This window comes from Cellulosimicrobium sp. XJ-DQ-B-000 (genome assembly GCF_031119065.1).
In the GTDB taxonomy this organism is placed as follows: Bacteria; Actinomycetota; Actinomycetes; order Actinomycetales; family Cellulomonadaceae; genus Cellulosimicrobium; species Cellulosimicrobium funkei.
Window position 1 is genome coordinate 1 of the sequence record NZ_JAVHYN010000011.1, and the last position, 57,546, is coordinate 57,546.

45 protein-coding genes, 2 tRNA genes, 1 pseudogene and 1 riboswitch (1 of these 49 only partly in view) are annotated in these 57,546 nt (G+C 75.0%); of the genes and pseudogenes, 18 read left to right on the plus strand and 30 right to left on the minus strand.

All coding sequences use genetic code 11. From position 1 onward, the window contains the following. From RDI86_RS13485 to RDI86_RS13495, 3 genes are all read left to right on the plus strand, one after another. The coding region (locus tag RDI86_RS13485) for a fibronectin type III domain-containing protein (RefSeq protein WP_308821575.1) at positions 1–2,852 on the plus strand (2,852 nt) is incomplete at its 5' end. Between the two features lie 91 nt (positions 2,853–2,943). Further along, positions 2,944–3,609 (plus strand): ClpP family protease, encoded by a 666-nt coding sequence (locus RDI86_RS13490; RefSeq protein ID WP_076406328.1) that lies wholly within the window; start codon positions 2,944–2,946, stop codon positions 3,607–3,609. Beyond that, positions 3,609–4,214 carry a ClpP family protease gene (locus RDI86_RS13495; protein ID WP_009866251.1) on the plus strand — a complete coding sequence of 202 codons (606 nt, stop codon included), beginning with the start codon at positions 3,609–3,611 and terminating at the stop codon, positions 4,212–4,214. Before RDI86_RS13490 ends, RDI86_RS13495 begins: the two co-directional genes overlap by 1 nt. Before the next feature lie 43 nt (positions 4,215–4,257). Here RDI86_RS13495 and RDI86_RS13500 read toward each other — a convergent pair whose 3' ends face one another. The 3 genes from RDI86_RS13500 to RDI86_RS13510 form a co-directional block, all read right to left on the minus strand. Then, on the minus strand, positions 4,258–5,247 hold the full coding sequence (locus tag RDI86_RS13500; protein WP_308821576.1) for a DUF6882 domain-containing protein: 990 nt from the start codon (positions 5,245–5,247) through the stop codon (positions 4,258–4,260). Between the two features lie 68 nt (positions 5,248–5,315). Further along, positions 5,316–5,798, minus strand: coding sequence for a helix-turn-helix domain-containing protein (locus tag RDI86_RS13505; protein ID WP_168946145.1), 483 nt, complete (start codon positions 5,796–5,798; stop codon positions 5,316–5,318). 112 nt (positions 5,799–5,910) lie between these two features. Further along, complete coding sequence (locus RDI86_RS13510; RefSeq protein ID WP_021483086.1) at positions 5,911–6,663, minus strand: TenA family protein; 753 nt, start codon at positions 6,661–6,663, stop codon at positions 5,911–5,913. Continuing rightward, positions 6,654–6,782: riboswitch (TPP riboswitch) on the minus strand. (Overlaps the previous gene by 10 nt.) Before the next feature lie 86 nt (positions 6,783–6,868). Between RDI86_RS13510 and RDI86_RS13515 the strand changes: the two genes are divergently transcribed. Next, a complete protein-coding gene (locus RDI86_RS13515) occupies positions 6,869–7,795 on the plus strand; it encodes a VOC family protein (protein WP_251176922.1) in 927 nt (308 codons plus the stop codon). An 84-nt stretch (positions 7,796–7,879) separates the two neighbouring features. Beyond that, positions 7,880–8,275: a glyoxalase/bleomycin resistance/extradiol dioxygenase family protein gene (locus RDI86_RS13520; protein ID WP_076406322.1), complete on the plus strand. Its 396-nt coding sequence runs from the start codon at positions 7,880–7,882 to the stop codon at positions 8,273–8,275. 42 nt (positions 8,276–8,317) lie between these two features. Here RDI86_RS13520 and RDI86_RS13525 read toward each other — a convergent pair. The 10 genes from RDI86_RS13525 to RDI86_RS13570 form a co-directional block, all read right to left on the minus strand. Continuing rightward, a tRNA-Leu gene (locus RDI86_RS13525) sits at positions 8,318–8,394 on the minus strand. Between the two features lie 152 nt (positions 8,395–8,546). Next, positions 8,547–10,037 carry an NAD(P)/FAD-dependent oxidoreductase gene (locus tag RDI86_RS13530; RefSeq protein WP_043656236.1) on the minus strand — a complete coding sequence of 497 codons (1,491 nt, stop codon included), beginning with the start codon at positions 10,035–10,037 and terminating at the stop codon, positions 8,547–8,549. 191 nt (positions 10,038–10,228) lie between these two features. Then, positions 10,229–11,626, minus strand: a complete 1,398-nt coding sequence (locus RDI86_RS13535) for a hypothetical protein (RefSeq protein WP_308821577.1) — start codon at positions 11,624–11,626, stop codon at positions 10,229–10,231. Beyond that, complete coding sequence (locus tag RDI86_RS13540) at positions 11,626–11,958, minus strand: PadR family transcriptional regulator (RefSeq protein WP_076406316.1); 333 nt, start codon at positions 11,956–11,958, stop codon at positions 11,626–11,628. The genes RDI86_RS13535 and RDI86_RS13540 overlap by 1 nt, the downstream gene beginning before the upstream one ends. Positions 11,959–12,169: 211 nt before the next feature. After that, a complete protein-coding gene (locus RDI86_RS13545; protein WP_308821578.1) occupies positions 12,170–13,204 on the minus strand; it encodes a Ppx/GppA phosphatase family protein in 1,035 nt (344 codons plus the stop codon). Positions 13,205–13,225: 21 nt separating this feature from the next. Beyond that, positions 13,226–13,753: a DUF501 domain-containing protein gene (locus tag RDI86_RS13550; protein WP_241769854.1), complete on the minus strand. Its 528-nt coding sequence runs from the start codon at positions 13,751–13,753 to the stop codon at positions 13,226–13,228. A 41-nt stretch (positions 13,754–13,794) separates the two neighbouring features. Then, positions 13,795–14,613 (minus strand): septum formation initiator family protein, encoded by an 819-nt coding sequence (locus RDI86_RS13555; RefSeq protein ID WP_308821579.1) that lies wholly within the window; start codon positions 14,611–14,613, stop codon positions 13,795–13,797. A gap of 192 nt (positions 14,614–14,805) precedes the next feature. Continuing rightward, positions 14,806–16,092 carry a phosphopyruvate hydratase gene (eno, locus tag RDI86_RS13560; RefSeq protein WP_061268679.1) on the minus strand — a complete coding sequence of 429 codons (1,287 nt, stop codon included), beginning with the start codon at positions 16,090–16,092 and terminating at the stop codon, positions 14,806–14,808. Positions 16,093–16,299: 207 nt separating this feature from the next. Further along, the gene (locus tag RDI86_RS13565) at positions 16,300–17,079 is read right to left on the minus strand and encodes a MazG family protein (protein ID WP_308821580.1); all 780 of its coding nucleotides are present in this window, start codon (positions 17,077–17,079) and stop codon (positions 16,300–16,302) included. Positions 17,080–17,203: 124 nt separating this feature from the next. Then, positions 17,204–19,390: a carbohydrate-binding module family 20 domain-containing protein gene (locus RDI86_RS13570; protein WP_308821581.1), complete on the minus strand. Its 2,187-nt coding sequence runs from the start codon at positions 19,388–19,390 to the stop codon at positions 17,204–17,206. 258 nt (positions 19,391–19,648) lie between these two features. Between RDI86_RS13570 and RDI86_RS13575 the strand changes: the two genes are divergently transcribed. Beyond that, entirely contained in the window at positions 19,649–19,867 is a 219-nt protein-coding gene (locus RDI86_RS13575; RefSeq protein WP_061268680.1) for a PLD nuclease N-terminal domain-containing protein, read from the plus strand. Positions 19,868–19,879: 12 nt separating this feature from the next. Here RDI86_RS13575 and RDI86_RS13580 read toward each other — a convergent pair whose 3' ends face one another. Then, a complete protein-coding gene (locus RDI86_RS13580; RefSeq protein WP_021483197.1) occupies positions 19,880–20,320 on the minus strand; it encodes an adenylyltransferase/cytidyltransferase family protein in 441 nt (146 codons plus the stop codon). Between the two features lie 255 nt (positions 20,321–20,575). On the opposite strand from RDI86_RS13580, the gene RDI86_RS13585 reads away from it, so the two are divergent. Continuing rightward, positions 20,576–21,280 (plus strand): low molecular weight phosphatase family protein, encoded by a 705-nt coding sequence (locus RDI86_RS13585; RefSeq protein WP_061268681.1) that lies wholly within the window; start codon positions 20,576–20,578, stop codon positions 21,278–21,280. Between the two features lie 7 nt (positions 21,281–21,287). On the opposite strand, the gene mfd is transcribed toward RDI86_RS13585, so the two are convergent. Both mfd and RDI86_RS13595 read right to left on the minus strand, forming a co-directional pair. After that, positions 21,288–25,052 carry a transcription-repair coupling factor gene (gene mfd, locus RDI86_RS13590; RefSeq protein ID WP_076406310.1) on the minus strand — a complete coding sequence of 1,255 codons (3,765 nt, stop codon included), beginning with the start codon at positions 25,050–25,052 and terminating at the stop codon, positions 21,288–21,290. A gap of 110 nt (positions 25,053–25,162) precedes the next feature. Further along, a complete protein-coding gene (locus RDI86_RS13595; RefSeq protein ID WP_244550504.1) occupies positions 25,163–26,506 on the minus strand; it encodes an oligosaccharide flippase family protein in 1,344 nt (447 codons plus the stop codon). 209 nt (positions 26,507–26,715) lie between these two features. Between RDI86_RS13595 and RDI86_RS13600 the strand changes: the two genes are divergently transcribed. Continuing rightward, complete coding sequence (locus RDI86_RS13600) at positions 26,716–28,179, plus strand: polysaccharide biosynthesis tyrosine autokinase (protein ID WP_061268684.1); 1,464 nt, start codon at positions 26,716–26,718, stop codon at positions 28,177–28,179. An 18-nt stretch (positions 28,180–28,197) separates the two neighbouring features. Next, complete coding sequence (locus tag RDI86_RS13605; protein ID WP_308821582.1) at positions 28,198–29,487, plus strand: hypothetical protein; 1,290 nt, start codon at positions 28,198–28,200, stop codon at positions 29,485–29,487. An 84-nt stretch (positions 29,488–29,571) separates the two neighbouring features. Here the strand turns inward: RDI86_RS13605 and RDI86_RS13610 are convergent, their stop codons facing one another. The 3 genes from RDI86_RS13610 to RDI86_RS13620 form a co-directional block, all read right to left on the minus strand. Beyond that, on the minus strand, positions 29,572–33,891 hold the full coding sequence (locus RDI86_RS13610; protein ID WP_308821583.1) for a LamG-like jellyroll fold domain-containing protein: 4,320 nt from the start codon (positions 33,889–33,891) through the stop codon (positions 29,572–29,574). 128 nt (positions 33,892–34,019) lie between these two features. Continuing rightward, positions 34,020–34,748: a hypothetical protein gene (locus tag RDI86_RS13615; protein WP_168946136.1), complete on the minus strand. Its 729-nt coding sequence runs from the start codon at positions 34,746–34,748 to the stop codon at positions 34,020–34,022. Further along, on the minus strand, positions 34,745–35,716 hold the full coding sequence (locus RDI86_RS13620) for a glycosyltransferase family 2 protein (RefSeq protein ID WP_308821584.1): 972 nt from the start codon (positions 35,714–35,716) through the stop codon (positions 34,745–34,747). Before RDI86_RS13620 ends, RDI86_RS13615 begins: the two co-directional genes overlap by 4 nt. Before the next feature lie 214 nt (positions 35,717–35,930). On the opposite strand from RDI86_RS13620, the gene RDI86_RS13625 reads away from it, so the two are divergent. From RDI86_RS13625 to RDI86_RS13640, 4 genes are read left to right on the plus strand one after another with little or no spacing between them, the layout of a single operon-like run. Continuing rightward, positions 35,931–36,692: a CDP-alcohol phosphatidyltransferase family protein gene (locus RDI86_RS13625; RefSeq protein WP_308821585.1), complete on the plus strand. Its 762-nt coding sequence runs from the start codon at positions 35,931–35,933 to the stop codon at positions 36,690–36,692. Then, positions 36,689–37,729, plus strand: a complete 1,041-nt coding sequence (locus RDI86_RS13630; RefSeq protein WP_244550503.1) for a glycosyl transferase — start codon at positions 36,689–36,691, stop codon at positions 37,727–37,729. The genes RDI86_RS13625 and RDI86_RS13630 overlap by 4 nt, the downstream gene beginning before the upstream one ends. Next, positions 37,726–39,045, plus strand: a complete 1,320-nt coding sequence (locus RDI86_RS13635; protein WP_308821586.1) for a hypothetical protein — start codon at positions 37,726–37,728, stop codon at positions 39,043–39,045. The genes RDI86_RS13630 and RDI86_RS13635 overlap by 4 nt, the downstream gene beginning before the upstream one ends. Then, positions 39,029–40,042 (plus strand): glycosyltransferase, encoded by a 1,014-nt coding sequence (locus RDI86_RS13640; RefSeq protein ID WP_308821587.1) that lies wholly within the window; start codon positions 39,029–39,031, stop codon positions 40,040–40,042. Before RDI86_RS13635 ends, RDI86_RS13640 begins: the two co-directional genes overlap by 17 nt. Here RDI86_RS13640 and RDI86_RS13645 read toward each other — a convergent pair. The 8 genes and pseudogenes from RDI86_RS13645 to RDI86_RS13675 form a co-directional block, all read right to left on the minus strand. Beyond that, positions 39,973–41,106, minus strand: a complete 1,134-nt coding sequence (locus RDI86_RS13645; protein WP_308821588.1) for a glycosyltransferase — start codon at positions 41,104–41,106, stop codon at positions 39,973–39,975. The genes RDI86_RS13640 and RDI86_RS13645 overlap by 70 nt on opposite strands. Then, a complete protein-coding gene (locus tag RDI86_RS13860) occupies positions 41,103–42,053 on the minus strand; it encodes a glycosyltransferase (RefSeq protein WP_280174314.1) in 951 nt (316 codons plus the stop codon). Before RDI86_RS13860 ends, RDI86_RS13645 begins: the two co-directional genes overlap by 4 nt. Positions 42,054–42,239: 186 nt before the next feature. After that, positions 42,240–43,358, minus strand: a pseudogene (locus RDI86_RS13865) (DUF1972 domain-containing protein); the annotation flags it as partial. 163 nt (positions 43,359–43,521) lie between these two features. Next, positions 43,522–44,124: an aminoacyl-tRNA hydrolase gene (gene pth / locus RDI86_RS13655; protein ID WP_086150902.1), complete on the minus strand. Its 603-nt coding sequence runs from the start codon at positions 44,122–44,124 to the stop codon at positions 43,522–43,524. Between the two features lie 121 nt (positions 44,125–44,245). Beyond that, the gene (locus tag RDI86_RS13660; protein WP_308821596.1) at positions 44,246–44,872 is read right to left on the minus strand and encodes a 50S ribosomal protein L25/general stress protein Ctc; all 627 of its coding nucleotides are present in this window, start codon (positions 44,870–44,872) and stop codon (positions 44,246–44,248) included. Between the two features lie 349 nt (positions 44,873–45,221). After that, positions 45,222–46,364 (minus strand): acyltransferase, encoded by a 1,143-nt coding sequence (locus RDI86_RS13665; protein ID WP_308821590.1) that lies wholly within the window; start codon positions 46,362–46,364, stop codon positions 45,222–45,224. A gap of 163 nt (positions 46,365–46,527) precedes the next feature. Continuing rightward, positions 46,528–47,250 (minus strand): GPP34 family phosphoprotein, encoded by a 723-nt coding sequence (locus tag RDI86_RS13670; protein WP_308821591.1) that lies wholly within the window; start codon positions 47,248–47,250, stop codon positions 46,528–46,530. A gap of 68 nt (positions 47,251–47,318) precedes the next feature. Next, complete coding sequence (locus RDI86_RS13675; RefSeq protein WP_308821592.1) at positions 47,319–47,963, minus strand: SIMPL domain-containing protein; 645 nt, start codon at positions 47,961–47,963, stop codon at positions 47,319–47,321. A gap of 138 nt (positions 47,964–48,101) precedes the next feature. Between RDI86_RS13675 and RDI86_RS13680 the strand changes: the two genes are divergently transcribed. Next, entirely contained in the window at positions 48,102–50,831 is a 2,730-nt protein-coding gene (locus RDI86_RS13680; protein ID WP_308821593.1) for a hypothetical protein, read from the plus strand. 3 nt (positions 50,832–50,834) lie between these two features. Here RDI86_RS13680 and RDI86_RS13685 read toward each other — a convergent pair whose 3' ends face one another. The 3 genes from RDI86_RS13685 to RDI86_RS13695 all read right to left on the minus strand — a co-directional run bounded on the left by RDI86_RS13685 (position 50,835) and on the right by RDI86_RS13695 (position 53,668). After that, a complete protein-coding gene (locus RDI86_RS13685) occupies positions 50,835–51,818 on the minus strand; it encodes a ribose-phosphate diphosphokinase (RefSeq protein WP_024841193.1) in 984 nt (327 codons plus the stop codon). Positions 51,819–51,886: 68 nt separating this feature from the next. Beyond that, positions 51,887–53,566, minus strand: coding sequence for a bifunctional UDP-N-acetylglucosamine diphosphorylase/glucosamine-1-phosphate N-acetyltransferase GlmU (glmU, locus tag RDI86_RS13690; protein ID WP_061268698.1), 1,680 nt, complete (start codon positions 53,564–53,566; stop codon positions 51,887–51,889). A 30-nt stretch (positions 53,567–53,596) separates the two neighbouring features. After that, a tRNA-Gln gene (locus RDI86_RS13695) sits at positions 53,597–53,668 on the minus strand. A gap of 312 nt (positions 53,669–53,980) precedes the next feature. Here RDI86_RS13695 and RDI86_RS13700 point away from each other — a divergent pair. The 4 genes from RDI86_RS13700 to RDI86_RS13715 form a co-directional block, all read left to right on the plus strand. After that, entirely contained in the window at positions 53,981–54,583 is a 603-nt protein-coding gene (locus RDI86_RS13700) for a TetR/AcrR family transcriptional regulator (RefSeq protein WP_163188222.1), read from the plus strand. A gap of 166 nt (positions 54,584–54,749) precedes the next feature. Next, the gene (locus tag RDI86_RS13705) at positions 54,750–55,355 is read left to right on the plus strand and encodes a hypothetical protein (protein ID WP_163188138.1); all 606 of its coding nucleotides are present in this window, start codon (positions 54,750–54,752) and stop codon (positions 55,353–55,355) included. 104 nt (positions 55,356–55,459) lie between these two features. After that, positions 55,460–56,422: an ABC transporter ATP-binding protein gene (locus RDI86_RS13710; protein ID WP_076406284.1), complete on the plus strand. Its 963-nt coding sequence runs from the start codon at positions 55,460–55,462 to the stop codon at positions 56,420–56,422. Continuing rightward, positions 56,419–57,546, plus strand: the 5' portion of a protein-coding gene (locus RDI86_RS13715; protein ID WP_021482857.1) for an ABC transporter permease. The gene runs 81 nt beyond the window's last position; 1,128 of the gene's 1,209 nt are visible here — the first part of the coding sequence; the start codon lies at positions 56,419–56,421; its stop codon lies off the right edge, out of view. The genes RDI86_RS13710 and RDI86_RS13715 overlap by 4 nt, the downstream gene beginning before the upstream one ends.

Sequence of the window (57,546 nt, forward strand, 5' to 3'; positions counted from 1 at the left end):
CCGTGCCCGTGGAGGACATCCTGGGCAAGACCGAGGTCACCGTCCCCGTCCTGGACAACGACGAGGACCCCGACGGCGCCGCGAGCGAGCTCACCGTGACCACCGACGCGAGCACCGCGAGCGTCACCCCCGACGGCGAGCTCACCGTCACCCTCACCGAGGGCCGCCAGGTCATCACCTACACCGCGACCGACATCGACGGCCTGACCGCCAAGGCCTTCGTCAAGGTCCCCGGCCTCACCGACCAGGCCCCGACCCTCCGCCCCGGCATCACGCCCCTGGAGGTCGTGAGCGGCGAGCCGCTGCCCATCGACATCACGGACTACGTCCTGGTGGTCGAGGGCAAGACTCCCCGGCTCACCACGGAGGAGAAAGTCACCGCGCTCGAGGGCACGCGAGAGGTCCTCTCGACCACGGAGATCACCTACACGTCCGCGGCGGACTACGTCGGTCCCGCCGCCGTGACCTTCGAGGTCACCGACGGCTCCGGTCCCGACGACCCCGACGGCCACACCGCGCTGCTCACGCTGCCGATCAGCGTCGTGCCGCCGGAGAACCTGCCGCCGGAGCTGTCGACCCCGACGCTCGACGTCGCGGCGGGCGAGGAGGCCTCGATCGACCTCGCGCGCTTCGCGACCGACCCCGACGGCGACCCCCTGACGTTCAAGGCCACCGGCCAGGCGCAGGGCGTGACCGTGTCCGTCGAGGGCACCACGCTGCGCGCCCAGGCGACCCCGGACGTGCCCAAGGGCTCGGTCGTGCAGGTCCCGATCACCGTCACCGACGGCGAGCACCCCCCGGTCGAGGGCACCGCGACCCTGACCGTCGTGGCCTCCACCCGGCCCCTGGCGCGCGCCAACCCCGACACCGTCGACGACGCCCACCAGGGCAAGGCCACCACCGTGCCCGTCCTGGCCAACGACTCCAACCCCTTCCCCGACACGCCGCTCGAGATCGTGGCGGCGAGCGTCGAGACGGGCAGCGGCGACGTGTCGTACAGCGGGGGCGACGTCGTCGTGACGCCCGCCGACTCGTTCGTGGGCGTCATGGTGGTCGTCTACCGGATCCAGGACGCGACGAAGGACCCCGACCGCATGGTCGAGGGCCGCGTCCAGCTCAAGGTCCTGGGCAAGCCCGAGGCGCCCGCGACCCCGCAGGTCGTCGAGGTCCGCTCCAAGACGGTCGTGCTCACCTGGGACCCGCCGAACAACAACGGCGCCGACATCACCGGCTACACCGTGCGCTCCCAGAACGGCTACACCAAGGAGTGCGGCACCACCACGTGCACCCTCGACGGGCTGACCAACAACGTCGAGTACACCTTCACCGTCTACGCGACCAACGCCGTCGGCGACGGCCCCGCCTCCCCGGCCTCCGCCGTCGCCCGACCCGACGAGAAGCCCGACCCGCCCGCCGCACCCCGCCTCGAGTTCGGCGACAAGTCCCTCACCGTCACCTGGACCAACAAGACCTACACCGACCGCTCGCCGATCGAGACGGTCGACCTCGAGATCTCCCCGGCGCCGAAGGGCGGCGCCGTCCAGGTCACGGCGCTCTCGGGCACCCAGTACGTGTGGAACGGGCTCGAGAACGGCACCGCGTACAGCGTCCGGGTCCGGGCGAACAACCTCGCCCCCGACCCCTCGGACTGGGGCGAGTACTCGGGCGAGATGGTCCCGGCGGGCCTGCCGGACGTCCCGGAGACGCCGAGCGCGGTCCGCGCCGCGGACTCGCCGCTCAACGGCGGCTCGATCGACGTGTCGTGGAAGCCGCCGTTCGAGAACGGCGACGCGATCAAGGGCTACACCCTGCAGCGGTACAAGAACGGCGCCCGCGACGGCGCCGCGCTCTCCCTCACGGCGACGAGCCACAAGGCGACGGGCCTCGACAACGAGTCGTCGTACACGTTCACGGTGACGGCCGAGAACAAGGCGGGCCGGACGGCGGAGAGCACGGCGTCCGCGGCCGTGGTCCCCTACGGGCGCCCCGAGGCTCCGCCCCGGCCGAGCGTGCAGAACGTGGGCGGCGGCGGGCAGGACAGCGGCATCCCGCGCGTGTCCTGGGGCGCCGCCGACGCGAACGGCAGCCCGATCACGGGGTACACCGTCACCGCGGCGCCCGGGGGCGCGAAGAGGGACGTCGACGGTACGTCCGTCGACTTCACGGGCCTCCCCGCCGGGAACTACACGTTCACCGTCACCGCGACGAACAAGGGCGGCACATCCACGTCGAGCCCGGCGTCGGGGCAGATCAGCGCGTACGGCAAGCCCAGCGCGCCGGGCGTCAGCCCCAACAAGACCGGCGCCACGAGCGGCACGTTCACGGTGACGGCACCGTCGTCCAACGGCGGGAGCGGGGTCACCCGGTACAACTGGCAGCTCTCCGGCAGCCAGAACAGGTCGGGCTCCGGCCAGAGCGTGGACGTCGGTGGCGACTACGACCAGACCTACACGCTCATCGCCCAGGCGTGCAACGCCGCCGGGTGCGGCCCATGGAGCTCGGGCCAGACGATCCGCACCGACCCGCGGCCGGTCCCGCCGACCATCTGGGTGACACGCGGTCCGCAGCAGAACACGCAGCCCGGCTTCGGCAACTGCATCGGCCACATGTGCACGGTCTTCCGCGTCAACGCCAACGCGACCTTCCCGTCAGGGGACTACACCTTCCGGTGCTACGCCGACGGCCGCCAGGTCGGGAGCTACGCGTGGCCTCGACGCCTCAACGCGGGGAGCTACGTCGACCTCGGTTGCATCCTCGGCAACAGCGGCGGCACGCCCGCGACGGTGTGGGTCAGCATCGACCCGGCCCCGGGCGGCATCGTGGTCGAGCGCCGGTCCTGGCCGAACCTCTGACCCGGTCGTGAGGAGGCCGATCTGCCGTCGGCGAATGAGCCGACGGCAGATCGGCCTCCTCACGGGGCCACTGCGGGCGCAGGGTGGTCGCATGACCACGCACCTGACCGGCCGACACGCCGTCGGCGACCACCACCGGACCCCGCGCGCAGAGGCTGCCGCCTCGGCGGCCTCCTCGTTCGACGACCAGCTCACGACGCGCCTGCTCCACCAGCGCATCGTCGTCCTCGGCACGGCCGTGGACGACGCCGTCGCGAACCGCCTGTGCGCCCAGCTCCTCCTGCTCTCGGCGGAGGACCCGCGCGCGGACGTCGCGCTCTACGTCAACTCCCCCGGCGGCTCGGTGAGCGCCGGCCTCGCGATCTACGACACGATGCGGCTCATCCCCAACGACGTGTCGACCGTCGCGATGGGCTTCGCCGCGAGCATGGGCCAGTTCCTCCTGTGCGCGGGGACGCCGGGCAAGCGGTTCGCGCTGCCGCACGCGCGGATCATGATGCACCAGCCGTCGGCCGGGATCGGGGGCACCGCCGTCGACATCGCGATCCAGGCGGAGAACCTCGTCTACACCAAGGGGCTCATGCACCGGCTCCTCGCGGAGAGCACCGGGCAGTCCGTCGAGACCATCGCCGACGACTCCGACCGCGACCGCTGGTTCACCGCGCAGCAGGCGCTCGAGTACGGGATGGTCGACCGGATCGTCGAGAGCGTCGACGACGTCCGCCCCGCCCGCGCGGCCCGGAAGGTGGGTCTGTGATGGCGAGCTACACGATCCCGACCGTGGTCGAGCGCACGCCGCTGGGCGAGCGCGCGTTCGACGTCTTCTCCCGCCTGCTGTCGGAGCGCATCGTGTTCCTCGGCACGGAGATCGACGACGGCGTCGCGAACGTCGTCATGGCGCAGCTCCTGCACCTGGAGTCGGACGCCCCGGACCAGGAGATCGGGCTGTACATCAACTCCCCGGGCGGCTCCGCGACCGCGCTCATGGCGATCTACGACACGATGCAGTTCGTCCGCTGCGACGTCTCGACCATCTGCATGGGCCAGGCGGCCTCCGCCGCGGCCGTCCTGCTCGCGGCGGGCACGCCCGGCAAGCGGTTCGTGCTGGAGCACTCGCGCGTCCTGCTGCACCAGCCGTCGGGCGGCGGGGAGGGCACGATCTCGGACCTGTCGATCCAGGCCGAGGAGATCCTCCGGATCCGGTCCGAGACGGAGGAGGTGCTGGCGCGGCACACGGGCCAGACCGTCGAGCGCCTGCGCGCCGACACCGACCGCGACCTCGTGCTCACCGCGCGCCAGGCCGTGGAGTACGGCGTCGCGGACGCCGTCGTCACCTCGCGCAAGCTCGCCGCGGCGGCGTGACGCCCGACCGCGGGGGCGACCCCGTGCCACGTCAGCCGCGTCGTCAGCCGCGTCGTCGGAACCACGACCGGCGGCGCGGCTCGGGGGTCGTCTCCGCGGGCGACGGCTCGGGCACGGCCGATTCCGGCGCCGCGGGCGCAGGCTCGGGCGCGGCCGGCTCGTCCGCCGGTGGCTCCGAGACGGTGAGCGCGGGCGCCGTCGGCTCCGAGGCGGCAAAGTCTGCCGTGGGCGGCTCCGACGCCGTGGGCTCCGACGCCGCGGCCTCGGGCTCGGCCGCTGCGGCCTCGGCCTCGGCGGCCGGGGGCGCGGCGGCCTCGGGCGCGGCGGTCCGTCGGGACGACGCGGAGATGCCGGCGATCCGCCCGCGCTCGTCGAACCGCACGGTCACGGTGCCGTCGGGCACGTCCAGCACGACGGCGCCGGTCCCGTCCGCGACGGCCGGCAGGCCGCGCGCGCTCGCGTAGGACGCGACGGCGCGCCGGTGGTCGACGACCGTGACGGACAGCAGCCCCTCGCTCAGCGTCCGCACGACGCGCGGCACGCTCGGGGCGGGCAGGGCGAGGTCGGCGTCGTCCAGAAGGAACCACGCCCGCGTGCCGCCGCCGACGGGGGCGCTGTAGTGGGCGGACGAGCCGGTCACGGCCTTGGCCGCGAGCGCGAGCCGGTGAGCGAGGTCGTCAGCCAGCGGGAGCTCCGGCTCGGCGGCCTCGCGCAGCCCGGTCCGGCGCGTGCTCTCGGCGGCGGTGAGCACGGCGTCGGGGAAGCCGTTGACGTTCTGCCACGCCCACATCCACGTACCCGGCCCGGGCGCGGCCGTGCCGAGGAACTGGAGGCGGCACGTCGCGGTCCCGCCGTCGGGCGCGGTGAAGGTGAAGACCCCGGTGGTCAGGTCGGCTGCCCAGGCGTCGTCGCCGTGGAGGTCCGTCAGGTGGAGCTGGTGCTCGTGGGAGAGGAACGCGGCGTCGTCGACGAGGTCCTGGAGGGCCGGGACGTCCTGGGCTGCCGTGCCGTGCGCGGTCTGCGGCTCCGTCATGGACCGACGGTAGCGGCGCGCACGGCGCCCGGCCCCCGCACGACACGCGGTGCGACGGGGACCGTCGCTCAGGCCGCGAGGAGCAGGACGTCGCCGGCGCGCGCGGTCGGACGTCGGAGCGTCTCGGCGACGGGGAGGTTTCGCACGGGCTCGCCCGCCGGGGCGACGTGCCGTGGCGCGGAGAGGGCACCGCGCTCTCGCGCGGAGGACAGCACGCGGACGGGCGCGAGCGGCCGCAGCTCCTCGCCCGTGCGGGCGACGAGATCGACGAGGCGCAGGCCGAGGGCGCCGCACACGGCGGCGAGGACCTCGGACGACGCCTCCTTGCGCCCGCGCTCCACCTCGGACAGGTAGGCGGTGGAGACGCGCGCGGCGGCCGCGACGTCGACGAGCGTGCGCCCCTGCGCGAGCCGCGCCCGCCGCAGGATCCCCCCGATGACGTGGCGCAGGAGGGGCTCCGCCCGTCCGCCCGCCCGGGAGCGGGGGCTCGGCGTCGCCCCGTCCGGCACCACGTCCGGCAGCGTGCCCGGCACCGCGCTCGTCGCGTCCATGCGTTCACGCTACCCGCGGCCCACCCGGGTGCCGAGGCACCCGGGTGGGTATCTGCTGCTGGCGTAAGGCCGGGCGCACGACGCGAGCCGGCCGCGCGCCCGGCCGGACGGGTCACCAGCGCTCGAGCGACCAGGCCATCTGCCAGAAGCGGATCTCGTGGCGGCAGCTCAGCTCGAACGCGCGCTCCATGCGCGCGCGCTCCGCCTCGCCCGCGTCCGCGGCGAGCGCGTCGAGGCGTGCGCGCAGGTCCGTGAGGACGTCCTCGGTGCGCTCGGCCGCGTAGAACTGCCACCAGCCCGCGAGCGGGTGGTCGTCGCCGAGGGCGCCGGGCGTCGTCTCGCGCTCGCCGAGCCAGAAGCGCCGCGCGGACCAGATGTAGGTCCACGGGCACGGGAGCAGCGCGGCGAGCAGCACGCCGAGCGAGTCGCGGCCGGCCGCCGTCATGTGGTCCACGTAGGCCTGCGCGCTCGGCGCGAGGCGGTGCGTCTGCGCCTCCTCGTACGTCACGCCGAGGAAGTCGCACATCGCGTGGTGCGCGTGCGACTCGTCGTCGAGGAGGAAGCCGGCCTTGTCGTGGAAGTAGGCCGCCCACGACCGGTCGGGCGCGAGGGCCATGCCGAGGCCGTAGCAGCGCAGGTAGGCCGTGAGGTACTGGTGGTCCTGGCCCACGTAGTGGCGGACCGCGGCGGGCTCGACGGAGCCGTCGCGCAGCCCGGCCAGGAAGGGGTGGTCGTAGAACGTCTCGAAGAGGTCCGCGTACCGGCGGGCGAGGTCGGCGGTGAAGCCGGTCTCCTCCTGCCGGACGAGCGCGGTCGGGTCGTCCGCGAGGACAGGGTTCAGGGTGATGGCAGCAGGCGTCGTCATGCCCACGTTCCTCCGCTCGTGCTAGCGAGATCAGGTTCGACGGGTCCGGGCGGCCGTACCGCTCGTCTCAGTCCCTCGGCCCGGGCCGTGGCCCGGGCGGGACGCCCCGCGTGGTTCGCGCCGACCCTAGCAAGGACGGCGCCGGTGCGGGAGCCCTCGCCACGGTGTGGGAATATAGTTGTAGCGACAACAAGTTGGAGCAGACATGACCACGAGCACGCCGGGCGCGCCGACCGACCGCCTCCTGTCCCCGTCCACGAGCATGGACGCCGTCACGCTGCGCGTGGGCGACCTCGAGCTCATGACCTCGTACTACACAGGCGCGTTCGCCCTCGCCCCGCTCGAGGAGCGGTCGCGCGGCGCGGAGGTGCACCGTGTGCTGGGCCGCGGCCGCACACCCATGCTGCGCCTCGTGCACACGCCCGGGCTCCCGCCCGTCGACCCGCGCCAGGCCGGCCTGTTCCACACGGCCTTCCTGTTCGACGACGGCCCGAGCCTCGCCGCGACCGTCTACCGCGCCGCGCAGGACCGCCGCGGCACCTTCGTCGGGTCGAGCGACCACCTCGTCAGCGAGGCGTTCTACTTCACCGACCCCGAGGGCAACGGCGTCGAGCTCTACACCGACCGCCCCCGCGAGACGTGGGTGCGAGAGCACGGCCAGATCCTCATGACGACGACGTTCCTCGACCCGAACGCCTACCTGCGCACGCACCTCGACCAGGAGACGTTCGACGCCGGCCCCTCGCTCGCGGGCCGCGTCGGCCACGTGCACCTGCAGGTGGGCGACGTCGCGACCGCCCACGCCTTCTACGTCGACGCCGTCGGCTTCGAGGCGACGCTCACCGGGTACAGCGGGGCGCTCTTCGCGTCCGCGGGCGGATACCACCACCACGTCGCGATGAACGTGTGGAACAGCGCGGGCGCCGGACCCCGCGCCGCGAGCCTCGGGCTCGGCGACGTCGCCGTCACGGTGCCGGGCCGCGAGGACCTCGACGCGCTCGTCGCCCGCTTCCGTGCCCGCGGGCTGGAGCACGCGGACGACGGCCGCTCCGTCGTCGTGCACGACCCGTGGGGCACGCGCGTGACGCTGTCCGTCCCCGGCACCACGACCGAGGAGCTGCTCGCGCGCTGAGGCGCGGCGCCCCGGGCACGGGGCGCGCGCCCGGGGCACGAGGCGCACGATGGGAGGACCCGCCGAGCGCACCGAGGAGCGACCGTGTTCCGCAGCCTCTTCCCCGTCCTCACCGTGGCCGACCTCGACCGGTCCCTCGGCTTCTACCGCGACCTGCTGCGCGGGACGGTCGAGTACGCGTTCCCCGACGACGGCCCACCCGTCTACGTGAGCGTGCGCGTGGGCGGGTCGCCGCTCGGGCTCGGGCAGGGCGACCCGCCTCCGGCGGACACCCGCGTCGTGCTGTGGGTGTACGTCGACGACTGCGACCGCGCCGTCGAGCACCTCGCGGCCGCGGGCGTGCCCGTCCTGGAGCCGCCCGCGGACCAGCCGTGGGGCGAGCGCGTCGCGCGCGTGCAGGACCCGGACGGCACCGTCGTGATCCTCGGCCAGGAGGCCGCTCCCCCGGCCGAGCCGGAGGGGCCGACGGGGCTGTCCTAGCCCGGGGAGCCCTGGCGCCTCGGAGCCGACCGCCCGTCGGCATGGTGCCCCCACCGGGACTCGAACCCGGAACACGCCGGGTTTAAGCCGGCCGCCTCTGCCAGTTGGGCCATGGGGGCGCGGGCCGAATCTACCGCGCGCGCGGGGCTCCCCGGGCCCGTCGCCACGACGGCCGCCCGCTCGGACCCGGACGCGACGAGGGGCGAGCCGCACGCGCGGCTCGCCCCTCGTCGTCGGGCACGACGGCCGGGCCGGGGGCCCGGCCGCGGCCTCAGGAGGCCTTCGCCGCCGGCGTCCGGTCGTCGGCGTCGACGGTGCCCGCACCGGACTCCGCCGCGGCCGCCGAGCCCTGCGCGGTCTGCTTGACCGGGTCGCCGTCCTTCTTGGGCGGGACGGACGCGGCGCGGAACTCCGCGCGCGGGTCGTGCAGCGAGCCGAGCGACACGAGCTCGCGGCCCATGAGGAACTGGCCGATCCAGCCGATGAAGATGCGGATCTTGCGGTTCCCCGTCGGCATCGCCATGACGTGGTAGCTGCGGTGCATGAGCCACGCGAGCGTCCCGCGGAGCTTGAACACGCCGAACAGCTCCGCGACGCCCTTGTACAGGCCGAGCGACGCGACCGTACCGACGCTCTTGTGGCGGTACTCGACCGGCGGCTCGCTGTGCAGCTCGAGCGCGAGGTTGTCGGCGAGGCGCGTGGCCTCACGGATGGCGTGCTGCGCGTTCGGCGGGCAGAACTTGCCCGGGTTCAGCACGTCCGGGACGGCGGCGCAGTCGCCCGCGGCCCACGCGTTCGGCACGACGTTGCCGTCGGCGTCCGCGACCTGGAGCGTCGGCAGCACGGTGATGCGGCCCAGCTTGTCGACCGGGAGGTCGGACGACTCCTTGAGGACCGGGTTCGCCTTGACGCCCGCGGTCCACACGATCGTGTCGGAGTCGAACTCGACCCCGGTCGAGGTGACGACGTGGCCGTCCACGCACGACGACAGGAACGTGCTGAGGTGGAACTCGATGCCGCGCTTCTTCAGCTCGTCGAGCGCGTACTGCGCCATGGGCTCGCTGAGCTCGGGCAGGATGCGGCCCGCGCCCTCGATCATGACGAAGCGGAGGTCCTTCTCCTCGATCGTCGCGTAGTTGCGCGTCGCGTAGCGGGCCATGTCCTCGATCTCGGCCAGCGCCTCGATGCCCGCGAACCCGCCGCCGACGAACGTGAACGTGAGCATGCGGCGACGCAGCTTCTCGTCCCACGTGGACGACGCGACGTCCATCCGGTTGAGCACGTGGTTGCGGACCGCGATGGCCTCCTCCACGTTCTTGAAGCCGATCGCGTTCTCCGCCAGGCCCGGGATGGGCAGCGTGCGCGACACCGAGCCGAGGCCGACGATCAGGTGGTCGTACGTGACCGAGTAGTCGTCGCCCTCCTCCGGGTGGATCGTCACGCGGCGGTCCGTGTGGTCGATCGAGACGACCTTGCCCTGGAGCACGTCGACGCCCTTGAGCGCACGGCGGTGCGGCGCGACGACGTCGCGGCCGTCGATCGAGCCCGCGGCCGCCTCGGGGAGGAACGGCGCGTACGTCATGTACGGGCGCGGGTCGACGACGACGATCGCCGCCTCGCGGCGACCGAGCTTCTTGCGCAGCCGGCGGGCGGCGTACAGACCCACGGAGCCGCCGCCGAGGACGACGACGCGGGGCACCTTGCGGGGCCGCGGCGAAGCGGTCTGGGCACGGCTGACCGAGGTCAGGTCATTCTGAGGCATGGTTCCAGAGTATTACCGGTTGCGGCACAGGCGAGCCGGAGCGTCCGCCTGACGAGCGTGACGCGCCCCACGCCGCGCGGACGGACGGGGGCAGAGGCGGGCACACGCGGGCACAGGCGACATTCCGCAGGGGCCGGGACCGGGGTGGTGCGCCGCCGTCCGCCGTGGGCGCACCACCCCGGGCCCGCCGGTCAGCCGATCGCGCCGACGACGGGCGTCGGGCCGGTCGGTGCGGGCGCCACCCCGCCCGCGGGCGGGGTCGCGGGCGCCTCCTGCGACGGCGCCGGGTCGCCCTCGGCCGGCTCGTCGGCCGGCGCCTCGCCCGCACCGCCCGTGCCCGACGACGTCTCCCCCGTCCCCACGCTCGACGGCACCGCGGTCGGTGCCTGGAGGAACGGCCACGGCATGTCGCGCGTGCGCGTCCCCGTCGCCGGGACGGGGCGGCCGTCGCCCTCGGGGTACTCGACGTCCTCCTCGGCGACCGCGCGCAGCGGGTAGACGTTCCACCGCTCGCGCCCGTCCGTCGAGACGGCGGGCTGGAAGTACCACGCGCCCTCGACGTCGGGCACCGCCCACGCCCCGGAGGCACCCTCCTCGGTGACCGTGCGGACCTGGCGGCCGCGGTCGTCGAAGACCTGGACGTCGCGGAGCGGCTCGCCCGCCGCGTCGTACACGAAGAGGTTGGACACCTGCGCGCCGTCGACCCACACGCCCGCCGTGCCCGGGGAGTCCCCGCTCCCGAACGACACGCTGCTCACGAGGCCGCTGCTCGCGTCGCTGCGGCCCTGCTCGTAGCCGCGGTCCCACGCGTACGGGCTCGACGCGCTCGCCGAGGCGGCGACGAGGACGGCGGGCACGGCCGCGACGGCCGCGGCGACCGACAGCGGACGGCCGACCTTCCGCAGCCCGCGGGTGGGCAGCCACCGGCCCCGGCCCCACTGCACGCTCACGACGACCGCGATCAGCACGACGACGCGCGCGGACAGGTCCGGCGGGAGCACGGCCACCTGGTATCCCGCGACCAGGGCGAGCAGGAGCGTCGCCACGACCCAGCCGCGCAGGATCCACCACGCGGGCGTGAGGGCGCGCAGGAACTCGGCCGTCGAGGCCCACTGCGGCGACGAGGTGACGGGCTGCCAGCCCGCGCGCCAGTCCGCCGCGAGCATCTCGCCGAGCCCGGCCAGCCGACGGCGCACCCCGGGGCGCGGGCCGCGCGCGGCGCCCGGGACAGCAGGAGGCAGACCGGCCGCGGTGCGCAGCTCGGCGGCGTACTCGGCCGGTGGACCGAAGAACGCGACGAGGTCGAGGCCCGTGTCGTCGAGCGCCTCCGTGCCGTCCGTGCCGGTCGTGCCGGCCGGAGCGCCGTCCGACGACGCCGGCGCGGGGGCCCGGCGCGGGAGCGCCCCGGGCGCGTCGACGACCGCCTCGGCGAGGTCGGCCTCCAGCCCGTCGGCGAGCTCCTCGACCTGGTCGGGGCGCAGGTCGGCGAGGTGCGCGCGCACCTGCTGGGCGTAGGCGTGGACGTGCCCGTAGAAGGCCCGTCCGACGGGCGCGCCGGCGGGCGGCTGCGCGGGGGTCGTCGTGCTCATCAGGCGGCCACCTCTCCGGTCCGCAGCAGCGCGGACACGGTGCCCGCGAACGTCTGCCACTCCTTGCGGTGCAGGTCGAGCATGGCCCGGCCCTGCGGGTTGATCCCGTAGTACTTGCGGTGCGGCCCGGCGTCGGACGGCACGACGTAGGTGGACAGCGCCCCGCCGGCGTACAGGCGCCGCAGCGTCCCGTACACGGACGCGTCCCCCACGTCCTCGAGCCCCGCCGCGCGCAGGCGCCGCACGACGTCGTACCCGTACCCGTCCTCGGCCTCGACCGCGGCGAGCACCGCCGCGTCGAGCACCCCCTTGAGCAGCTGCGTGGTGTCCATCCGTCCCTCCGTCGGGCGTGGCCCCGGTCCGTCCCGGTGCTCGGCCTCCGGGATCACGGGATGCACACTACCGTGCGATGCGCAGTACCGTGCACACGACACGCCCCTCGCCCGAAGACGCCGGAGCCCGGGCCGCGGGCACCGGGCGGCCGGTGCCACGCGACGCCGGGCTCGGCGGTCGGGCAGGAGGGGCCGCCGGGGCGACCCCGGGTCAGGCGAGCGACCAGGCGATGCCGTCGAGGATGTCGTGCTCGCTCGTCACGACCTCGGTGAGCGACCCGCCCGCGGCGGCGACGTCGTCGCGTACACGGCGCACGACCTCCGACCACACGAGCGCGCCCGCGCCGATGACGTCGACGCGCCCGGGGTGCATGAACCCCAGGGCGGTGCGCTCGGCGCGCGTGCGGTGCAGCAGGTCGTCGCAGGCGGCGAGCACGGTGTCGACCGGCAGCACGGACCCGTTGATCCGGTCGCGGTCGTAGCGGGCGAGGCCGAGCGCGTGGGCCGTGACCGTCGTGACGGACCCGGCGAGCCCGACGAGCGTCGCAGCCCGCCCGAGCGGCACCACGCGGGCCGCGTCGTCGAGCGCGGCCCGCACGTCGGCGCGGGCCGCCGCCTCCTCCTCGGGGGTCGGCGGGTCGGAGCGCAGGTGCCGCTCCGTCATGCGCACGCACCCCACGTCCATCGAGTACGCGGCGTCGGGCGTCGTCGTGCCGAGCACGAGCTCCGTCGAGCCGCCGCCGAGGTCCACCACGACGTAGGGGCCGGGGCGCACGGCCGCGACGGTCGACGTCGCCCCGCGGAACGACAGCGCCGCCTCCTCCTCGCCCGAGACGACCTCGGGCTCGACGCCGAGCGCGTCGAGGACGCCCGCGACGAACTCGTCGCGGTTCTCGGCGTCCCGCGTGGCCGACGTCGCGACGAAGCGCGTCCGCGTCGCGCCCAGGTCGGCGATCACCTGCGCGTAGCGGCGCGCGGCGACGAGCGTGCGCGCGAGCGCCTCGGGGGCGAGCCGACCCGTGCGGTCGACGCCCTGGCCGAGCCGGACGACCTCCATGCGGCGGTCCAGGTCGACGAGGGTCCCGGCCTGCGGGTCGACGTCCGCGACGAGGAGGCGGATCGAGTTGGTGCCGCAGTCGATCGCCGCCACGCGCGAGGCGCCGGGCGGGACGGGGGCGGGCGAGGCGGCCGGCGCGGCGGTCGCGCCCGGGTCCCGGGTGAGCGGAGAGGTGGAGCCAGAGGTCATGCGTCCAAGCGTGCCACGCGGTCAGCAGGTGCAGCGGTCGGGGCGCCACACGTCGCGCACGCGCTCGAGCGCCTCGTCGCCCAGCGGGTTGACGCCCGGCCCGGCCGCGAGCGCGTGGCCCACGAGGACGTGCAGGCACTTCACGCGCGTGGGCATCCCGCCCGCCGAGATGCCGTCGATCTCCTCGACGTGGCCGAGCGCCTCACGCTGCGCGAGGTAGTGCTCGTGCGCGCGCCGGTAGGCGGCGGCGAGCTCCTCGTCCTCGGTGAGCCGCTCCGACATCTCCTTCATGACGCCGTTCGCCTCGAGCGTCGACGCGGCCGCGACCGCGCCCGGGCTCGTGAGGTAGAAGGTCGTGGGGAACGGCGTGCCGTTCTCGAGCCGCGGCGCCGTGCGGACGACGAGCGGGCGCCCGCACGCGCACCGCGCGGCGATGCCGACGACGCCGCGCGGGGTGCGCCCGAGCTGCTCCGCGAGCGTCTCGAGGTCGCGCTCGGTGACGACGGCGTCCGGGTCGTCGGCGGGGATGGCCAGGCGGGCGTCGGGCACGGGACTTCCTTCGGGTCGGTCGGCGGCGTCGGGACGACGCCTCACCCATTCTCCCCGCTCTGCGGAGCGCCCTCGTCGCCGGCCGGTTCCTCGCCCGCGGGCGCGGTCCCGTCGGACGTCCCCGCGTCGTCGCCGGACGTGCGCGGACCGCCCGCGACCTGCACCGACTCCCAGATGGCCTCGTACCAGGGCGTGCCCTCCTCGTACCCCCGGACGGGCCCGTCCGTGATCGTCCGCCCGGTCTGCGGGTCGGTGTCGTCGACGACCGTCTCCGGGTCGAGCACGCGCCACGGCCGCTCCCCCGGCATGACGAAGTTCAGCCGGTCCCGCGCCTCGCGCTCGACGTACGCCTGGTCGTCCCAGCGGGCGAGCTCGGCCTCGAGCTCGGTGTGCTCGGCCTGCGCCTGCTCGAGGCCGGCGCGCAGCTCGCGCAGTTCCCCCGTCTGGTTGACGTACGCGCGCAGCGTCGGCAGCAGGAGCACCGCGGCGAGGAGCACGACGACGGACAGGACCAGGGTCCGGACGGTCACCACCTCGGGCAGGAGGAAGCCGTAGCGGCTCCGGCGCCGGTCCTCGGGCGCCGGGCCGGCCGCACGTCGCGTCGACGTCGCGCTGCTCGGTCGGGCGGCGGGGCGCCGCGCGCCGGACGACGACGGGGTCCGGGCGGTCGAGCCGCCGCCCGGGGACTTCGCCGAGGAGCCCGACGCCGTCCGCGGGGCGCCCGTGGACGCCGGGCGCGGGCTCGCGGCCCCCGAGGACGCGGAGCGCTTCGTGGGCTTCGTCCCGGACGTGCCGCGCGCGGGCCCGGAGCCCGGCCGCGCGGGGGCACCGGGGCGCGGGGGGCGACGCGAGGACGGCATGCCCCGATTGTGCTGCCGCGAGACGCGGCGCGCCGGGAGCACGCGCGGTGCGCCCGCGAACGTGAGGCGATCGACACGACTTCTTCACCCGCCCGGACGCGCCGGAGCCCGGCGGGCCGACGAGCGGCCCTCCGGGCTCCGGGTGCCGGGTCGTCCCGGCGGGGTCGTGCGCGACCGACGGTCAGCCGCAGGTCAGCCCTGCACCGTCCAGCGCGGGAACGCGCCACGGCCGGCGTAGCGGGCGGCGTCGTCCAGCGCCTCCTCGATGCGCAGGAGCTGGTTGTACTTGTTGATGCGCTCGCCGCGGGCGGGGGCACCCGTCTTGATCTGGCCGGCGTTCGTCGCGACGGACAGGTCCGCGATCGTCGTGTCCTCGGTCTCACCCGAACGGTGCGACACCATCGCGGTGAAGCCGTTGCGCTGCGCGAGCTCGACGGCGTCGAGCGTCTCGGTGAGCGTGCCGATCTGGTTGAGCTTCACGAGGAGCGAGTTCGCCGCCTTGAGCTCGATGCCCTTCGCGAGACGCTCCGGGTTGGTGACGAACAGGTCGTCGCCGACGATCTGCACCTTGTCGCCGACCTCGGCGACGAGCTGCGACCAGCTGTCCCACTCGTCCTCGGACAGCGGGTCCTCGATGGAGACCAGCGGGTAGTCGCGCACGAGCTGCTCGTAGTAGGCGATCATCTCGGCCGGCGTCTTCGCGCCGCCCTCGAACTGGTACGCGCCGTCCTTGAAGAACTCGGTGGACGCGACGTCGAGCGCGAGCGTCACGTCGGTGCCCGGCGCGAAGCCGGCCTTCTCGATCGCGACGAGGATGAGGTCGAGCGCCTCGCGGTTGCTCGCGAGGTTCGGCGCGAAGCCGCCCTCGTCGCCGAGGCCGGTGGCCAGGCCCTTCTCCTTGAGCACGGACTTCAGCGCGTGGTAGACCTCGGCGCCGGTGCGCAGCGCCTCGCGGAACGAGGAGGCGCCGATCGGGGCGACCATGAACTCCTGGATGTCCACGTTCGAGTCCGCGTGCGACCCGCCGTTGAGGATGTTCATCATCGGCACGGGCAGGACGTGCGCGTTCGGGCCGCCCACGTAGCGGTACAGGTCGAGGCCCGCGCTCTTCGCGGCGGCCTTCGCGACGGCGAGCGAGACGCCGAGGATGGCGTTCGCGCCGAGCTTGCCCTTGTTCGGGGTGCCGTCGAGGTCGATGAGGGCGGCGTCGATGAGGCGCTGGTCCTCGGCCTCGAAGCCGATGAGCTCCGGGGCGATGTCGTCGATCACGGAGTTCACCGCGCCCTCGACACCCTTGCCCAGGTAGCGGGACTTGTCGCCGTCACGACGCTCGACGGCCTCGAACGCACCGGTCGACGCGCCCGAGGGCACTCCGGCGCGGGCGAACGTCCCGTCGTCCAGGACGACCTCGACCTCGACGGTCGGGTTTCCGCGGGAGTCGAGGATCTCGCGCGCTCCAACGGCTTCGATGCTGGCCACAGGTGCTCCTTCGGGGCAGGGCTGCGGGCGCTTCGAACGGTGGTGGCGGACCCGGGCAGGGAAACCCGGGACGCCGCGTGCGCGCCCGCGACGATGGTGGGTTTACGACCACAGCCTAGTGCCCGGTTGTGACCTGCGCCGCTGCGTCCGGTCCGTGGGCCCCGGGTCGGGGACCTGCGCGTCGACGATCGGGACGAACGTCCCGCCTCAGCCCTGCACCGCCGGGCCGGGCTCCGCGGGCGCCCCTGCCGACGTCTCGGCCGCGACGATCCGCGCCTCGACGCGCCGCAGCTCGCCCCGCAGCGCGGCCTCCGCGTCGAGCCCGTCGGCCTCCGCGCGGGCCACGAGCGCGAGCAGCTCGCGCCCGAGCCGCTCGTCCGGCGTCGGGCCGGCGCCGTCCTCGCCGACCGCACCCGCCCCGGTGCCCGACGGCGCCGCGAGCGCCGCGCCGACGACGTCGCCGAGGCCGCCGCGCCCGGCCCGGGACAGGACCTTCTGCGCGCGGGCGAGCGACCCCTGCGTGTGCGAGATGCCCTCGAGCACCGACGAGCGCTGCTTCTCCGCCTTCTTGATCGCGTCCCACTGCCCGTGCAGGTCGGTCGCGTCGGCGTCCGCGAACACGTGCGGGTGGCGCCGCACGAGCTTCGCCGCGAGGTCGGCGGCGACGTCGTCGACGGTGAACGGGTCCGGCTCCTCGCTCGCGATGCGCGCGTGGAACAGCACCTGCAGGAGCAGGTCGCCGAGCTCCTCGCGCATCCCGGCGCGGTCGTCGGTCTCGATGGCGTCGGCGAGCTCGTGCGCCTCCTCGAGGAGGTACCGCACGAGCGAGACGTGCGTCTGCTCGCGGTCCCACGGGCACCCGCCCGGGGAGTAGAGGCGGTCCATGACGGCGACGACGTCGCGCAGCGGGTCGGTCGCGGCGTCGGGCGCGCGGTCGTGCGCGGGCTCGTGCGGGTCCGGGGCGGCCGAGGGCTCGGGGGCGGTCACCGCCTCATCGTAGGTTCGCCGGGCGCGCGGTCACCGCCGGTCGAGCGTGCCGTCGCTGCCTGCCCCCAGCACGCGGTCGTGGCCCGGGCGGGGCCACGACCGCGTGGTGGGGACGGCGGAAGCGCTACGACCGCCAGGTGTCCGACAGCGTCACGGAGCCGTCGGCGCCGACCGTCGCCGTGCGGTTGCCGCCGCTCTCCCAGACGACGTTCCCGCCGCCGTCGCGCTTGACGTACTTGTACTGGAAGGTCGTGCCGGCCGGGAGGTCGACGCGCGCGGTCCACACCGGGTAGGCCGACGACGACAGCGGGACGCCGTTCGCGGGCGCCCAGGAGCCGAGCGCCGGGATGCTGCCGACGACGTGGACCGTCTGGCCCCACGTGGTGGTCGCGGTGACGGAGAACGACGCGTCGCCCTGCCCTTCGACCGGCCCGCCCGGCGACCCGCCGCCGTCGCACGGGTCGCCCGCCGTGACCGTCCCGCCGGAGACGGCGACCGCGGCGCCGGACAGGGCGTAGTCCTTGCCGCCGTTGCTGTCCCAGGCGCCCGAGCCGTTCGTGAAGGCGGCGGTGACGGTCGCGGCCGCGCCCGTCGCCCCGCTGGGCAGGCTGATCTGCCGCGAGACCCAGCCCGTGCAGGCCGCCGTCATCGGGAGCCCGGGGACGCTGGTCCAGGCGCCGGTGCCGACCTTGTAGTGGACGTTGTACGCGTTCCAGCCCTTGTCGGTCGCGTAGTAGACGGTCGTCGTGCCGGCCGGGTCGACGGGCCCGGGGCCCCCGGTGCCGCCGTCGCCGCGCGCCCCGACGTGGAGCGCGAGCGCCCCGTACGCGGGCACCGTCGCCGTGAAGGTGCCCGAGCCGGAGACGGAGACGGTCTTCGAGCAGTCCTTCGACGCCACGACGTCGCAGTACGTCCCGGAGGGGAGCGAGGTCTGGTAGGTGCGCGTCACGGCGTTCGCGGAGTTGTTGATCGTCACGTAGCCCTTGGCGCCTCGCCCGTAGGCGATGTGGTTGTTCCCGTCGTCCCACCAGCCCGTCACCGAGGTCCCGGCGACCGCGTTGTGGAAGCCGACCATGCCCGCGATCTCGGTCCAGCGCTGCGTGCAGACCCACGCGCTGTCGGCACAGCTCGCGTCCGGCACGGAGGTGGCCGAGGCGCCGGGCGCACCCGCGTCCTTGTCGCTCCACGTGTAGCCCGAGTAGACGCTCGGCGCGCCGTAGGGCCACGAGAGCATGAACGCGTTGGCGAGCCGGTACTTGGCGCCCCACTTGTAGTTCATCGTCTCGCCGTTGCGCTCGGTGTCGTGGTTGTCGACGAAGACGCCCGCGCGGTCGGAGGGGAGCTTGTTGTCGCCGATGGTGCGCAGGTCCTTGATCTGGGCGTCGAACCGGGACTTCAGCTCGCGCGCGTAGAAGAACTCGTGCGAGTCGCCGGAACCGAGGTACTCCGAGGGCTGGATCGGCTCGCCGCTCGCGCCGATGACCTCGTGCACCCAGAAGACGTTCGGGTTCGTGAGCCGCGCCTTGATCGCCGCGAGGTCAGCGGCCGGGATGTGCTTCGCGGCGTCGATGCGGAAGCCCGAGACGCCGAGCGACAGGAGGTCGTTGAGGTAGCCCGCGATCTTGCCGCGCACGTAGTCGGAGCCCGTCCGCAGGTCCTGGAGCGAGACGAGGCGGCAGTTCTGGACGTTGTACCGGTCGCCGTAGTTGCTGATGTTCGACCGGCAGTCGTTGAAGTCGTTCGGCCCGTACGGGACGCCCGGGAAGCTGTCCACGGAGTAGCTCGTCCCGCCGGTCCCGGTGCCGGACCCGGTGTCGGCGCCCGCCGTGTGGTTGACGACCGCGTCGACGATCACGCCCACGCCTGCCGCCTTGCAGGCGCTCACCATGCGCTGGAACTCGGCGCGGGTGCCGAGCTTCGACTCGAGCTTGTAGCTGACGGGCTGGTAGGAGGTCCACCAGGCCGTGCCCTGGATGTGCTCCTGCGGCGGCGAGACCTGGACGTAGCCGAACCCGGCCGGGCCGATGGTGCTCGTGCACTCGGCGGCTACGGAGTCCCACGTCCACTGGAAGAGGTTGAGGATCACGTCGCCCCGGCCGTTCGGGGAGTCGACGACGGGCGTCGGCACGGGCGGCGCGGCCGCGGCGGGTCCGGCGACCGGGACCGCGGCCAGCGCCGCGGTCAGCGCGAGGGCCGCCGAGGCGCCGGCCGCGAGGACGCGGCGCAGGCGCCCGCGGTGCGGGCTGGCGGGGCGGCCTGCGGGGACGGGGGTGGGCGCCGGGGGTCCGGCGAGGTCGGTGGTGCGCGTCATTGCAGCTCCTTCGAGGATGCGGCCGCCCCTCGCTCGGCGTCGAGCACGGGCGGGCCACGCGGTGATGACGAGCGCCCCGGGGTGGCGGGCGCGACCGGCACCTGCGGCGTTGCAGGATGTTTCCGGATGTTGCTGCAACCTTACAGAGACCGGCGCGGGCTGTCACGACCTGTGTCCACGGGTCGTGCGGACGGGTCGTGCCGGTGCGGCGGCGGCCCGGACGGCATAGCGTCGGAGGACACGCCGAGAGGAGACGCCATGGGAACCAAGCGCCGGTGGAAGGACCTGACGAAGGGTCAGCGGATCGCCGTCGGGGTGGTGGGAGCCGCACAGGTCACGCTCACCGCCGCGGCGTACCGGGACCTCGTGCGTCGGCCGGCCGACCAGGTGAACGGGACCAAGCTCGCGTGGGGCCTCGCGCTCCTCGTCAACTGGGTCGGGCCCATCGCCTACTTCCTCGACGGCCGCAAGAGCTGACCGCGGGAGGGCTCAGCCCTCGACCGTGAGCCCCGCCGTCGGCTCGAGCAGCGTCAGCGCGCGCCGCAGCGCCGTGCTCGACGTGTGCACGGTGTAGGGGAAGTAGACGACCTCGACGCCCACCTCGGCGAAGCGACGCTCCAGCTCCGCGCCCTTCGGGGTGCCGCGCCAGTCGTCGCCCTTGAAGAACACGTCGAACGGGCGCTGGCGCCAGGTCTCGAGCTTGTCGGGCTGGGTCTCGACGAACACCTCGTCGACGAACCGGACGTGGCGGACGATCTCCGCGCGCTCCGTGACGGGGACGACCGGGCGCCGGCCCTTGGCGAGCTCGAGCATGTCGTCGTCCACGACACCCGCGACGAGGTAGTCGCACTCGCTGCGGGCGTGCCGGAGGACGTTGAGGTGCCCGACGTGGAACAGGTCCCACGCACCGGGGGCGTACCCGACCTTCATGCCCGTCCTCCCGTCCTCGGCCGCGCGCCCCGCACGGCGAGGGGGCCGCGTCCAGGCTAGGACCGGGAGGAGACCCGGAACCACGCCCTCCGAGGGTGAAGAAGGCGGCCCACCGGGTGAATTGTGGGCTCGACGAGCGCGTGGGAGCGCACCCGCCCGCCCGCCCGGCAGGGGCCCGATCGCTGCGTGCTACCTTCGGTCGGTCGCCTTTCCGGACGACGTCCCCGCGCACCGGAGGGAGTGCCGACCTCAGTCATGCCGTCCCAGGTCCTCACCGTGTGCACCGGGAACGTCTGCCGCTCCCCCACCGCCGAGAGACTGCTGAGCATCCGCAGCGACACGAGCGTCACGGTGTCGAGCGCCGGGACGCACGCGCTCGAAGGAGCACCGCTCGACGAGCCGATGGCGCGGCTGCTCACGGCACGCGGCCTGGAGGCCTCGACGCACACCGGGCGGCAGCTCACGGCGGCGATGATCGAGCAGGCGGACCTCGTCCTCACGATGTCCCGGGCCCAGCGGGCCGCCGTCGTCACCCTCGTCCCGCAGGCCGTCCGACGCACCTACACGCTCCTGGAGCTCGCCGCGCTGCTCTCGGCGATCGACCTGCCCGTCGACCCGGACGAGACCGACGCCGACCGGATCGCCCGCCTCCCGGAGATCGCGAGCGCGCAGCGCGTCCGGACGATCACCCCGCGCACGCCCCTCGACATCCCGGACCCGCACGGCCGCTCCGAGCGGGCCTACCGGCAGGCGTTCACGACGATCGACACCGCCGTCGCGGCGGTCGCCCGCGTCGTGCACCCGCCCGCCGCCCGGCGCCTCGAGTGGTCCCCCACCCTCACCGAGCGCGGCGCGCGCACGCCGCCGTTCCCCGGCGGCGGGGACGGCACCGACCCCACCGGGCGCGGCGGCAGCAGCTCGCCCCGGCACGGCGGCCGGCGGAGCTGGCGCCTGCGCTGACCGCGCGTCAGCGGGCCGACGACGTCCCCACCGTCGCGGCCGCGCTCACCTCGCCGAGCACCACGGCGTCGATGAGCTGGCGCGCCCACCCGAGGACCTCCGCGCCACGCAGCGGGCGGCCGCCGATGCGCGCCGTCGTCGGGTACGGCACGAGGATCGCCCGGATCGCGGGCTTGAGCAGCGTGCCCGGGTAGAGGCGCTTGAGCCGCAGCTGCGCCGACTCGGGGAGGTCGACCGGCGCGAACCGGATGAACTTGCCCTGCGCGGTGACGTCCGTGAGCCCCGCCCGGCGGGCGTGGTTGCGGAAGTCGGCGACGTCGAACAGCGCGGACGCGACGTCCGGGAGGGCGCCGTAGCGGTCGACGAGCTCGGCCCGCACCTCGGCGAGCTCCGGCGCGTCGGCCGCGGCGGCGATCTTCTTGTACGCCTCGAGCCGCAGACGCTCGGTCGCGATGTAGGACTCCGGCAGGTGCGCGTCGACCGGGAGCTCGATCGAGACCTCCGGCTGCTCCTCGGGCCCGTCGCCCCGGTAGTTGGCGACGGCCTCCCCCACCATGCGCACGTACAGGTCGAACCCGACGCCCGCGATGTGGCCGGACTGCTCCCCGCCGAGCAGGTTGCCCGCGCCGCGGATCTCGAGGTCCTTCATCGCGACCTGCATGCCCGCGCCGAGGTCGGTGTGGGCCGCGATCGTGGCGAGGCGGTCGTGCGCGGTCTCGGTGAGGGGCCGCTCGGGCGGGTACAGGAAGTACGCGTACGCGCGCTCGCGCCCGCGGCCCACGCGGCCGCGGAGCTGGTGGAGCTGGGAGAGGCCGAGCATGTCCGCGCGCTCGAGGATGAGCGTGTTCGCGTTGGAGATGTCGAGGCCCGTCTCGATGATCGTCGTGCAGACGAGGACGTCGAGCTCCTTCTCCCAGAACGCCCGGATCACCTGGTCGAGCTGGTGCTCGTTCATCTTGCCGTGCGCGACGCCCACGCGGGCCTCGGGGACGAGCTCGCGCAGCCGCGCCGCGGTGCGCTCGATCGTCTCGACCTTGTTGTGCACGTAGAACACCTGACCCTCGCGCAGGAGCTCGCGGCGCAGCGCCGCGGCGATCTGCTTCTCCTCGTACGCCCCGACGTACGTGAGGACGGGGTGGCGCTCCTCCGGCGGGGTCGCGAGGGTCGACATCTCGCGGATGCCCGTGACGGCCATCTCGAGCGTGCGCGGGATCGGGGTCGCGGACATGGCGAGCACGTCCACGTTGGTCCGCAGCTGCTTGAGCGTCTCCTTGTGCTCGACGCCGAACCGCTGCTCCTCGTCGATGATGACGAGGCCCAGGTCCTTGAACCGCACGCTGCCCGTGATGAGGCGGTGGGTGCCGATGACGACGTCCACCGTCCCCTTGGCCAGCCCGTCCACGACCTCCTCGGACTCCTTGGGGGTCTGGAAGCGCGACAGCGCCTTGACCGTCACGGGGAAGCCCGCGTACCGCTCGGAGAACGTCTCGAGGTGCTGCTGCACGAGCAGCGTCGTGGGCACCAGCACCGCGACCTGCTTGCCGTCCTGGACCGCCTTGAACGCCGCGCGGATCGCGATCTCCGTCTTGCCGTAGCCGACGTCGCCGCACACGAGCCGGTCCATCGGGACCGTCTTCTCCATGTCGGCCTTGACCTCGTCGATCGTCGCGAGCTGGTCGGGCGTCTCGACGTACGCGAACGCGTCCTCCAGCTCGCGCTGCCACGGCGTGTCCGGGCCGAACGCATGGCCCTGCGTCGCCATGCGCGCCGAGTACAGGCGGATGAGCTCGCCCGCGATCTCCTTGACGTGCTTGCGCGCGCGGGACTTCGTCTTGGCCCAGTCCGACCCGCCCATCTTGTTGAGGCTCGGTGCCTCGCCGCCCGTGTACTTCGTGACCTGGTCGAGCTGGTCCATGGGCACGAACAGGCGGTCGCCCGGCTGGCCACGCTTGCTCGACGCGTACTCGATCACGAGGTACTCGCGCGTCGCGGCGTTGCCGCCCGTGCCGAGCGTGCGCTGCACGAGCTCGACGAAGCGGCCCACGCCGTGCTGCTCGTGCACGACGAAGTCGCCCGCCTTGAGCTGGAGCGGGTCGACGACGTTGCGACGCCGGCTGGGCATCTTGCGCATGTCGCGCGTGCTCGTCCCCGCCCGGCCCGTGAGGTCGGCCTCGGAGAAGACGGCGAGCCGCAGCCCCGGCGCGACGAAGCCCTTGCCGACCATCGCCGGCGTGACGAGGACGATGCCGCCCTCGGGCTCGTCGTCGAGCCGCGGCACGAGCCGCGCGGGCGTGTCCGCCGCGCCGAGCTGCTCGACCATGCGCTTGGCCGGCCCGTGGCCCTCCGTCGTGAGCACGAGCCGCCAGCCCGCGTGCTGCAGCCCCCGCACGTCGTCGAGCGCGCGCGCCACGTCGCCGCGGTAGGACTCGACGTCGCGCGCACCGAGCGTGAAGGTCGGCACGCCGTCGGCGCTCTCGCCGACGTGGGCGGCCGTCGTGCCCGAGCCGCCGCCCGCCGCGTCGGTGCTCCCGTCGGTGCTCCCGGCGGCGCCCCCGTCGGCGCCCGGCGGGACGTCGAGGTCGGGGTTGTCGAGCGCGAACGAGGACAGCGTCCACCAGCCCAGGCCGCGGCGCTGCGCGACCGCGCGCACCTCGGAGAACGTCTCGAACGACGCCGCGGACAGGTCGACCGGCGCCTTGCCGCCCGCCACCGCGCCCGTCCAGGCCGCGGCGAGGAACTCCTCCGTGGTCGCCACCAGGTCGTGCGCGCGACGGCGCACGCGCTCGGCGTCGTCCACGACGAGGAGCGCGTCGTCGGGCACGAGCTCGAGCACCGGGACCATGCGGTCCACGAGCACGGGCGCGAGGGACTCCATGCCCTCGACCGCGACGCCCGCCGCGAGCCGGTCCAGCATCTCCGTCGCGCCCGGCAGGTCCTCCACCAGCGCGGCGGCCCGCGCCCGTACCGAGTCCGTGAGCAGGATCTCGCGGCACGGCGGCGCCCACAGCCCGTGCTCGGCGATCTCCAGGCTGCGCTGGTCGGCGACCGCGAACCAGCGGATCTCCGACACCTCGTCGCCCCAGAACTCCACGCGCAGCGGGTGGTCCTCCGTGGGCGGGAAGATGTCGAGGATGCCGCCGCGGACCGCGAACTCGCCGCGCCGCTCGACCATGTCCACGCGCGTGTACGCCGCCGCGACGAGCCGCTCCGCGACGTCGGTGAGGTCCGCCGTCGTGCCCGCGTGCAGCTCGACCGGCTCGAGGTCCCCCAGCCCGTCCACGACGGGCTGCAGGAGCGCCCGGACCGGCATGACGAGCACCCGGACGGGACCGGACGGGCCGACCTCCGGGTCCGGGTGCGCGAGGCGCCGGAACACCGCGATGCGCTTGGCGACCGTGTCCGCGCGCGGGCTCAGGCGCTCGTGCGGCAGCGTCTCCCAGCTCGGCAGCACCGCGACGACGTCGCCCAGCTCGTCCGGCAGGTAGGCGCGCACGCTCGCGGCCAGCTCGTCCGCGTCGCGCCCCGTCGCGGTCACCACCACGAGCGGGCGCGAGCCCGCGGCCCACGCCGGGCCACCCCCGCCGCCCGACGCCGGGGCGTCGCCGTCCGGCACCGGCCCCGTCGCGCGCGCCCCCGCCATCGCCGCGAGGAGCGGCGGGCGGACGCCGGCCGGGCCGACGACGTCGGCCTCGCCGCGGGCGCGCACGTGCTCGACCGCGGCCGCCGCGGCCTGGTCGGCGAGCAGCGCGGGCAGGATGCCGGTGAGGTTCATGGGGGTCCTTCGAGGAGAGGGCACGACGACGGTCCCGACCGGGGCGGGCGATCGGGTCCGGCGTCCACACTACGCGCGTGGACCCACATCGTTCCGCGCGCGGGCGTGCGTCAGGCCCCCGCCACCGGGGCCTCCTCCGAGCGCCCCGCCGCCGCGGCCCGCCGCCGGGCGCGCAGGTCCCGGGCGACCCAGATCGAGTTCGGCACCACCTGGAAGACGAGGATCGCGACCGCCGACCCGACGACCGGCCCGGCCGCGCCCAGCGGCTCGATGAGCACCCACGAGAGCGCCACGTTGCTCACGGTCATGAGCAGGACAGGGACGACCTGGAACCGCAGGCCGCGCTCGTCGGTCATGTACATGCCCGGCGGGTAGTTGAGCGCCTGGACCGCGACGAGCGCGCAGTAGCCGAGGACGAGCGCGAGCGGCACGGTGATCTTGCCGTCGGCGACCACGTCCTGGAGGAACGGCAGGCACAGCGCGAGCACCGTGGACAGCAGCACGCCCCCGGCGAGGAACGCGAGCGAGATCCGGAACGGGCTCATCACCTCGTCGCGCGCCCGCGCCTGCGCGAAGTAGGGCCACATGCTGACCCCCGCCGCGATGATCGCCTGCATGACGAGCCCGAAGAGCTGGGTCGCGAACGTGTACTGCGCGAGCGCCTGCGTCGTCGACAGGTGGGACAGGAGCAGCCGGTCGCTCTGCATCGCGACCGGCATCGCGACGGACTGCACGAGCATCGGCACCGCGACCGCGGCCACCGGCACCCCGGGCACGGCCCGGCGCCGCGGGACGTCGCGGAACGCCCGGCCGACCTGGGGCGCGAGCAGGCGCGCCGCGACGCTCACCGTGATCGCCGACGCGAGCCCGGCCGCGACGTAGGAGACGAGCGCGACGTAGTTGCCGCCCTGCCCCTTGCCGACGAGGACGAGCACGACGACGCCGACGAAGAAGAGCGGCGACACGATGCCCTGGAGGAACGTCTGGAGCACGTTCTGCTTGAGCCCGATGAGGACCCGGATGCCGATCCCCAGCGGGAGCGACAGCCCGAACACCACGAGGCACAGCGTCGCGACGACGTCCCCGCCCGCGACGAGGCCGTCGCCCAGCAGGAGGGGCCACCACCCGAGGAGCTGGATCGCCACGCACACGGCGGCGATGGTCAGGCCCGAGACGGTGAGGACGCGCAGCGCCGTCGTCAGCGTCCGGTGGACCCGCTCCGACTCGCGCGGGGACGACGCCTCCGCGATGGCGTTGATGACGACCGCGCCGATGCCGAGGTCGGCGAACGGCAGGAGGTTGCGCAGCCCGTTGAGCAGCCCGTACTGGGCGTAGGACGCGACGCCGAAGTGCTCGATGATGAGGCGGCTGGTGACGATCCCGAGGAGCCCCGCCAGGCCCATCACGGCGACCTTGGCGCCGGCCGTCCCGGTCACCGAACGCCAGAGGCCCACTCGTCCTCCTCGTGCTCCCGGTGCGTCGCCCGCAGGCCCGAGCGCCGGCCCGCTGCCCGGAATTCACGATCTTAGGACCTTCTCCACGAGATCCGACCGTCGCGGGAGGGTGAATCCCGCCCGACCTGCGGCGACCGTCCGGTGCGCCCGACTACGGTGGACGGCAGGGCCCGTCGCCGACGGTGCCGACCGGCCGCGGAGGGCGAGAGATGACGCTGCGCGAGTACGTGACCGCGGTGCTGCGCCACTGGGTCGTGGTCGCCGTGTGCGCCGTCCTGGGGGCGGTCGCCGGGTTCGGCTACGCGCGCTCGGAACCGAAGGTGTACCAGTCGTCGGCGTCGGTGATGGTCGTCCCCGAGCAGGGCGAGAACGCCGCCGAGCTCGTGCAGGGCTCGAACTACGTGCAGAACCTCGTGGCGTCGTACGCGGTGCTCGCGCAGTCGCCGTACGTGCTGGAGCCCGTGATCGAGGACCTGGGCCTCGACACCACGCCCGCCCGCCTGGCCCGCAGCGTCAGCGTGAACACGCCGCTCAACACGGTGGTCATCGAGATCGCGGTGAGCGACACCTCGCCGGACCGCGCGCGCGAGATCGCCGACGGCATCAGCGACCAGCTCGCGCTGGCCGTCCCCGAGCTGTCGCCGCAGCTCGCCGACAGCTCGTCGGCCGTGCGGATCACGACGATCGCCCCCGCGCGCCAGCCCGTGAACCCCATCGCGCCCAACACGCGCCTGCTCACGATGGTCGGCCTCGCCGCGGGCCTCGCCGTCGGCGTGACGTACGCCGTCCTGCGCGAGCTGCTCGCGCGCCGCGTCGTCAGCTCGTCGTCGATCCAGTCGATGCTCGGCGTGCCGTTCCTCGGCGAGGTCGTCAAGGTCCCGTCGCGCACGTCGCTGCCCGCCGTCGTCGCCGCCGGGCCGGGCAGCCGCCCGTCCGAGAGCGTGCGCACGCTCGTCGCCAACGTGCGCTTCGCCGACGTCGACCACGGCCGCCGTGTGCTCATGGTCTCCTCCGGCGACGCGGGCGAGGGGAAGAGCTCGATCGCGATCAGCCTCGCGCTCTCGCTCGCCGAGGACGGGAGCAGCGTGCTCCTCGTCGACGCCGACCTGCGCCGGCCCTCGATCGCGCGCGTCACCGGGCTGGAGGGGTCGGTCGGCCTGACGAACCTGCTCGTCGGCGACGTGGCCCAGGAGGACATCGTGCTCCCCTGGACGCGCCCCAACCTCTTCGTGCTGCCGAGCGGCGTCCTGCCCGCGAACCCCGGCGTGCTGCTGTCCTCCGAGCGGCTCGTCGCCGTGATCGGCGACCTGCGCACGCACTACGACTACGTCGTGATCGACACCGCGCCCATCCTCCCGCTGAGCGACCCGCTGTGGCTCTCGCGCGCCGTGGACGGCGTGCTCGTCGTCGCGCGGGCCCGCAAGACCCGCATCTCGCGGCTGCGCCAGACGGTCGACAAGTTCGAGCGGGGCGAGGCGGACGTCATCGGCATCGTGCTCAACGACGTCAAGCCGCGCGGGCGCAGCGCCTACTACGTCGACGACCCCCGGGTCGGCATCCCCGGCGCGTTCTCTCGCGAGACCGGATCCGCGGACGTCCGCCCCGTCGCGACGGCCGACGACGCGGCGGCGCCGCGCGCCGTCGAGGACGCGGACCGCCGCACGACGCCGTGACGACCGGGTGACGACGCGATGACGGCGCGCGCCGGGGCCGAGCCCGGCACCGGGCCCCGGACGACCGTCCCGGCGCCGCAGCCCCTCCCGGGGGCGTCCGACGTCGCGACGCGGATCGCGGCCGGCGCAGCCGCCCTCGCGTGCGGCGCCTGGGTCCCGACCGTCGCGGGGATCACCCCGGCGATCGTCGTCGGGCTCGTGCTGCTCCCCGTGTGGCTCCCCGTCGTGCGCCGGTCCCGGCCCGGCCGGTGGTTCGTAGGGCTCGGCGTCCTCGCCCTGCTCAGCGGCGTCCTGCTCACCGAGCTCTCCGCCCCGGACCGCGTGCTGTCGTCGCTGGCGCTGCGTGGCGGCCTCATCACGCTCTCGGCGCTCGTCCTCGGCGCCGGGGTGCTCCTGTGGTGCCGCGCCGTCCTCGAGACCTCGACCGTCGCCGTCCTCTTCGGGGTCGGCGCGCTCGCCGCGGCCGTGCTCCGGACGGGGGGCGCCGACAACCCCTGGAAGTACACGTTCGGCATGCCCGTGACCGTGCTCGTGCTCGCGCTGTGCCTCAGCACGCGGTCGCGCGGGCTCCAGGTCGTCGCCGCCCTCGCGCTCGCCGGGGTCTCCGCGGTCAACGACTCCCGGTCGGCGGCGACGACGATGCTCATGGTCGCCCTCCTCGTCGCCTGGCAGGCGATGCGCACCGGCCTGCGCGTGCGGTCCGGCGGGGTGCGCGTCGCGACGCAGCTCGGCGTGCTCGCGCTCGTCGTCTTCCTCGGGATGCAGACCCTCGTGCTCGACGGCTACCTCGGCGCGGACGCGCAGCAGCGCACGGAGATGCAGATCCAGACGTCGGGCTCCGTCTTCACGGGCGGGCGGCCCGAGATGGGGGCCGCGACCGCGCTCGTCGCGGCCCGACCCTGGGGGTACGGAGCAGGCGCTGTGCCCAACCTCGAGGACCTGCTCACCGCCAAGACCGGGATGGCACGTCTCAACTACGACCCGAACAACGGCTACGTGGAGAAGTACCTCTTCGGGTCGGGCTTCGAGGTGCACTCCGTGCTCGGCGACCAGTGGATCCGGTTCGGGCTCGTCGGCATGCTGTTCGCCGTCGCGTGCGTCGTCGTCGTCTGGCGCGGCACGCTGGCCGACCTCGGCCGCAACGCGGCGTCGGCGCTCCTGCTCTACCTCGCGCTCTCGTGCGCGTGGGACCTGCTCTTCAGCCCGTTCTACTCGGTGTCCGCCACCGTCCTCATGCTCGGCGTGGCGATCGCGACGCCGTACACGCTGCCCGACCGCGGCAGCACCACCCCGCTCGGTCGGCCCTGAACACCCCCTGAAGACTCCCCTGGACGCGCCGGTGCCCCCGGGTCGAGGACCCGGGGGCACCGGCGGACGTGCGGGGCGGCGGGCCTACGGCTCGCGCACCACCTTGACGTCGTCGAACGACACGCGCGTGGTCGGGTTGGTGGACGCCGAGCTCACCGCCACCTTGATGCTCACCGTGCCGGGCGCCTGGAGCGCCGCCGTCGCGTCGGTCGCCTCGAGGTGCCACGCCTGCGCCGGTCCGGCCGCCGTGGGCCAGACCTTGGCGGAGAGCGTCGTCGGGGACGTCCCGACCGCCGAGATCGACACCGTGTACCGCGCGCCGGGTGCGTACGTCGCGGGGAGCAGCTGGTTCCCGAGGAGCGTCTCGTCCCGGAGCAGGTACAGCCGCATGAGGCCGTTGGGCTCGAGGCGGACGCGCGCGGAGTACGTGCTCGTCCCGACCTGCCGGCCGATGAGCGTGACCGACGTCGTCCCGCCCACCGACGCGACGTCCGACCAGAACGTCGTCTCGGTGCGGGCCCGCGACTCCGAGACCCCCGCCAGGCGCGCCTCGCGCGTCCAGGAGGGCGACATCGCCAGCGTGCCGGCCGAGTCAGCGACCGAGAAGGCCGCGGCCCCGCCGAGCGCGGACCACGCCGCGCCCGACGTCGTCGTGCCCCAGCCGGAGGTCACCGCGCGGTCGAACGTGTCGCGCACGACGACGTTCTCCGCCGGCGCGGTCGCCACGACGTCGTGCGACACGGAGGACGTGCCCCCGCGGTCGTCCGTCACCGTGAGCGTCACCGTGTACGTCCCGGCCTGCGCGTACGTGTGCGAGGCCGTGGCGCCCTCCGCGGTCGCGTCGTCCCCGAAGCTCCACGCGTACGACGCGATCGTGCCGTCCGGGTCGCTCGACGACGAGCCGTCCACCGCGACGGTGAGGTCCGTCGCGGAGGCCGTGAACGCCGCCTGCGGCGTCACGTTCGGCGCGAGCACCGTCACCGAGGTCGTCGCCGTGGCCGTCGCCCCGCGGTCGTCGGTCACGTCGAGCGTGATCGTGTACGTCCCCGGCGCGTCGTAGGTGTGGGTCGCCGTCGCCCCGGTGCCGGTCGCGCCGTCACCGAAGTCCCACGCGTACCCGGTCAGGGTGCCGTCCGGGTCGCTCGACCCCGAGCCGTCGACCGACACCGTGAGCCCGTCGGCCTGCGCCGTCACGACCGCCTGCGGCGGGACGTTCGGCGTGGTGCCGGAGCCCAGCTGGAAGTGCTGCTTCACCTGGGCCGGCGTGAGCGCGACCGGGTAGACGGCCGCCTCGTCGAGGTAGCCCTTCCAGTAGGTGTCGCCCTCCCAGCCGTTGTCGCCGCCGAGCCGCCAGTAGCCGGTGTTGTTCTCCGGCACCGCCTTGTCGTTCGACCCGACGAGCTCGCCGTCGAGGTAGAGCCGCATGCCCGCGCTCGACTGCGTCGCCACGACGTGGTGCCAGGCGTTGTCCCGGTACGACCCGGTGGTGCTGAGCACCTGCTGCGCGCCGTCGTACGTGCCGAACTTCACCTTGCCGTCCGGCGACATGTACACGTGGCGGTCGTAGTTGGAGCTCGTGCCCGTCCGGCTGCTGCCGAACCCGATGAGCTTCCCGCCGGTCGTGGTGTCGGTCTTGAACCAGGTCTCGACCGAGTACACCGTCGGGTTGGCGTAGCTGCGCTGGCTCGCGACCAGCCCGCCGTTCCAGGTGCCGAAGATGTTCTTCGTCGGCTGGAAGCGCACCGCCTTGTCCGTCACGCCTGTGAGCGCACCGGTCTGCGACTTCGTCACGGGGCCGGAGTACGAGCCGTCGGACGCGTCGGGGCCGGAGTCCTTCGCGACGGAGCCCGAGGACTCGCCGAGCCGCCAGTACAGCGTCGGCTCGAGCGAGTAGACCGCCTGGCCGTACGCGTCCTGCGGCGCGGCAGCCCCGGCCGCGGGACGGCCGCTCGCCGTCCAGTGGTCGGAGACCTCGCCGCGGGTGAGCGCACGGTCGTACACGGCGACGTCGGAGATGGTGCCGTTGAAGAAGTTCGAGCTCCCGCTGTTCGGCCAGCCCGACTGGCTGTCCCCACCGACGCGCCAGTAGCCCGAGTAGGACTGCGCCGACGTCGTGTCGCTGCGCTGACCCGCCTTGACGCCGTCGACCCAGAAGGTCATGCCGGAGCCGTCGAGCGTGCCGACCACGTGGTGCCACGCGCCGTCGTTGTACGAGCCGGCGGTCGTGATCTCGCGGACCATCCCCGGGTGGACGCCGAACGTCAGGCGACCCGAGTTGTTCATGTAGATGTGCCGGTCGTAGCTCGACGACGTGCCGGTCTTGGCGTTGCCGAAGCCGACGATCTTGCCGCCCGACGTCGAGGTCGTGCGGAACCAGGCCTCGACGGAGAACCGCTGCGGTCCGGTGGTCGCGGTCGGGGTGCTCCCGGAGACGCCGTTGGCGCCCGAGAAGCGCGTCGCCTTCGCCGTCGGCGGGACGTCCTTGCCGTCGACGCCGCGGGTCGTGCCGTTCGTGAGCGCGAGGTCGGACAGCGAGGCCCAGTCGGTCGCGCTGCTCCCGCTCGCCTCGTTCATCGGCCAGTAGCTCACCGGCGAGTCGCCGAGCACCGAGTCGTTGTAGGCCGTGCTCGACCCCTGCGCCGCGATCGTGACCGGCGTCCAGTTCGAGACCGTGGAGTTGCCGTCGCCGTCGATCACCTTGACGCGGTACTCGACCGTGCTGCCCGGCGCGAGGCCCGAGTCGGTGTAGCCCATGGTCGGGCGCACCCAGAACGTGGACGACGCCTTCTGCGTGGAGATCGGGGCGGTCGTGCCGCGGCGGTACAGCTCGTACGTCAGCTCGGCGTTGTCCTGGTCGATGTTCGCCGGCCAGGAGACGCGGGCGCTCCCGCTGACGAGCGACCGGGTCGAGATGGTGTACTGCCCGCCCTGGATCGTCGGGCCGATCTTCGTCGGGGCGACGTCGCGCCGCGCGAACCGCACCAGCCCTTGCTGCCGGGCCCCGGCGACGCGCGTGAACTCGCCGCCGTACACGACGTACTTGTCGTTGGCCGTGATGTCCCACCCGGCCTGCGAGATCCCGGACGCGCTGCCCGTGCTCCACGTCGGGTACCAGTGCAGCAGCTTGCCCGCCGTCTGGCCCGTGAAGCTGCGGTAGCCCCAGATGTCCGGCGTGATCTTGCGGTCCGACGGCTCCTTGGCGAAGGCCAGCGAGTGGTTCACCGTCCAGGGGTCCGTCTGCGGGAACTCGCCGATGTTGCCGCAGTAGTGCGCGTGGGTCGCGACGTAGACGGAGTCGCCGGCCGGGTACACGGAGTAGGTGTCGCCGTGGCAGTCCTCCATCCAGACGAGCGACCCGTCGGACCAGCTCGCACGGAACGAGCCCTCGAAGTCGTCCTCCGTCTTGCTGCCGCCGTAGTCGTAGCCCGACCCGTAGACGCTGTCGCCGTCGGACGCGAGCGAGTAGATCGCGGCGTTGTCGCCGCCGTTGCGGATCACGGAGTTGACGGCCCACGGGAGCACGGTGCCCGTCGTCGCGTCGAGGGCCGCCATGCCGCGGCCGGGGTTCGTCGACCCGTTGGTGCTCGTGAAGGAGCCCGCGACGACCACCTTGGCGCCGTCGGGCGAGATCTCGATCGCGCGGCCGCCGTACCCGCCGGCGAGCTCCGGCGCGAAGCCGAGCAGCGCGCCCGTGGACGCGTCCAGCGCGGCGATGCGGGCGCGCGCGGTGTTGTTGACGTTGGAGAACTCGCCGGTGATGTAGACCGTGGAGTTCGTCGCCTTGATGTCGTAGACCGTGGAGTTGGTGCCCGGGTTCCAGCTCGAGACGAGCGCGCCGGTCGCGGTGTCGAACGCCGCGAGGCGGTACCGCGTCTGGCCGGCGATCTCGGTGAACGCGCCCGCGACGTAGAGCCGCTTGCCGTCCGGCGACGACGAGATCGCGAGGACGCGGCCGTTCGTGCCCGGGTTCCAGGACGCGTCGAGCACGCCGGTCTCGACGTCGTACCGCAGGATGTTCGCGCGCGGGGTCTCCCCCGTCCCGGCCGCCGCACCCGCGGGGCGTGCCGAGGTGAACTGGCCGCCGGCGTACGCGCGGCCGCCGACGATGGTCTGCGCCCAGACGATCCCGTCGATCTGGGTCGTGGGCAGGGGGTCGGCCGTGACCGGGACGGTCGCGTCGGCCGGGGTGGCGGCCGCGGCGACCGGCGCGTCGGGCGCGACGGCGGCGGGGGCCGCGGCGGGCGCCGCGCTCTCGACCGCGCCGGCCGCCGGGGCGACGAGGGCCGTCGCGACGAGGGCGGCGACGGTCAGCCCGGCGACGCGGCCGACGACGCGTCGCCGTCCCGGCGGCGCGCCCCGAAGAGAGCCCTGGACGACCGTCCGACTCACATCATTGTTTTTCATGGGTCACTCTCTTCGTCGCGGACCCGCGGAAATGCCGGTCCATCAGCCGGACGTTGTGACTGTAGCGCCGGCGAACCGGCCGCAGAACGGCGCGAGCGGGCGAAATTTACCGCCCCTTCCCGCGCGGGTCAGGACAGATCGCCGCGAAATACCACGGTCGACGTGCCCGGCGCGTACTCCACCGCGACGGTGACGTCGTCGCGGTCGGCGTCGGGGATGGAGAACAGGACGACGCCCGTCCCGCTCTCGCCCGGGGCGAGCTCGCCCTCGAAGGGCCGGCCGCCGGGCTGCACGAGGCGCCCGGCCGGCGCGCGGTCCTCGCCCGTGTAGGCGTTGACCACGGCGTAGGAGAGGTCGAGCGGGGCGTCGGTCCCGTTCGTGACCTCGACGGTGAGGCGGACGGCCGGACCCGAGGTCTCGCCCGCGGCCACGGCCTCGCCCTCGACGTGCTCGACCTGCGCGAGCCGCACGGTGACGCCGTCGGGCGCCTGGACCGTCTGGTCGGGCGCGGCCGGCTCGAGCTCGGGGGCCACGGGCACGACGGCGGGGTCCGCCCCGTCGGTCTCGCCCGTCCCGGCGGCCGCGTCGCCGTCCGCCGCGGCGGCGCCGTCCCCGTCGCCCGCGTCGTCCGCGGTCGCGTCCGCCGAGGCGTCGCCGCTCTCCTCCGGGGAGGCGACCGGCGCGGGCGTGACCGTCCCGCCCGGGGACTCGTCGCCGTCGGACCGCCACGGCTGCAGCACGACGAGGGTGACGGCGACCGCGAGCGCGACCGCCGCCCCGATCACCGCGACGGCACGGCGGGAGGGCCGCCGCGTCCGGGTGGCGCCCTCGGGGGCGCCGTCGTTCTCCGCGTTCATCGTCCGCCTCCGGTCGTGCTCCGTGCCGGCTCGCGCCGGTCCGCCGTCGCGGCGCCCTGCCGGGCCGCCCGTCGGCCGTCGCGCAGCCCGCGCCAGGCCGCCCGCAGCGGGACGACCGGCCGCAGGAACTGGCGCCGGCCGCCGCGCCGCAGGACCGCGCGGGCGTTGCCCGGCGCGCTGCGCCGCCAGCGCCGCACGGACACCTCGTCGAGGTGCTGCGCGGCGAACAGCATCCGGTTGCGGATGTTGTAGTAGTAGTACGTCTCCGACTTGGCCTCCGGCCGCTGCCGGCCGTCGCGGTGGGTCCCGCCCTCGTCGTGGACCGCGACGGCGTCCTCGACGACGGCGACCCGGCCGCCCGCGCGCTGCAGGCGGTAGGACAGGTCGACGTCCTCCCAGTAGAGGAAGTAGGCGTCGTCGAACCCGCCAGTGCGCTCCCAGACCTCCCGGGTGACGAGCAGGCACGCGCCGCTGAGCCACTCCACGCGCGCGGCGCCCGGGTGCTCGTCGCGGCGCGACGGCGCGCGGAACGTGCCGTCGTCGAGGTAGACGTCGAGGCCCCCGAACCAGCGGCGCCCGGCGGGCGTGAGGACGACCGGGGACACGAGGAGCAGGCGGTCGTCCTGGACGGCCGCCCGCAGGGTCCGGACGTCGGCCGCGACGATCGTCGCGTCGGGGTTGAGCAGGAGCACCTCGGCGGCGCCCGCGCCGAACGCCGCGCGCATCCCCAGGTTGGCACCGCCGCCGAAACCCAGGTTCTCCGCCGGGGTCAGCAGGTCCCAGCCGCGCTCGTCCGCCAGGCGGGAGACCCGCTCGCGCTCCGGCGTCGTCGACCGGTTGTCGACGACGACCACGCGGGCCTCCCCGACCGCGCCGCGCGCGCCGAGGTTGCGCTCGAGGAGCGCGGCGGAGCCGTAGCTCACGACCACGATCGCGAGGTCGCCGGAGGCGTCCGAGACGTCGTCCACGGTCGTCACCTCCAGGTCCTGGCACGTCGGCCGTCGCGGCGATCCTAAGCCCGCCGTCGGGCCGTGACGCCGGAATTCACCCGGGCGAGATACAACCTCACCCGCTGTTCACCCGCGCCCGCCTGGATACGATTCTCGGCACGGTCGGGGGCGGGCAGACAATCCGTCGCCGCCGCTTCCCGGAAGCTCCCCCCGTCTCTTTCGCGAGGTGCCCATGTCCGAGTTCGGCGCGGCGATGACGCGACTGCACGACGCGCAGAAGTCGTCGAGCGGCGCGGCCGCGTACTCGCGCTTCGTCAACCGCCCGCTCGGCCGCCCGCTCGCCGCGGGCGCGTACGTGCTCGGCCTGACGCCCGACGCGGTGACGCTCGTCAGCGCGGTCACCACGCTCGCCGGGATCGCGACGATCGCGCTCGCCGAGCCGACGCTCGCGTCGTCGCTCGCGGCCGTCGTGCTCCTCGTCCTCGGGTACGCCCTCGACTCGGCGGACGGCCAGCTCGCGCGGCTCTCGCGGTCGGGCAGCGCGGCGGGCGAGTGGCTCGACCACTTCTTCGACGCCCTCAAGACGGTGGCCCTGCACCTCGCGGTGCTCGTCTGCTGGTTCCGGTACTACGACGTCGACGCCGGCTGGCTCGTCGTCCCGCTGGCGTTCTGCGTCGTGAGCAGCACGTTCTTCTTCGGGATCGTCGCGGTCGACCTGGTGCGCCGCGCCAAGGGCTCGCCGGGCGGGGCCGCGCACGGGACGGGGGGCCGGCTCCGCGAGCACCCGCTCTACACGCTCGCGGTGCTCCCGACCGACTACGGCTTCCTGTGCCTCTCGTTCGCGCTGCTGTGGCTCCCCTCCGCGTTCCTCGTCGTGTACACCGCGCTCGCCGTCGTGAACGCGCTCGTCCTGCCTCTCGCGGCCGTGCGGTGGTACCGGTCGCTCCAGGCCCTCGAACGTGGCGCGGCGACGACGGCAGGAGTCCGCTCGTGAGGCCGGTGCGGGTGATGCAGTCGTTCCGCGCGCCGCGGCCGACGACGAACCCGTACATCACCCAGCTCGACGCGGCCCTCGCGGCGGAGCCGTCCGTGGAGCACCTGCGCTTCGACTGGCGCACGGCGATCGTGGGCCGCTACGACGTCTTCCACTGGCACTGGCCCGAGGGCAAGCTCGAGGGCACCACGTGGTGGAAGGCCGCCGCGAAGCACGCGCTCGTCGCCGCGATCCTCGTGCGGCACCGCCTGAGCCGCGTGGTCGTCGTGCGGACGGTCCACAACGTCGAGCTGCCCGACGTCCCGCGCGTCTCACGCTGGCTCCTGGTCCGCGTCGACCGCTCGACGGACCACCGCATCGTCCTCAACGAGACGACCGAGCTGCCCCCGGAGCAGCCGCGCACCACGATCCTCCACGGCCACTACCGCGACTGGTTCGCCCGGTACGCCCGGGACGAGCGGGTCCCCGGACGGGCGGGCTACTTCGGCGGCGTGCGGCGCTACAAGAGCGTGGGCGACCTCGTGCGCGCCTACCGCGAGGCGCGCGCCCTGCGCGACGACCTGAGCCTGGAGATCGGCGGGCGTCCGTCGTCGGCCGAGCTGGAGACCTCGCTGCGCGCGGAGACCGCGGACCTGCCCGGGGTCGAGCTGACCCTGCGCTTCCTTCAGGACGACGAGCTCGTCGCCCTCGCCTCGCGCTCCCAGCTCGTGGTGCTGGCCTACCGGTTCATGCACAACTCCGGGAGCGTGCTCGCCGCCCTGTCGCTCGACCGCCCGGTCCTCGTGCCGCGCAACGCGGTGAACGAGGCCCTCGCGAAGGAGGTGGGCGACGAGTGGGTGCTCATGTTCGACGACCGGCTCACGGGCGAGCGCCTCGTCGGGGCGCTCGCCGAGGCGGCCGCGATCCCGGAGGGCGCGCGTCCGGACCTGTCGCGCCGCGAGTGGACGGACGCGGGGGCGGCGCACGCCCGCGCCTACCGCACCGCGCTCGCAGGCCGCCGGTCGCGCCGCCGCGCCGGGCGGGAGGGAGCCGCGTGATCGCCGAGGCCGCGTTCCGCGCCAAGACCGCCGTCGTGGGCCGGGACAGCACGGCCCAGCTCGACGCGTTCGTGCGGCACGACGCCCTCCCGGCGGCGGCGCTGGAGCAGCTCTCGCGCGAGCGCGCCCTGCGGCACGCTCGGTTCGCGTCCGAGCACAGCCCGTTCTACCGGGACCTCTACCGCGACGCCGGGATCACCACGGCCGACCTCCGGGACGACGCGGTGCTCGACGCGCTCCCGCTGGTCGACAAGCCCGCCCTGCGCGAGCACTTCGACACGATCCGCACCGACGAGGCGACGGACCGCACGTCGGCGACGTCGCGCACGGGCGGCAGCACGGGCCTCCCCCTGCACGTGCTGCGCGACCTGCGCTTCCCGGCGCGCGCGCTCGAGTGGCGGCTGTTCCGGTGGTGGGGCGTCGAGCCGTGGGAGGACCGCGGGATCATCACCCGGCACATGCTGGAGGGCCTCGCGCGCGTCCGCCACGACCTGCAGTGGCTCCCGAGCCGCCGCGTGCAGCTCGACGCGTTCCGCATCACCGACGAGACGGTCACCGAGTTCGCGCGCCGTTGGAACCGGCTGCGGCCGCCCTTCCTGCTGGGCTACGGCGGGGGCGTGCTGGAGCTGGTCCGGCGCACGGGACGGCTCGGCATCGAGCTCGCGCCGCCGCGCGCGGTCGCGGTCACCGCCGCGCCGCTCGCCCCGGGCGTCCGCGCGGAGATCGCGACGGCGCTCCGGGCGCCCGTCTACGACCACTACCGCAGCGCCGAGGTGCCGTGGATCGCCGGCGAGTGCGCCGAGCAGTCGGGGATGCACGTGTTCTGGGACGTGCGCCGCGTCGAGATCCTCGACGACGACGACCGTCCGGTCCCCGACGGGCAGGAGGGCAACGTCGTCGTCACCGACCTGACGAACCGCGTGTTCCCCGTGGTGCGGTACCGCCTCGGCGACGTGAGCAGCATCCACCGCGAGACGTGCGCGTGCGGGCGGTCCCTGCCTCGGCTCGGCGCGGTCTCGGGGCGGGCCTCCGACGCCGTCCGCCTCCCGGACGGGACGACCATCGCCGGGGCGCTCGGCCACATCTTCGACCACGCGCCGCTCTCGGTGCGGCAGTTCGAGATCGTGCAGGGCCGGGACTACGCCGTGACGCTGCGCTGCATCCCGGCGAGCGACGAGCGCGCCGACATCGAGCGGGCCCTCGCGACGCTGCGCCGCGCGACGCGCGGGCTCGTGCCGGTGACGCTCGAGCTCGTCGACCACATCCCGCAGGTGGGCGGGAAGATGAGGTTCATCCGCAGTGACGCCCCCTCCTGAGCTCCGGCTGGTCGTCGCGGTCCCGACGTTCCGGCGCCCCGCCACGCTCGCCGGGCTGCTCGCGCGGCTGCCCGAGCGGGTGGCCGAGGTGGAGGGTGCCCGGGTGGAGGTGCTCGTCCTGGACAACGACCCCGCCGGGTCGGCGCGGGAGGTCGTGCGGGACGCCCCGCTGCCCGTGCGCTACGTCGTCGAGCCGCGCCCGGGCATCGCCGCCGTGCGCGACCGCGCGCTCGACGAGACGGCCGACGCCCACCTGCTCGCGTTCCTCGACGACGACGAGCGCCCGCGCGAGCGGTGGCTCGCGGCCCTCGTGGACACGTGGCGCGAGACGGGTCGCCCGGCGGCCGTCATGGGCCGCGTGATCTCCGTGTTCGCGCACGAGCCCGACCCGTGGCTGCTCGCGACGGGCGTGTTCCGCCGTCGTCCGCGCCCGACCGGGATCGAGATCCCGGTCGCGGCGAGCGGCAACCTCCTGCTGGACCTGCGGCAGGTGCGCTCGCTCGGGACCCGGTTCGACGTCACGCTGGGCCTCGCCGGGGGCGAGGACACGCTCTTCTCGCGCGCGCTCGTCGCCGCGGGCGGCCGGATCGTGTGGTGCAACGAGTCCGAGGCGGAGGACCTCGTCCCGGCCGAGCGCATGACCCGGGCCTGGGCGATGCGGCGTGCGTTCAACGGCGGCAACGGCGCCGTGCAGGTCGAGCTCCGCCTCGCCCGGGGGCCCGCGCGCCGGGCGCTCGTGCGGGCGCGCGCCCTCGTCGGGGGCGCGGGCCGCGCCGTCGCGGGCGCGGCCCGGCACGTCTGGGGCCGCTGGACGGGAGACCTGGAGAGCGACGCGCGCGGCCTGCGCACGAGCCATCGGGGCCGGGGCATGGTCGCCGGCGCGTTCGGGCACCTGCACCGGCAGTACGCCCGCGACGGCGCGACGCCTCAGGGGGCGAGGCCCGCCTCCTCGGCGACCGGCTCGAACGACGAGACCGCGGCGGGGATCTCCGCCTGAGCGACGAGCGCCCGCGTGAGCAGCACGTACCGCGCGACGTAGTCCTCCTGCCGCAGGCCCCGCGCCCGGACGTCCGCGGCGCTCGTCGCCTCCCCCGGGCCGAGCGCGTGCCGCACCGCCTCGGCGAGCGCGGCGGCGTCGTGCGGGGCGACGAGCCGGGCCCGCGTCCCCGCGACGTAGTCGCGCACCCCGCCCGCGTCGGTCACGACGAGCGCGCGGCCCGCCGCCATCGCCTCGACGCACGCCGTCGCGCCGGACGCGTGCCGGTTCTCGCGCAGCGGCACGACGACGACCCGGCAGCCCGCATAGAGCCGCGCGAGCTCGGCGCGGCCCGTCGCCGGCGCGACGTCGACCCGGCCCGGGACCGCGACCCGGGCCGCGGCCGCCGACCGCGACGCGACGCGCGCGGTCACGCCGGGCAGCAGGTCGAGCGCGGCGCGCAGCACGGCCCAGTCCCGGTCCCGGTCGTTGCCCACGGCCAGCACCTCGGGCGCGGTCCCGAGGCCGTCGGTCCCGGCGGCACCCCCCTCCCGCGTGGCGGGCGCCGTCCCGAACGGGACGAGGACGACCCGCCGACCGGGCACCCGGTCGAGCGCCACGCGCCGGTTGACGTCGCTGTGCACCGCCTCGACCGCGTGCCCGCGCAGCACCTCCGCGAAGAGACGGCGGCGGGCGCGACCGAGGTCGTCCCACCGGTCCCAGAGCCACACGGACTGCGCGAGGACAGCGGGCCTGCGGCGTCGGGGCAGCGTCGCGCGCACGAGGCCGACCGCGAGGTGCTCGCGCTCGGTGTGCGTCCACACGACGTCGGCGCTCCCCAGGAGCGCGCGGTTGCGCCACGCGTGCACGACGTCGGTCCCGAGCCGTGCCGCGAGCGCGCGCCGCACGCGCGCCACGGACGGCCGCTCGCGGTGGGACACGCTCCACGCGAGGTCGACCGCGCCCGCGGCGAGGTCGTAGCCGTAGGGCGTGCGGTCCAGGGTCTCCCCCGCCGCGTACCGCGCCCGCCACGCCACCGGGTCCTGCTCGTGCGCGAGGTGCACGACGACGCGCGGCCGCGTCACGGGACGAGCCCGCGCAACCGCTCCACCACGCGGTCCCACTCGTACCGGGCGAGCAGCCGCTCGCGCAGCGCGGCGTCCGGGATCGTCCCCCAGGCGGCGTCCAGCGCGGCCGCGACGTCGCGCGACGGCGCGTCGAGCGGGACGAAGCGCGCGAGGCCGTCGGCGAGCTCGCGGAAGACGGGGGTGTCGGCCAGCACGAGCGGCGAGCCGAAGTGCGTCGCCTCCAGCACCGGCAGCCCGAAGCCCTCGTCGCGCGACAGGAACGCCGTGACGGCGGCGCGGGAGTAGAGCCACGCGAGCTCGGCGTCGTCGATCGCGCCGAGCAGCCGCACCGCACCGCTCGCGAGGAGCGCGTCCGTGCCCGGCGGGAGGTCCGGGGCGACGCCGGAGTGCTCGGCTCCCCCGACGACCAGGAGGGGCGCCTCGGGCCCCAGCCGCGCGGACAGCGGGACGGCGCGCAGCACGGCCTCGAGGTTCTTGCGGACGTTGAGGCGCCCCACGCACAGCGCGAACGGGAGCCCCGGGTCGATCCCCGCGGGCGGGCGCGGGACGGCGTCGGTCAGGGTGCGCGGCACGCCCAGCCCCACGGGCGTGACCGGGCGGCCGGAGCGGCCCTCGATGCGGTCCGCCTCCGTGCGCGACGACGTCGCGACCGCGTCCGCCGCACGCAGGAGCGGGATCATCGGCGCGAAGTACGCGCGCTCCGTCCGCGAGAACCACTCGGGGTGGTCGCGGAACATCACGTCGTGGACGAACGTCACCGTCGGGACGCGCCCGACCGGCGTGTAGTTGTGGGCGACGACGACGTCGGCGTGGACCGTCCGCGCGAGCCGGCCGAGCTCGACCGCGTTCGACACCGCGTGCGGGTACAGGCGCGTCCCGATCGTCCGCGCGCCGGGCGGCAGGTCCGACGGCGCGGCGCCCTCCCCGCCGCGGACGGCGAGCACGAGCTCGTCCTGCGGGAACCGCTCGTGCCAGTGGTGGATGAGCGCGCGCTGGACCGACCGGTTCGAGAACGGCCCCCGGTCCCACCAGTAGGCGTCGAACAGGACTCGGCGGGGAGAGTCGTCGCGGGCGGGGTCGTCGGCGGCTGCGGCGGGGCGAGGCGCGTCCCGCCGGTCCCCGGCCGCGGTGCGACGGCGCGCGGTCCGCCAGGGCCCGGGCGTCCGCCGGGCTGCGAGGTCGTGTGCGAGCCGCTCGTACCCGTCGGCGACGTCGTCCCACGAGTAGTCCTCGGCGCGCTTGCGGTTCGCGCGTCCGCGCTCGAGCGTCCCGAGCTCGTCGCGCTCGGCGTCCTCGAGGATCCCGGCGAGGTCGTGCGGGCCGCGGAAGTAGAGGCCGGGGTCGCGCACGACCTCGCGGTTGAAGTCCACGTCGAACGCGACGACGGGTGCGCCGGCGCCGATCGCGCGCAGGAGCGACGGGTTGGTCCCCCCGACGGAGTGGCCGTGGACGTAGGTGAACGCGGACGCGTAGAGGTCGTCGAGCAGCTCCTGGTCCCACACCGCGCCGAGCAGCCGGACCCGCGCGTCCCCCTGCGCGAGCCGGTCGATCCGGTCGGTGTACTCCGCGGAGTACGGCGCGGAGCCGACGACCACGAGGGGCTTCGTCGCGGCGGACCGCGCGTAGCCCTCGACGATCTCCTGCACGTGGTTCTCAGGCTCGAACCGCGCGACCACGAGGTGGTAGCCCTCGGGCTCCAGCCCGAGCTCGGCGACGCGCGCGCCGCGGTCGTCGTCGAGCAGCGGGGCGCCGTACGCGATGAGCGACGACGGGACGCCGTACTCGCGCGCGTAGTAGTCCTGGATGCCCCGGGCGTCGGCGATGATCGCGTCGGAGCACCGGACGGCCGTCGTCTCGGCCGCGCGGTAGTAGCGGCGGCCCGTGGGACCCCACTTCGCGCGCCGCCACTCGAGCCCGTCGACGTGGGTCGCGACGGGGATGCGCGCCGCGCGCAGCAGCGGCAGGAAGGGGGCGTTGGCCGCGTTGAAGACGAAGGCCGCGTCGGTGCGGTGCGCGACGAGGTGGGCGACCGACACGGCCGTGTGGCTCAGCGTCTCGAGCGAGCGGCTGCGCAGCGCGCCCGCGGTGACGACCTCCATGCCGAGGTGCTCGCGGACGACGTCCTCGGTGTTCCCCGTGCGCGTGTAGACGCGCACGCGGTGCCCGCGCGCCGCGAGGCGCGAGCCGACCTCCTCGACCGCCGTCTCGAAGCCGCCGTACCGTGCCGGGACGCCGCGCGTGCCCACCATCGCGATGCTCAGCGTCGCCGCCACCGTCACTCCCGCCCTGCCGCCCTGTGCCTTCCTGCGAGGCTAGTGGTGCGCGGGGCCCGTGGGGCCGGGTTCCCGGCGCCTCACCCGGGTGATTTCCCCGGCGGGGACGGGGTGGAGAGGCCTCGGCGGGCGGGACGGGTCAGGCGCGGGCGTGGTACTTGCCCTGCGCCGCGAGCAGCCCCTCGGTGAGCACCATCTCGACCGCGTCGGCCGCGTCGTCGAGGAGGAAGGGCAGCTCCTTCGCCTCCGTGCCCTTGAAGTCCTTGAGCACGTAGTCGGCGGTGTCCATGCGGCCGGGCGGGCGCCCGACGCCGCCCCGGACGCGCACGTAGTCCTTCGTGCCGAGCGCCTTGGTGATGTCGCGCAGCCCGTTGTGGCCGCCCTCGCCGCCGCCGATCTTCAGCTTGACGGCGCCGAAGGGGATGTCCACCTCGTCGTGGACCACGACCACGTGCTCGGGGTCGATCCCGTAGTACTTCGCGAGCCCCGCCACCGGCCCGCCCGAGACGTTCATGTACGTCGTGGGCTTCGCGAGCACGACGCGCGGCCCGGGGCGCCCGCCGGGCAGCATGCCGAGGCGCGCCTCCGCGACGGCGGCCTGCGCGCGCGGGTGCCGCGCGAACCGGGCACCCGCCCGGCCCGCGAGGACGTCCAGGACCATGTGGCCGAGGTTGTGGCGGTTGCCGGCGTAGCCGGAGCCCGGGTTCCCGAGCCCGACGACGAGCCACGGCTGGTCGCTCATGTGCACCGTTCCTTCGCTGTCGTCCTGCACGGTCCCGGCTCCCGACGCGCACGAGGCGTCCGGCACCAGGGTGCCGGACGCCTCGACAAGAGCATGGCGCGGACGACGTCCGCGCGGGGGGTCACTCGCCCGCGGTCGCCTCGGCGGCGGCCTCGGAGCCGGCGGCCTGCTCGGCGGCCTCGGCCTCGGCGGCCTCGATGTCCGCCGAGTTGTCCTGCGGCACGGAGATCGTCACGACGACGAGCTCGGGGTCCGTCGTGAGCGTCGCGCCGGAGGGGAGCTTCACCTCGCCCGCCGTGACGGTGGTGCCGGCCTCGAGGCCCTCGATGGAGACCTCGACGGACTCGGGCAGGTGCGTCGCCTCGGCCTCGATGGCGAGGGTCTGCAGGTCGACGAGGTGGATGGTGCCGGGGGCGGACTCGCCGGTGACGGCGACCGGGACCTCGACGGCGACCTTCTCGCCCTTCTTCACGATGAGCAGGTCGACGTGCTCGATGACGTTGCGGACCGGGTCGCGCTGGACGTCCTTGGCGATGGCGAGCTGGCCCTTGCCGTCGAGCTCGATGGAGAAGAGCGCGTTCGAGTGCTTGAGCGCCAGCATCGTCTGGTGGCCCGGCAGGGTGACGTGCACCGGAGCGCTGCCGTGGCCGTAGAGGACGGCGGGGATCTTGTCGGCGCGGCGGATGCGGCGCGCGGCGCCCTTGCCGAACTCGGTGCGGGCCTCGGCGGCGAGCTTGATCTCGGACACGTGGATCACTCCTGGAAGATGCGTTGCGGGCCGGCCGCCAGTGGGGGACGGTCGGCTGTCCGGACGGTGAGAGGGCCTCCCGGACGGGCGGTTGCGTCGGCGCGGGACGTATGACGGGCGCGCAGGAGGACGACCGCCCAGTCGATAACGGAGATCCAACAGGTCTGGCTGACACGTGCGGTCCCGCGCCGCCGGTGTGCTCACCGGTCCAGCGCTGCCGGCCGTCAGACGTCCCTCGCCGAGGCAACCTGATAACTGTACCCGGGCGCGGCGCGAGTCGGAAACCCGCCCCCCGCTGCCCAGCCCGGAGCCGCCGCCATGAGGCGCGCGGCCGTCGACGGGAAGGGCGTCAGGGCGTCGCGTCGGCCCGGGCGGTGTCGGGACGGGGCGCGGGCCGGCCGGCGAGCTGGCGCGCGAGGCTCCGGGGCAGCTCGTACAGCCAGTAGACCGGGGTCCGGGAGACGACGGCGTACACGCCGACCGAGGCCAGGGTCGCGACGAGCGCCAGCACGGGCGGCGCGAGCGCGGCCACCGGGGCGGGCACGGCGTCGAGCGCGTCGCCGCCGACGAGCAGGATCGCGTGGATGACGAGCATGTGCGTGAGGTAGACGGGCAGCGTCCGCGTCCCGAGTGCGCGCAGCGGCCGCAGCCCGCTCGTCGCGACGCCGAGCACGATGCCCGCGGCTACCCCGAGCACGCACACGACCCACAGCAGGACGCCCGACGCCACGTGCGCCGCGAGCACGCAGCCCGCGACCCAGAGGGCGACGACCCCCGCACCGGTCCACACCGTCAGGCGCTCGGCCAGCCCCAGGACGCGGTCGCGCAGGAGGAGGCCGCCCAGGAAGAAGACGAAGTACTTGGGCGCGCTGTCCCAGGCGTTGTTCGGCAGCTCGAGCGCGAACGCGAACGCCGCGAGCGACACGGCCGCCGCGCCGACGAGCTGCACGCGCGGGGACAGCCCCGAGAGCAGCTTCGCGACGACGAAGAACACCGCGAGCGCCCAGAGGAACCAGCGGATCCCTGACGGCCACACCCACGCCGAGAGCGCGGCCGCCCCGACCTGCAGGGCGGGGCCGCCGTCGTCCGCCAGGCCGGGCGGGAGCTCCAGCCCGACGAGCGCCTCGTGCACCGGGTCGGGGTCGCCCGCGACGACGGCCCCGAGGAGGTAGCCGAGCGCCCGGACGAACGGCCACAGGAGCAGGAGCCACGCGAAGAGCGCGACCTTCGAGGCGAGCAGCGCGCGCCAGGGCCCGCGGACCCACTTTCCGGCGAACAGGCCCGCGACGGCGAAGAAGAGCGGCATGCGCATCGTGCCGAGCGCCGCGTTCACCCGGTCCCACCCGGCCAGGACCGTGCCCCAGGCGCCGGAGAGGTCGAGGTCGCCGAGCGCGCGCGTCGCGTGCAGCACGACGACGAGCAGGATCGCGAGGCCGCGCGCGGCGTCGGGCCAGCGCAGGCGCACTCGCTCGGCGGTCTGCTGCCGGGGCACGTCGTCACCTCCGGACGCTGCGGGCGGGACCGCGCGGGCGCTGCCACGACCGGACCGGGAGACCCCCGGCCGTCGGGACCGACGCGGACCGTGCGAACCTACCCTCGCGACGGCGACGGCCACGAGGGCCCCGCCGTCATTTCACCCGGGCGAGATCGAACGCTCAGCCCGTCGCGGTGGTCGTCGCGACGGTCGTGGCCACGGTCGCGCCGACGAGGATCACCGCGGTCACCTCCTCGACGTACGCGCGCACGGCCTCGCTCGCCCAGCTCTCGCGCGCGATCTCGCGCGCCCGGGCGTCGACGTCGCGACGCCCCGCGGGGGTGCGTCCGGGCCCGCCGTCGGCGTCGCTGCCGCCGGTCGCGAGCACCCGGCCGGCCTGGCCCGTCGCGGCGAGCAGCGCGACGATCGCCGCCGCGCGCGCGTCCGGCGCCTTCCCTTCGCCGAGGACACGTCGCAGGTCGGCCCGCACCGCGTCCTCGTGGCGGGAGTCCGCCGCGGGGAAGCGCGTCGTCGGGAAGATGCCGAGCACGCGGCCCTCCTCGCGCCGCAGGACACCGCGCTCCGCGAGCGCCTCGACCGCGCGGGCGGCGGGCCGGAGCCTGGCGATCGGCGCGACGAGCGCCTTCGGCGTGGAGCCCTCGCGCGCCCGCACGACGTCGAGCGCCTCGTCGAGGAGCGCGTTGCCCGTCGGGGACGCGTCCCGGACGACGATGCGGCCCACCCGGCCGCCGTCGCCGTCGCCCGCGAGGTCGGCCCGGCCGAGCAGGGCGAGCTCGACGAGCAGCGCGCCCGCCGCGACCTGCTCGCGGTACGAGGCGTCGACGACGGCCTTCCCGGTCACGTCGTCGAGCGTGAGCAGCAGGTAGTCCTCGAGGATGAGCATGCGTCCACGCTAGGACCGGGCGGCGGGGCCGGGCACCTGCCGTTTGTCACCGGTGCCCGGTGCAGGTCTCACGCCGTCGGCGACGCCGGGCCCCGGTCCGCCGGGTCGGCGAGCTCCCACCGGACGGTGACGGTCGCGCGGACCTCCTGGCTGCCCGGCTCCACGACGAGCGCGTCGCTCGTCGCCTTCGCCGCGAGGACGCGCGCCACCGGGCCGGGCGCGCCGTCGTCCTCCCGGATCTCGACGACCGGGCCGAGCGAGCGTCCCGCGAGGCGGGCGTACTGCTCGGCGCGGGCGCGGGCGTCGGCGAACGCGGTCTCGCGCGCCGCGGCCGCGAGCGGGCCGGGGTCCCCCACGGCGAGGCTGGTCGAGTCGAGCCGGCCCACCGGGCCGGCGGCGTCGAGCGCGGCGCGCACGACCTCGCCGCTCGCCCCCACGTCGCGCAGCGTCGCGCGCAGCGTGAGGCGCGCGGTCGTGCGGGGGCCGTCCTCGCGCTGCTCGGTCCACGTGGACGTCTGCGACGTGCGCAGGTCGGACGGCGCCACGCCGTGCGCGACGAGCGCGTCCCGCGCCGCGGCGAGCCCGGCGTTGGCGCGGTCGAGCGCGTCCTGGACGCCGGGCGCGCTCGCCTCGGCGCCGAGCTCGACGACGGCGACGTCCGGCGTGGCCGTCACCGCTCCCTGACCGGTGGTCGTCACCCCAGAGCCGTTCATGGCCGTCATGCTCGCACGGACCGCCCGGGGTCGCCCCCGTTTCACCCGGGTGAGCGCGGCACGGACGGCCCGCGGCCTGCCACTCTCGTGTCAGAGGGGCACGACGTCGTGCCCGTCCCCCGCACCCGGGAGGTCCGCGTGAGACGACTCCTCGCTCTCGCAGCGCTGCTCGTCGCGCTCGCCCCCGCCCCGGGGGCGGCCGCCGCGGACGCCCCGGGCACCGACCCGGCCGCCACGACCCCGCGCGCGTGCGCCGACGCGCTCGCGCTGCTCGACGACTCCCGCCCCCGGGACGCGGTCGCGCTGGTCGACGCCTACCGCGCGACGGCCACGTCCCCCGCGGACCCGGCGGCGCGGGCCACGGCGTGCGCCGACGTGCGGGACGCGGCGGTCGCCGCGCGGGACACGGCGGCGACGCTCGCCGCCGAGGCGGAGGCCCTCGAGCCCGGCGGGGCGCGGCCGACGTCCGGGGAGGCCGAGTCCTGGGCCGCCGCGCAGGCCCGCGCGGAGCAGGCGCTCGCGCTCGACGCGCAGGACGCGCGGGCCGCCGCCGTGGTCCGCGCGGCGCAGGAGGAGGAGACGACGGTCCCGGACCGCGCGGCGTCCGCCTGGGACGGGTTCGTCGAGGTGGTCTCGCCCCTGGGCCCGCCCCTGCTCGCGCTCCTCGTCGGCGTCCTCGTGCTCGCCGTCGTCGCGCGGCTCGTCGTCCCCGTGACGCTGCGCTGGCCCGTGCTGTCCGCGAGCGAGCGCGTGCGCGCGGGCGCCGCCGGGTGGGGCGCCCTCGTCGCCGGCGCGGCGCTCCTCGTGTGGGGTCCCGCCGCGGGCGCGAGCACATGGACGGGCTCCGGCGTCGCGGGCGCGGCCCTCGCGGTGGTGGTCCTCGTGCTCGGGTTCGTCGCCGGTGTCGTGGCGGTGGCGCTCGCCCTCGGGCGGCTCGTCGCGCCGGGTGCCCGCCACGACCGCACCCGCTGGTGGGCGTGGGCGACCGCCGTGGACGGCGTCGCCGCGGTCGCGGCCGTCGTGCTCTCGGCCCGCGCCCTCGGGGGCCCGGGCACCGTCGCGGCAGGGCCTGTCGCAGCGGGCTCCCTCGCGGCGGGGGCCGTCGTGGCGGCGCTCGGCGTGCTCCTCGTCGCCACCGTCCTCGCGACCCGGCTGCGGCTGACGATCGAGGTGACGTCGGGCCGCTCGGGCGACCGGACGACGTCGCACGAGGGGACGGGCGGGGCGCGCCTCGTCGCGCTCCTGGGCGAGCTGGGCGCCGAGCCGCCGCGCGGCCTGGAGGTGCCCCGCGGCACGGACATCAGCGCCCTCAGCGGGTCCGCACTGTCCGAGCTGCCCCAGGGCGCGTTCGTCAAGGCGGTCGTCAGCCTGGCCCAGGGCGTCGTCGGGTCGGTCCCCTGGCGGGTCACGGTCGAGGAGCGGGACGCCGACCACCTGGCCGTCGTCGTCACGAGGAACGGACGGGCCGCGGGCTCCGCCGCGCTCGACCGGGCGGGGCTCCTGCGGTTCGACCCCGAGGACCCGACGTCGGCCGCCGCCGCGGCGCAGGTCGACCTCTACCGCGCCGCCGCGGCCGTCGTGCTGCTGACGCTGGCACGCCACCACGCGGGCTTCGAGGGGCTGTGCGGGGCGACGTCGTGGCGCAGCCTCGCCCTCCAGTACGTCGCCCAGAGCGACCTCACCGACGCGCCGGACCGGGAGCGGGAGCTCCTCGCGCGCGCCGTCGACGTCGACCCGCGCAACGACCTGGCCCAGGTCGCCCTCGCGCACGCCGAGGGCAGGCACCACACCCTGCGCGAGGACCTCGACGCGTACGGCCGCTGGCTCGACCGGTTCGTCGCGCGGACGGCGGGCCGCAGCGGGTACCGCTCGCTGCGGCTGCGGGCCCAGTACTCGCGCGCCGCGACGACCGTCAACGCGTGCTTCGCCCCGGGCCGCGACGGGGACGACCCGGCGGGCGGGCTCGACGCGACCGCCGTCGACGCGGTCCGCGCGCTGCTGGAGGCGCTCGCGGTGGAGCGTGCCGCGGGGCGGGAGGACGCGCTCGTCGTCCGGCTCCAGGACGCCGTCGAGAGCCTCTACCGCCAGGCGGAGGCCGCGGCCCGGGCGCTGGAGCCCGTGGCACCGCAGGGGGTGCCGCCGGCACCGGGGACGGAACCGAGCGATCGGGCCGGGTCGAGCGAGACGGCCGAGTCGGTCGCGACGGCCAGGTCGGCCGAGACGTCCCGCGAGCGCCTGCGACTCGCCTACCGGGCCGCCCTGGCCCGCGACCCCGAGGGCGCGGACGCGCCGTCCCCCACGACCCCGACCGGCGAGTACAACCTGGCGTGCACGTACGCCGTCCGCACGACGCCGCTCGGTGCCGCGGACGCGCTCCGCACGACCGACCACCTGCGGCGCGCGGTCGTGCTCGCCGACCTGCGCGCGTGGCTCCACGACGACCCGATGCTGGCCGCGTACCGCGAGCGGCCGGAGTACGCCGCGGAGTTCGGCCAGGACCCGCTCGACCTGCTCGCGGTCGCCCCGTTCGCCCGGTACGCGCCGGCCCTGCGCGCGTGGGGCCTGACGACGGAGCAGCGGATCGTGGCCGTCTCCCCGCCCGACCTCGCGGCGCTCCTCGGGACGACGCCCGAGGAGGCCGCGACGGTGCGCGCCGCCGCGCACCTCGCGGCGGACCTCCCGGCGCTCCCGGGCCGCTGCGACGTGCTCGACGTGCTGCTCGTACACGACGTGGGCGCCCTGCCCCCGGCCGGGCAGGGCCTCCCCGACGACGTCGCCCGCGCCGTGCGGTCGCGCGTCGTGCGCCTGCGGCTCACGTCGTCGGAGCGCGACCGGCTGCGCGCCGCGCTGGCCGGGTGGCTGGGCTGAGCCTCAGCTGTTGCCGTCGAACAGCGAGGTGACCGAGCCGTCGTCGAACACCTCGCGGATCGCGCGCGCGATGAGCGGCGCGATGGAGAGCACCGTGAGCTGCGGGAACTGCTTCTCGGCCGCGATGGGCAGCGTGTCCGTGATGACGACCTCGCTCGCCCCGCACTCGGACAGGCGCTGGGCCGCCGGGTCGGACAGCACGCCGTGCGTCGCGGCCACGATGACCGACCGCGCGCCCGCGGCGAGGATGACGCGCACGGCCTCGGCGATCGTGCCGCCGGTGTCGATGAGGTCGTCGACGAGCACGCAGTCGCGGCCCTCGACGTCGCCGACGACGCGGTTCGCGACCGCCTGGTTCGGGCGCGTGACGTCGCGCGTCTTGTGGACGAACGCGAGCGGCCCGCCGCCGAGCTTCGCGGCCCACTGCTCGGCGACGCGGATGCGGCCCGCGTCGGGCGAGACGACCGTGACGTTCGACGTGTCGACGCGCGAGCGCACGTAGTCCGTGAGGATCGGCATCGCCCACAGGTGGTCGACCGGCCCGTCGAAGAAGCCCTGCGTCTGCGCGGCGTGCAGGTCGACGCTCATGAGGCGGTCGGCGCCCGCGGCGGTGAACAGGTCGGACATGAGGCGCGCCGAGATCGGCTCGCGACCACGGTGCTTCTTGTCCTGGCGGGCGTACCCGTAGAACGGCTGCACGACCGTGATCGTGCGGGCCGAGGCGCGCTTCGCGGCGTCGACCATGAGGAGCTGCTCCATGATCCACTGGTTGATCGGCGCGGTGTGGCTCTGGAGGATGAAGACGTCCGAGCCGCGCACCGACTCGCCGAACCGGACGTAGATCTCGCCGTTCGCGAAGTCGTACGCGGTCGTGGGCAGCAGGTCGATGCCCAGCTCCCGCGCGACGTCGTTGGCCAGCTCGGGGTGCGCGCGCCCCGAGGCGAGGACGAGGGACTTCTCCCCGTTGCCGGCGATCGTGCTGCTCATACCAGTGGGTTCCTTCGGTGGGGTTTCCGGGTGCGGGGGTAGGTCTGAGGTCGGCTGGCCGGTCGCGGTCAGTCTGTCGTGGTGGCGGGACGACCGCCACGCAGCGCCTCGAGCGTGTGCTCGAGCTCGGGCGCGGGCGGCGGCGGGGTGGGGCGGTCGGCCGTCGCGGCGGCGCTCTGGTCCGCGAGCTGGGCCTGCGCCTGCGCCCCGAGCGGGGGCGCCTCCGGGTCCGCGGCGCGCGCGGCGGCCGCGGCCTCGGCGGCGGGCGTGCCGGCGCGACGCCGCTCGACCCAGCCCTCGATGTTGCGCTGCTGGCCCCCGCTCACGCCGAGCGCGCCCGCGGGCACGTCGCGGCGGATGACGGACCCGGCGGCGGTGTACGCGCCGTCGCCGACGCTCACGGGCGCGACGAACATGTTGTCCGCGCCGGTGCGGGCGTGCGAGCCGATGACGGTGCGGTGCTTGTGCACGCCGTCGTAGTTGACCGTGACCGACGCGGCGCCGATGTTCGTGTGGTCGCCGATGGTCGCGTCGCCGACGTAGGACAGGTGCGGGATCTTCGACCCCTCGCCGATCTCCGCGTTCTTCGTCTCGACGAACGTGCCGATCTTGCCCTGCGCACCGAGCACGGTGCCGGGCCGCAGGTACGCGAACGGGCCGACGGACGTCCCCGCGCCCAGGACCGCGAGCGAGCCGTGCGTGCGGGTCACGGTCGCGCCGGCGCCGACCTCGGTGTCGGTGAGCGTGGTGTCCGGGCCGACCGTCGCGCCCTCGGCGACGACCGTCGCGCCGTGGAGCTGCGTCCCCGGGAGCAGCGTCACGTCGCGCGCGAGCTCGACGTCGACGTCGACCCACGTCGTGGCCGGGTCGACGACCGTCACGCCCGCGCGCATCCAGTCCTCGAGGATCCGGCGGTTGAGCTCGGCGCGCAGCGTCGCGAGCTGCACGCGGTCGTTGACGCCCTCGACGACCGTCGGGTCGTCCGAGACGAGCGCCCGCACGACGCCGCCCTCGGCGCGCGCCGCGGCGACGACGTCCGTCAGGTAGACCTCGCCCTGCGCGTTGTCGCGGCCGAGCGTGCCGAGCCCGCGTCGCAGGACGGCGGCGTCGAAGACGTAGATCGACGCGTTGATCTCGCGGATCGCGAGCTCGTCGGCCGACGCGTCCTTGTGCTCGACGATGCGCAGGACGTCGCCGGTCGCGTCGTCGCGCACGACGCGGCCGTAGCCCGTCGCGTCGTCGAGCTGCGTCGTCAGCATCGTCACGGCGTTGCCGTCGGCGACGTGCGCCGCGAGGAGCTGGGCGAGGGTGCCGCCGTCGAGCAGCGGGGTGTCGCCCGCGGTGACGACCACGGGGCCCTCGAGGCCGTCGCCGACGCCGCGCCCCTCCTCGCCGTCGGGCACGCCGTGGACGAGCGCCTGCGCGTGCGCCTTCGCGTCGAGCGCGACGAGCGCGCACTGCACGGCGCGGCCCGTCCCCGGGATCTCGTCCTGGTCCACGACGACCGCGTCCGGGTCGACCGACACCGCGTGCTCGGCGACGCGGTCGCGCTCGTGCCGCACGACGACGGCGAGCAGGGCCGGGTCGAGCGAGCGCGCCGCGACGAGCACGTGCCCGAGCAGGCTGCGGCCCGCGAGCGTATGCAGCATCTTGGGGGTGGACGACTTCATCCGCGTGCCCTCGCCTGCGGCGAGGACGATCACGGCAGCGGGGGCGACGGTGGTGTCGGTGCCCTGCTGAGCTTCCATGGGTGTTCCCCTCGGGATCGGTGGCACGAGCTCCGCCCCCAGGACTCGAACCTGGACCAAGGGCACCAAAAACCCTTGTGCTGCCGATTACACCAAGGCGGACCGGACCCGGCGACGCCGTCTCACGTGCTCGGCACGTGCACGTCACCTGCCCGTCGCCGCGCCCCCGGTTCGACCCGGGCCGCGGCGGGCGGGCCGGGTCCGGGAACAGTCTGCCAGGTCGGTCCCCGTGCCCGACGCCGCGCGTGCCCGTCTCGCCCCATCCGCGCCGGACGCGGGGCGTGGCCCGCACCACACCCGCGCGCGCCCGCCCGACGACGCCCGCGCCGGCGGGCGCGGACCCTCCGGCTGCGGCGACCGCCCGCACGGCATGATGGACCCGTGGCAGACTCCAGGCGCACCCCCCGATCCCGCATGACCGCGAGCCAGCGGCGCGAGCAGCTGCTCGCCGTCAGCCGCAGGCTGTTCGCCGAGAAGGGGTTCGAGGGGACGAGCGTCGAGGAGATCGCCGCGCGCGCCGAGGTGTCCAAGCCCGTCGTGTACGAGCACTTCGGCGGCAAGGAGGGCATCTACGCGGTCGTCGTGGACCGCGAGGTGCAGGCGCTCACCGCGGCGCTGTCGGGCGCGCTCGACGAGGGCGGTCACCCGAAGGTGCTGCTGGAGCGCACCGCGCTCGCCCTCCTGTCCTACATCGAGGCGTCGGAGGACGGCTTCCGGATCCTCGTGCGCGACTCCCCCGTCGCGCAGGCCACGGGCACCTTCTCGAGCCTCATCGGCGACGTCGCGACGCAGGTCGAGCACCTCCTGGCGCACCAGTTCCGCACGCGCGGCCTCGACCCGAAGGTCGCGCCCATCTACGCGCAGATGCTCGTCGGCATGGTCGCCCTCACCGGTCAGTACTGGCTCGACGCGCGCTCCCCCAAGAAGACGGAGGTCGCGGCGCACCTCGTCAACCTCGCCTGGAACGGCCTCGCGGACATGGAGAAGCGGCCGCACCTCATCACCACGAGGTCTTGACGCAGATCCGCTCCCCGAACCCGCGTCATGACAGCGGGGTCAGCCCGTCTCTCTGGCGGCAGAGCAGAACGACGAAGCGGGGCAGCGGATGCACGGGCACGACCGGTCGGCCGACCAGGGGTACGGCGACCCACGGGACGAGATCCGTCCCACGGTCTGGGGGTACGTGACCTGGACGACCGCACGGTGTCTGCAGGGCGACGTCCCGGGCGCGCCCGCGCGCGTCGTCCAGCGCACCGACGTGCTCGTCCCGGGCCTCACGCCCTACGAGCTCGACCGGGTGCGTCGGCACGCCGAGTGGCGCGCGTCGGTCGACGTGGTGCGGGTCGGTCTCGTCGCAGGCGTGACCACCGCGCTCGCCGCGCTGGTCGCCGGGCGGAACCTCGCGACGCCCGAGACCCTGCTCCTCGCCGCCGTCCTCGGCCTCGTGGCCGCGCTCCTCACCGTCGTGCTCCTGCACGTGACGGGCCCGCGCCTCACGCGGGTCGAGCGTCGCGCGCTGCGCCGGGCCGTGGAGATCCGGCGCGTGCGCGTCGCGCCCCCGACGTCGGCCGTGATGCGCGTGCTCGTCGCGATGAGCGCCGTCGAGTCGGTATCCGGGCGGCTCGACGAGCAGGACGCCGCGCTCGCGCGCGAGCTGCTCTGGGTCTCGCTCGACGCCGTCCGGCGCGACGACGCCGCAGCCGTCGACGAGGCGACCGGGACGATGCTGCGCCTCGCCGTGCGGGCCGCGCGGACGCTGCCCACGGTGCGCGACGAGCACCTCGGCTGACCGGCGGGCCCGACGTCGGCAGGGGCGCACCCCCTGCTCCCGCACGGCCAGGACGTGACATCTGTCCCGTGCCGCGCGCGCTCGCGCGTGGTTGTGTGGAACGCATGGCGACACTCGAGATCGACTCGCTGACCAAGTCCTACGGCGACGTGCGCGCCCTGCGCGGCACGTCGTTCGACGTCCGCGCCGGGGAGATCTTCGGCTTCGTCGGCTCCAACGGCGCCGGCAAGACGACGACGATGCGCATCGTCCTCGGCGTCCTCGCCGCCGACGGCGGCGAGGTCCGGTGGGAGGGCCGGCCCCTCGACCTGGCCGCCCGCCGCCGCATCGGCTACATGCCGGAGGAGCGCGGCCTCTACCCGCGCATGAAGGTCGGCGAGCAGCTCGTCTACCTCGCCCGGCTTCACGGGCTGTCCGCCGCGGCGGCGAAGGACGCGATGGAGCGCTGGACCACGACGCTCGGCGTCGAGGCGCGCCGCGGCGACGAGGTGCAGAAGCTCTCGCTCGGCAACCAGCAGCGCGTCCAGCTCGCCGCCGCGCTCACCCACGACCCCGAGCTGCTCGTGCTCGACGAGCCGTTCAGCGGGCTCGACCCCGTCGCCGTCGACGTCATGAGCGGAGTTCTGCGCGACCGCGCCCAGGCAGGCGTGCCCGTCGTGTTCTCGTCGCACCAGCTCGACCTCGTGGAACGGCTGTGCGACCGCGTCGGCATCATCAAGGACGGCGCGATGGTGGAGGTCGGCACGATCGACGAGCTCCGTCGCACCGAGCAGGAGCGCTGGGTCGTGGACGGGCCGCCCGGCGCCACGTGGATCGGCGCCGTGCCCGACGCGCGGGCCGTCAGCCTGGAGGGGTCGCGCACCGTCGTCGAGCTCGTGCCCGGTGGGTCGACCGGCGACGGGACCGGGGGGCGCGAGCAGGCCGTGCTGCGCGCGGCGCTCGCCGCCGGGCCCGTGCACGAGTTCGCGCTCGTCCGGCCGTCGCTCACCGAGCTGTACCGCGACGTCGTGAGCGCCGAGGAGAAGCCGGCCGCGACGGCCGCCGAGACCGTGGAGGTGGGGGCATGAGCACGGGGACCTCGTTGACGTCCTGGGGCGCGATCCGCCTCGTCGCGGGCCGCGAGATCATGACGCGGCTGCGCTCCAAGTCGTTCGTGTGGCTGACCGTGATCCTCGTCGGCGCCGTCGTGCTCGGCGGGGTCGTGCTCAATCTCGCGAACGGGTCGGGCCCGAGCGCCGAGCGCGTGGGGGTCACGCCGCAGACCGCGGCGCTCGCCGAGGCGATCGAGACCACGGGGAGCACGCTCGGGACCGACGTCGAGACCGTCGACGTCGCGGACGACGCCGCGGGCGAGGCCCAGGTGCGCGACGGCGACCTCGACGCGCTCGTCACCGGGAGCGTCGGCTCCCCCACGGTCGTCGTCGACACCGAGCTGTCGTCGGGCCTCACGGCCGTCTTCACCACGCTCGCCCAGCAGACCGCGCTGTCCGACGCCGTCGCGAGCCTCGGGGGCGACCCCGCCCAGGTCGCGGGCGACGTCGCGACCGCCGCGCCGGACGTGCGCACCATCGGCGAGCCGAGCGAGTTCGACCCGGCGCGCTACGTCACCGGCCTGGTCACCGGCATCCTGCTCTTCATGGCCATCATGATCAGCGGCCAGCTCATCGCGCAGGGCGTCGTCGAGGAGAAGACGAGCCGCGTCGTCGAGCTCCTGCTCTCGACCGTGCGCCCGTGGCAGCTCATGGCCGGCAAGGTCCTCGGCATCGGCCTCGTCGGGCTGGGGCAGGTCGCGCTCGTCGTGCTCGCGGGCGTCGGGACCGCGCTCGGCCTCGGCCTCGTCGACACCTCGACGATCGACCTCGGGACCGCCGCGGCCTGGGCGCTCGTGTGGTTCGTCGTCGGCTTCGTCAGCTACGCGCTGCTCATGGCCGGCCTCGGCGCGCTGGTGTCGCGCCAGGAGGACGTCGGCGCGGTCACCACGCCCGTCACGTTCCTCATGATCGTGCCGTACATCGTGGGCGTCTCCGTCGCGCCGTGGGCGCCGGACAACCCGCTCGTCGTCTGGCTGTCGTACGTGCCGCTGTGCTCGCCGCTGCTCATGCCGGTCCGCATCGCGCTCGGCAGCGCCGAGACGTGGGAGGCCCTCGTCGCGCTCGGCCTCTCCGTCGCCGTCATCCCCCTCCTCGTGTGG

What these genes read in the sequence shown, in the direction of transcription:
- RDI86_RS13600 (WP_061268684.1), top strand. Translation starts at nt 26,716, where the DNA reads ATGACGCTGCGCGAGTACGTGACCGCGGTGCTGCGCCACTGGGTCGTG.
- RDI86_RS13585 (WP_061268681.1), top strand. Translation starts at nt 20,576, where the DNA reads ATGCCGTCCCAGGTCCTCACCGTGTGCACCGGGAACGTCTGCCGCTCC.
- RDI86_RS13685 (WP_024841193.1), bottom strand. Translation starts at nt 51,818, where the DNA reads ATGAGCAGCACGATCGCCGGCAACGGGGAGAAGTCCCTCGTCCTCGCC.
- RDI86_RS13710 (WP_076406284.1), top strand. Translation starts at nt 55,460, where the DNA reads ATGGCGACACTCGAGATCGACTCGCTGACCAAGTCCTACGGCGACGTG.
- RDI86_RS13500 (WP_308821576.1), bottom strand. Translation starts at nt 5,247, where the DNA reads ATGACGGAGCCGCAGACCGCGCACGGCACGGCAGCCCAGGACGTCCCG.
- RDI86_RS13535 (WP_308821577.1), bottom strand. Translation starts at nt 11,626, where the DNA reads ATGAGCACGACGACCCCCGCGCAGCCGCCCGCCGGCGCGCCCGTCGGA.
- RDI86_RS13575 (WP_061268680.1), top strand. Translation starts at nt 19,649, where the DNA reads ATGGGAACCAAGCGCCGGTGGAAGGACCTGACGAAGGGTCAGCGGATC.
- pth (WP_086150902.1), bottom strand. Translation starts at nt 44,124, where the DNA reads ATGAGCGACCAGCCGTGGCTCGTCGTCGGGCTCGGGAACCCGGGCTCC.
- RDI86_RS13675 (WP_308821592.1), bottom strand. Translation starts at nt 47,963, where the DNA reads ATGAACGGCTCTGGGGTGACGACCACCGGTCAGGGAGCGGTGACGGCC.
- RDI86_RS13495 (WP_009866251.1), top strand. Translation starts at nt 3,609, where the DNA reads ATGGCGAGCTACACGATCCCGACCGTGGTCGAGCGCACGCCGCTGGGC.
- RDI86_RS13540 (WP_076406316.1), bottom strand. Translation starts at nt 11,958, where the DNA reads ATGGACACCACGCAGCTGCTCAAGGGGGTGCTCGACGCGGCGGTGCTC.
- RDI86_RS13670 (WP_308821591.1), bottom strand. Translation starts at nt 47,250, where the DNA reads ATGCTCATCCTCGAGGACTACCTGCTGCTCACGCTCGACGACGTGACC.
- RDI86_RS13625 (WP_308821585.1), top strand. Translation starts at nt 35,931, where the DNA reads ATGTCCGAGTTCGGCGCGGCGATGACGCGACTGCACGACGCGCAGAAG.
- RDI86_RS13515 (WP_251176922.1), top strand. Translation starts at nt 6,869, where the DNA reads ATGACCACGAGCACGCCGGGCGCGCCGACCGACCGCCTCCTGTCCCCG.
- RDI86_RS13505 (WP_168946145.1), bottom strand. Translation starts at nt 5,798, where the DNA reads ATGGACGCGACGAGCGCGGTGCCGGGCACGCTGCCGGACGTGGTGCCG.
- RDI86_RS13700 (WP_163188222.1), top strand. Translation starts at nt 53,981, where the DNA reads ATGACCGCGAGCCAGCGGCGCGAGCAGCTGCTCGCCGTCAGCCGCAGG.
- RDI86_RS13570 (WP_308821581.1), bottom strand. Translation starts at nt 19,390, where the DNA reads ATGACGCGCACCACCGACCTCGCCGGACCCCCGGCGCCCACCCCCGTC.
- RDI86_RS13555 (WP_308821579.1), bottom strand. Translation starts at nt 14,613, where the DNA reads ATGCCGTCCTCGCGTCGCCCCCCGCGCCCCGGTGCCCCCGCGCGGCCG.
- RDI86_RS13615 (WP_168946136.1), bottom strand. Translation starts at nt 34,748, where the DNA reads ATGAACGCGGAGAACGACGGCGCCCCCGAGGGCGCCACCCGGACGCGG.
- RDI86_RS13510 (WP_021483086.1), bottom strand. Translation starts at nt 6,663, where the DNA reads ATGACGACGCCTGCTGCCATCACCCTGAACCCTGTCCTCGCGGACGAC.
- RDI86_RS13580 (WP_021483197.1), bottom strand. Translation starts at nt 20,320, where the DNA reads ATGAAGGTCGGGTACGCCCCCGGTGCGTGGGACCTGTTCCACGTCGGG.
- RDI86_RS13490 (WP_076406328.1), top strand. Translation starts at nt 2,944, where the DNA reads ATGACCACGCACCTGACCGGCCGACACGCCGTCGGCGACCACCACCGG.
- mfd (WP_076406310.1), bottom strand. Translation starts at nt 25,052, where the DNA reads ATGAACCTCACCGGCATCCTGCCCGCGCTGCTCGCCGACCAGGCCGCG.
- RDI86_RS13530 (WP_043656236.1), bottom strand. Translation starts at nt 10,037, where the DNA reads ATGCCTCAGAATGACCTGACCTCGGTCAGCCGTGCCCAGACCGCTTCG.
- glmU (WP_061268698.1), bottom strand. Translation starts at nt 53,566, where the DNA reads ATGGAAGCTCAGCAGGGCACCGACACCACCGTCGCCCCCGCTGCCGTG.
- RDI86_RS13605 (WP_308821582.1), top strand. Translation starts at nt 28,198, where the DNA reads ATGACGGCGCGCGCCGGGGCCGAGCCCGGCACCGGGCCCCGGACGACC.
- RDI86_RS13545 (WP_308821578.1), bottom strand. Translation starts at nt 13,204, where the DNA reads ATGACCTCTGGCTCCACCTCTCCGCTCACCCGGGACCCGGGCGCGACC.
- RDI86_RS13610 (WP_308821583.1), bottom strand. Translation starts at nt 33,891, where the DNA reads ATGAAAAACAATGATGTGAGTCGGACGGTCGTCCAGGGCTCTCTTCGG.